Source organism: Neobacillus bataviensis, from assembly GCF_019969725.1.
The window spans coordinates 1-57,671 of record NZ_JAHXYW010000019.1; the positions used below are offsets into that span (position 1 = coordinate 1).

General features: G+C 37.9%; 62 protein-coding genes and 1 pseudogene (1 of these 63 running past the window's edge). 50 read left to right on the forward strand and 13 right to left on the reverse strand.

Features of this window, described 5'->3' with window-relative positions; all coding sequences use genetic code 11:
- Nucleotides 1–148: 148 nt before the first annotated feature.
- Nucleotides 149–781, reverse strand: coding sequence for a YktB family protein (locus LC455_RS27910; RefSeq protein ID WP_223596030.1), 633 nt, complete (start codon nt 779–781; stop codon nt 149–151).
- Between the two features lie 182 nt (nt 782–963).
- Between LC455_RS27910 and LC455_RS27915 the strand changes: the two genes are divergently transcribed.
- Both LC455_RS27915 and LC455_RS27920 read left to right on the forward strand, forming a co-directional pair.
- Nucleotides 964–1,158, forward strand: coding sequence for a hypothetical protein (locus tag LC455_RS27915; RefSeq protein WP_223595917.1), 195 nt, complete (start codon nt 964–966; stop codon nt 1,156–1,158).
- 210 nt (nt 1,159–1,368) lie between these two features.
- Complete coding sequence (locus LC455_RS27920; protein WP_440446436.1) at nt 1,369–2,169, forward strand: inositol monophosphatase family protein; 801 nt, start codon at nt 1,369–1,371, stop codon at nt 2,167–2,169.
- A gap of 27 nt (nt 2,170–2,196) precedes the next feature.
- Here the strand turns inward: LC455_RS27920 and LC455_RS27925 are convergent, their stop codons facing one another.
- Entirely contained in the window at nt 2,197–2,382 is a 186-nt protein-coding gene (locus LC455_RS27925; protein ID WP_223595919.1) for a YlaF family protein, read from the reverse strand.
- Between the two features lie 148 nt (nt 2,383–2,530).
- On the opposite strand from LC455_RS27925, the gene typA reads away from it, so the two are divergent.
- Genes typA through LC455_RS27940 form a run of 3 tightly spaced genes read left to right on the forward strand, consistent with a single transcriptional unit; the run spans nt 2,531 to nt 5,009 of the window.
- Complete coding sequence (gene typA / locus LC455_RS27930; RefSeq protein ID WP_223595921.1) at nt 2,531–4,369, forward strand: translational GTPase TypA; 1,839 nt, start codon at nt 2,531–2,533, stop codon at nt 4,367–4,369.
- A gap of 16 nt (nt 4,370–4,385) precedes the next feature.
- Entirely contained in the window at nt 4,386–4,700 is a 315-nt protein-coding gene (locus LC455_RS27935) for a YlaH-like family protein (protein ID WP_223595923.1), read from the forward strand.
- Between the two features lie 15 nt (nt 4,701–4,715).
- Nucleotides 4,716–5,009: a hypothetical protein gene (locus tag LC455_RS27940; protein WP_223595925.1), complete on the forward strand. Its 294-nt coding sequence runs from the start codon at nt 4,716–4,718 to the stop codon at nt 5,007–5,009.
- A gap of 198 nt (nt 5,010–5,207) precedes the next feature.
- Here the strand turns inward: LC455_RS27940 and LC455_RS27945 are convergent, their stop codons facing one another.
- On the reverse strand, nt 5,208–5,408 hold the full coding sequence (locus tag LC455_RS27945) for a YlaI family protein (RefSeq protein ID WP_223595927.1): 201 nt from the start codon (nt 5,406–5,408) through the stop codon (nt 5,208–5,210).
- Between the two features lie 171 nt (nt 5,409–5,579).
- Here LC455_RS27945 and LC455_RS27950 point away from each other — a divergent pair, with 171 nt between their 5' ends.
- Complete coding sequence (locus LC455_RS27950) at nt 5,580–6,035, forward strand: pyridoxamine 5'-phosphate oxidase family protein (protein ID WP_223595929.1); 456 nt, start codon at nt 5,580–5,582, stop codon at nt 6,033–6,035.
- An 80-nt stretch (nt 6,036–6,115) separates the two neighbouring features.
- Here the strand turns inward: LC455_RS27950 and LC455_RS27955 are convergent, their stop codons facing one another.
- Entirely contained in the window at nt 6,116–6,706 is a 591-nt protein-coding gene (locus LC455_RS27955; RefSeq protein WP_223595931.1) for a YhcN/YlaJ family sporulation lipoprotein, read from the reverse strand.
- A 160-nt stretch (nt 6,707–6,866) separates the two neighbouring features.
- Here LC455_RS27955 and LC455_RS27960 point away from each other — a divergent pair, with 160 nt between their 5' ends.
- Nucleotides 6,867–8,195, forward strand: coding sequence for a PhoH family protein (locus LC455_RS27960; protein ID WP_223595933.1), 1,329 nt, complete (start codon nt 6,867–6,869; stop codon nt 8,193–8,195).
- 39 nt (nt 8,196–8,234) lie between these two features.
- Here the strand turns inward: LC455_RS27960 and LC455_RS27965 are convergent, their stop codons facing one another.
- Nucleotides 8,235–8,732: a peptidyl-prolyl cis-trans isomerase gene (locus tag LC455_RS27965; RefSeq protein ID WP_223595935.1), complete on the reverse strand. Its 498-nt coding sequence runs from the start codon at nt 8,730–8,732 to the stop codon at nt 8,235–8,237.
- 157 nt (nt 8,733–8,889) lie between these two features.
- On the opposite strand from LC455_RS27965, the gene LC455_RS27970 reads away from it, so the two are divergent.
- The 3 genes from LC455_RS27970 to pyc all read left to right on the forward strand — a co-directional run bounded on the left by LC455_RS27970 (nt 8,890) and on the right by pyc (nt 14,063).
- The gene (locus LC455_RS27970; protein ID WP_223596031.1) at nt 8,890–9,171 is read left to right on the forward strand and encodes a YlaN family protein; all 282 of its coding nucleotides are present in this window, start codon (nt 8,890–8,892) and stop codon (nt 9,169–9,171) included.
- Between the two features lie 173 nt (nt 9,172–9,344).
- Nucleotides 9,345–10,553, forward strand: coding sequence for an FtsW/RodA/SpoVE family cell cycle protein (locus LC455_RS27975; RefSeq protein ID WP_223595937.1), 1,209 nt, complete (start codon nt 9,345–9,347; stop codon nt 10,551–10,553).
- A 66-nt stretch (nt 10,554–10,619) separates the two neighbouring features.
- Entirely contained in the window at nt 10,620–14,063 is a 3,444-nt protein-coding gene (gene pyc, locus LC455_RS27980; RefSeq protein ID WP_223595939.1) for a pyruvate carboxylase, read from the forward strand.
- Between the two features lie 35 nt (nt 14,064–14,098).
- Here the strand turns inward: pyc and LC455_RS27985 are convergent, their stop codons facing one another.
- Nucleotides 14,099–15,004 carry a COX15/CtaA family protein gene (locus LC455_RS27985; protein ID WP_223595941.1) on the reverse strand — a complete coding sequence of 302 codons (906 nt, stop codon included), beginning with the start codon at nt 15,002–15,004 and terminating at the stop codon, nt 14,099–14,101.
- Nucleotides 15,005–15,508: 504 nt separating this feature from the next.
- On the opposite strand from LC455_RS27985, the gene cyoE reads away from it, so the two are divergent.
- From cyoE to LC455_RS28020, 7 genes are all read left to right on the forward strand, one after another.
- On the forward strand, nt 15,509–16,447 hold the full coding sequence (gene cyoE / locus LC455_RS27990) for a heme o synthase (RefSeq protein WP_223595943.1): 939 nt from the start codon (nt 15,509–15,511) through the stop codon (nt 16,445–16,447).
- A gap of 127 nt (nt 16,448–16,574) precedes the next feature.
- Nucleotides 16,575–17,633: a cytochrome c oxidase subunit II gene (gene coxB, locus LC455_RS27995; protein WP_223595944.1), complete on the forward strand. Its 1,059-nt coding sequence runs from the start codon at nt 16,575–16,577 to the stop codon at nt 17,631–17,633.
- 31 nt (nt 17,634–17,664) lie between these two features.
- Nucleotides 17,665–19,536, forward strand: coding sequence for a cytochrome c oxidase subunit I (gene ctaD / locus LC455_RS28000; RefSeq protein ID WP_223595946.1), 1,872 nt, complete (start codon nt 17,665–17,667; stop codon nt 19,534–19,536).
- Nucleotides 19,536–20,162 carry a cytochrome (ubi)quinol oxidase subunit III gene (locus LC455_RS28005; RefSeq protein WP_223595948.1) on the forward strand — a complete coding sequence of 209 codons (627 nt, stop codon included), beginning with the start codon at nt 19,536–19,538 and terminating at the stop codon, nt 20,160–20,162. The genes ctaD and LC455_RS28005 overlap by 1 nt, the downstream gene beginning before the upstream one ends.
- A 3-nt stretch (nt 20,163–20,165) precedes the next feature.
- Nucleotides 20,166–20,501: a cytochrome c oxidase subunit IVB gene (gene ctaF, locus LC455_RS28010; protein WP_223595950.1), complete on the forward strand. Its 336-nt coding sequence runs from the start codon at nt 20,166–20,168 to the stop codon at nt 20,499–20,501.
- A gap of 133 nt (nt 20,502–20,634) precedes the next feature.
- Nucleotides 20,635–21,540 (forward strand): cytochrome c oxidase assembly factor CtaG, encoded by a 906-nt coding sequence (gene ctaG, locus LC455_RS28015; protein ID WP_223595952.1) that lies wholly within the window; start codon nt 20,635–20,637, stop codon nt 21,538–21,540.
- Nucleotides 21,541–21,851: 311 nt separating this feature from the next.
- Nucleotides 21,852–22,316, forward strand: a complete 465-nt coding sequence (locus tag LC455_RS28020) for a DUF420 domain-containing protein (RefSeq protein ID WP_223595954.1) — start codon at nt 21,852–21,854, stop codon at nt 22,314–22,316.
- A 42-nt stretch (nt 22,317–22,358) separates the two neighbouring features.
- Here the strand turns inward: LC455_RS28020 and LC455_RS28025 are convergent, their stop codons facing one another.
- The gene (locus LC455_RS28025) at nt 22,359–22,718 is read right to left on the reverse strand and encodes a YugN family protein (protein ID WP_223595956.1); all 360 of its coding nucleotides are present in this window, start codon (nt 22,716–22,718) and stop codon (nt 22,359–22,361) included.
- A gap of 187 nt (nt 22,719–22,905) precedes the next feature.
- Between LC455_RS28025 and LC455_RS28030 the strand changes: the two genes are divergently transcribed.
- On the forward strand, nt 22,906–23,340 hold the full coding sequence (locus tag LC455_RS28030; RefSeq protein ID WP_223595958.1) for a CBS domain-containing protein: 435 nt from the start codon (nt 22,906–22,908) through the stop codon (nt 23,338–23,340).
- Between the two features lie 184 nt (nt 23,341–23,524).
- The gene (locus LC455_RS28035) at nt 23,525–24,601 is read left to right on the forward strand and encodes a CAP domain-containing protein (protein WP_223596033.1); all 1,077 of its coding nucleotides are present in this window, start codon (nt 23,525–23,527) and stop codon (nt 24,599–24,601) included.
- Between the two features lie 300 nt (nt 24,602–24,901).
- Here the strand turns inward: LC455_RS28035 and LC455_RS28040 are convergent, their stop codons facing one another.
- Together LC455_RS28040 and LC455_RS28045 are read right to left on the reverse strand one after the other, a co-directional pair.
- Nucleotides 24,902–25,264, reverse strand: coding sequence for a hypothetical protein (locus tag LC455_RS28040; RefSeq protein ID WP_223595959.1), 363 nt, complete (start codon nt 25,262–25,264; stop codon nt 24,902–24,904).
- Between the two features lie 23 nt (nt 25,265–25,287).
- Entirely contained in the window at nt 25,288–25,770 is a 483-nt protein-coding gene (locus LC455_RS28045) for a PaaI family thioesterase (protein WP_223595961.1), read from the reverse strand.
- Between the two features lie 149 nt (nt 25,771–25,919).
- Between LC455_RS28045 and LC455_RS28050 the strand changes: the two genes are divergently transcribed.
- The 5 genes from LC455_RS28050 (at nt 25,920) to LC455_RS28070 (ending at nt 27,939) form a co-directional block, all read left to right on the forward strand.
- Nucleotides 25,920–26,324 (forward strand): YlbD family protein, encoded by a 405-nt coding sequence (locus LC455_RS28050; protein WP_223595963.1) that lies wholly within the window; start codon nt 25,920–25,922, stop codon nt 26,322–26,324.
- A 17-nt stretch (nt 26,325–26,341) separates the two neighbouring features.
- Nucleotides 26,342–26,581 carry a YlbE-like family protein gene (locus LC455_RS28055; protein WP_223595965.1) on the forward strand — a complete coding sequence of 80 codons (240 nt, stop codon included), beginning with the start codon at nt 26,342–26,344 and terminating at the stop codon, nt 26,579–26,581.
- Nucleotides 26,582–26,684: 103 nt separating this feature from the next.
- Nucleotides 26,685–27,035, forward strand: a complete 351-nt coding sequence (locus LC455_RS28060) for a hypothetical protein (RefSeq protein WP_223595967.1) — start codon at nt 26,685–26,687, stop codon at nt 27,033–27,035.
- 60 nt (nt 27,036–27,095) lie between these two features.
- The gene (locus tag LC455_RS28065) at nt 27,096–27,533 is read left to right on the forward strand and encodes a YlbF family regulator (RefSeq protein ID WP_223595969.1); all 438 of its coding nucleotides are present in this window, start codon (nt 27,096–27,098) and stop codon (nt 27,531–27,533) included.
- A 130-nt stretch (nt 27,534–27,663) separates the two neighbouring features.
- Nucleotides 27,664–27,939, forward strand: a complete 276-nt coding sequence (locus LC455_RS28070) for a YlbG family protein (RefSeq protein ID WP_223595970.1) — start codon at nt 27,664–27,666, stop codon at nt 27,937–27,939.
- Nucleotides 27,940–27,970: 31 nt separating this feature from the next.
- On the opposite strand, the gene LC455_RS28075 is transcribed toward LC455_RS28070, so the two are convergent.
- Complete coding sequence (locus tag LC455_RS28075) at nt 27,971–28,360, reverse strand: DUF7147 family protein (RefSeq protein ID WP_223595971.1); 390 nt, start codon at nt 28,358–28,360, stop codon at nt 27,971–27,973.
- 349 nt (nt 28,361–28,709) lie between these two features.
- Here LC455_RS28075 and rsmD point away from each other — a divergent pair, with 349 nt between their 5' ends.
- The 3 genes and pseudogenes from rsmD (at nt 28,710) to LC455_RS28090 (ending at nt 31,037) form a co-directional block, all read left to right on the forward strand.
- On the forward strand, nt 28,710–29,270 hold the full coding sequence (rsmD, locus tag LC455_RS28080) for a 16S rRNA (guanine(966)-N(2))-methyltransferase RsmD (RefSeq protein WP_223595972.1): 561 nt from the start codon (nt 28,710–28,712) through the stop codon (nt 29,268–29,270).
- 13 nt (nt 29,271–29,283) lie between these two features.
- Nucleotides 29,284–29,766 (forward strand): pantetheine-phosphate adenylyltransferase, encoded by a 483-nt coding sequence (gene coaD / locus LC455_RS28085; protein ID WP_223595973.1) that lies wholly within the window; start codon nt 29,284–29,286, stop codon nt 29,764–29,766.
- Nucleotides 29,767–29,874: 108 nt separating this feature from the next.
- Nucleotides 29,875–31,037: pseudogene (locus LC455_RS28090) on the forward strand (IS3 family transposase).
- A 60-nt stretch (nt 31,038–31,097) separates the two neighbouring features.
- Here the strand turns inward: LC455_RS28090 and ylbJ are convergent.
- Nucleotides 31,098–32,312 carry a sporulation integral membrane protein YlbJ gene (gene ylbJ, locus LC455_RS28095; RefSeq protein WP_223595974.1) on the reverse strand — a complete coding sequence of 405 codons (1,215 nt, stop codon included), beginning with the start codon at nt 32,310–32,312 and terminating at the stop codon, nt 31,098–31,100.
- 210 nt (nt 32,313–32,522) lie between these two features.
- Here ylbJ and LC455_RS28100 point away from each other — a divergent pair, with 210 nt between their 5' ends.
- Both LC455_RS28100 and LC455_RS28105 read left to right on the forward strand, forming a co-directional pair.
- On the forward strand, nt 32,523–33,302 hold the full coding sequence (locus LC455_RS28100; RefSeq protein ID WP_223595975.1) for a patatin-like phospholipase family protein: 780 nt from the start codon (nt 32,523–32,525) through the stop codon (nt 33,300–33,302).
- Nucleotides 33,303–33,309: 7 nt separating this feature from the next.
- Nucleotides 33,310–34,329 carry a SepM family pheromone-processing serine protease gene (locus LC455_RS28105; RefSeq protein WP_317851490.1) on the forward strand — a complete coding sequence of 340 codons (1,020 nt, stop codon included), beginning with the start codon at nt 33,310–33,312 and terminating at the stop codon, nt 34,327–34,329.
- A 91-nt stretch (nt 34,330–34,420) separates the two neighbouring features.
- Here the strand turns inward: LC455_RS28105 and LC455_RS28110 are convergent, their stop codons facing one another.
- Nucleotides 34,421–35,635, reverse strand: coding sequence for a nucleotidyltransferase (locus LC455_RS28110; protein ID WP_223595977.1), 1,215 nt, complete (start codon nt 35,633–35,635; stop codon nt 34,421–34,423).
- Between the two features lie 424 nt (nt 35,636–36,059).
- Here LC455_RS28110 and LC455_RS28115 point away from each other — a divergent pair, with 424 nt between their 5' ends.
- The 4 genes from LC455_RS28115 to LC455_RS28130 all read left to right on the forward strand — a co-directional run bounded on the left by LC455_RS28115 (nt 36,060) and on the right by LC455_RS28130 (nt 38,403).
- On the forward strand, nt 36,060–36,584 hold the full coding sequence (locus LC455_RS28115) for a YceD family protein (RefSeq protein WP_223595979.1): 525 nt from the start codon (nt 36,060–36,062) through the stop codon (nt 36,582–36,584).
- An 83-nt stretch (nt 36,585–36,667) separates the two neighbouring features.
- The gene (gene rpmF, locus LC455_RS28120; RefSeq protein WP_066318102.1) at nt 36,668–36,841 is read left to right on the forward strand and encodes a 50S ribosomal protein L32; all 174 of its coding nucleotides are present in this window, start codon (nt 36,668–36,670) and stop codon (nt 36,839–36,841) included.
- Nucleotides 36,842–36,929: 88 nt separating this feature from the next.
- Nucleotides 36,930–37,685 carry an enoyl-CoA hydratase/isomerase family protein gene (locus tag LC455_RS28125; protein ID WP_223595981.1) on the forward strand — a complete coding sequence of 252 codons (756 nt, stop codon included), beginning with the start codon at nt 36,930–36,932 and terminating at the stop codon, nt 37,683–37,685.
- 88 nt (nt 37,686–37,773) lie between these two features.
- Nucleotides 37,774–38,403: an RsfA family transcriptional regulator gene (locus tag LC455_RS28130; protein WP_223595983.1), complete on the forward strand. Its 630-nt coding sequence runs from the start codon at nt 37,774–37,776 to the stop codon at nt 38,401–38,403.
- A 27-nt stretch (nt 38,404–38,430) separates the two neighbouring features.
- Here the strand turns inward: LC455_RS28130 and LC455_RS28135 are convergent, their stop codons facing one another.
- On the reverse strand, nt 38,431–38,901 hold the full coding sequence (locus LC455_RS28135) for an N-acetyltransferase (protein WP_223595985.1): 471 nt from the start codon (nt 38,899–38,901) through the stop codon (nt 38,431–38,433).
- Nucleotides 38,902–39,135: 234 nt separating this feature from the next.
- Here LC455_RS28135 and LC455_RS28140 point away from each other — a divergent pair, with 234 nt between their 5' ends.
- The 17 genes from LC455_RS28140 to murG form a co-directional block, all read left to right on the forward strand.
- Nucleotides 39,136–40,473, forward strand: coding sequence for an acetyl-CoA carboxylase biotin carboxylase subunit (locus LC455_RS28140; protein ID WP_223595987.1), 1,338 nt, complete (start codon nt 39,136–39,138; stop codon nt 40,471–40,473).
- A gap of 13 nt (nt 40,474–40,486) precedes the next feature.
- Nucleotides 40,487–40,699, forward strand: coding sequence for an acetyl-CoA carboxylase biotin carboxyl carrier protein subunit (locus LC455_RS28145; RefSeq protein WP_223595989.1), 213 nt, complete (start codon nt 40,487–40,489; stop codon nt 40,697–40,699).
- Nucleotides 40,700–40,719: 20 nt separating this feature from the next.
- Nucleotides 40,720–42,261 carry an acyl-CoA carboxylase subunit beta gene (locus LC455_RS28150; protein ID WP_223595991.1) on the forward strand — a complete coding sequence of 514 codons (1,542 nt, stop codon included), beginning with the start codon at nt 40,720–40,722 and terminating at the stop codon, nt 42,259–42,261.
- Nucleotides 42,262–42,561: 300 nt separating this feature from the next.
- Nucleotides 42,562–43,461, forward strand: coding sequence for a 2-dehydropantoate 2-reductase (locus tag LC455_RS28155; RefSeq protein ID WP_223595993.1), 900 nt, complete (start codon nt 42,562–42,564; stop codon nt 43,459–43,461).
- A 1-nt stretch (nt 43,462) separates the two neighbouring features.
- Nucleotides 43,463–43,858, forward strand: coding sequence for a DUF3397 domain-containing protein (locus tag LC455_RS28160; protein ID WP_223595995.1), 396 nt, complete (start codon nt 43,463–43,465; stop codon nt 43,856–43,858).
- Nucleotides 43,859–43,946: 88 nt separating this feature from the next.
- Nucleotides 43,947–45,581 (forward strand): bacillithiol biosynthesis cysteine-adding enzyme BshC, encoded by a 1,635-nt coding sequence (gene bshC, locus LC455_RS28165; RefSeq protein ID WP_223595997.1) that lies wholly within the window; start codon nt 43,947–43,949, stop codon nt 45,579–45,581.
- Between the two features lie 154 nt (nt 45,582–45,735).
- On the forward strand, nt 45,736–46,167 hold the full coding sequence (gene mraZ / locus LC455_RS28170) for a division/cell wall cluster transcriptional repressor MraZ (RefSeq protein WP_223595999.1): 432 nt from the start codon (nt 45,736–45,738) through the stop codon (nt 46,165–46,167).
- Nucleotides 46,168–46,232: 65 nt separating this feature from the next.
- A complete protein-coding gene (gene rsmH, locus LC455_RS28175; RefSeq protein WP_223596001.1) occupies nt 46,233–47,165 on the forward strand; it encodes a 16S rRNA (cytosine(1402)-N(4))-methyltransferase RsmH in 933 nt (310 codons plus the stop codon).
- A gap of 35 nt (nt 47,166–47,200) precedes the next feature.
- Nucleotides 47,201–47,566 carry a cell division protein FtsL gene (ftsL, locus tag LC455_RS28180; protein WP_223596003.1) on the forward strand — a complete coding sequence of 122 codons (366 nt, stop codon included), beginning with the start codon at nt 47,201–47,203 and terminating at the stop codon, nt 47,564–47,566.
- Nucleotides 47,563–49,803 (forward strand): penicillin-binding protein, encoded by a 2,241-nt coding sequence (locus tag LC455_RS28185; RefSeq protein ID WP_223596005.1) that lies wholly within the window; start codon nt 47,563–47,565, stop codon nt 49,801–49,803. The genes ftsL and LC455_RS28185 overlap by 4 nt, the downstream gene beginning before the upstream one ends.
- A gap of 119 nt (nt 49,804–49,922) precedes the next feature.
- A complete protein-coding gene (locus LC455_RS28190; RefSeq protein ID WP_223596006.1) occupies nt 49,923–51,845 on the forward strand; it encodes a stage V sporulation protein D in 1,923 nt (640 codons plus the stop codon).
- A gap of 185 nt (nt 51,846–52,030) precedes the next feature.
- Nucleotides 52,031–53,497: a UDP-N-acetylmuramoyl-L-alanyl-D-glutamate--2,6-diaminopimelate ligase gene (locus LC455_RS28195; protein ID WP_223596007.1), complete on the forward strand. Its 1,467-nt coding sequence runs from the start codon at nt 52,031–52,033 to the stop codon at nt 53,495–53,497.
- Between the two features lie 2 nt (nt 53,498–53,499).
- Nucleotides 53,500–53,949, forward strand: a complete 450-nt coding sequence (locus LC455_RS28200) for a hypothetical protein (protein WP_223596008.1) — start codon at nt 53,500–53,502, stop codon at nt 53,947–53,949.
- A 1-nt stretch (nt 53,950) separates the two neighbouring features.
- Entirely contained in the window at nt 53,951–54,925 is a 975-nt protein-coding gene (gene mraY / locus LC455_RS28205; protein ID WP_223596010.1) for a phospho-N-acetylmuramoyl-pentapeptide-transferase, read from the forward strand.
- Nucleotides 54,926–56,278, forward strand: a complete 1,353-nt coding sequence (gene murD / locus LC455_RS28210; protein WP_223596012.1) for a UDP-N-acetylmuramoyl-L-alanine--D-glutamate ligase — start codon at nt 54,926–54,928, stop codon at nt 56,276–56,278. It begins immediately after the preceding gene.
- 66 nt (nt 56,279–56,344) lie between these two features.
- The gene (gene spoVE / locus LC455_RS28215; RefSeq protein ID WP_223596014.1) at nt 56,345–57,445 is read left to right on the forward strand and encodes a stage V sporulation protein E; all 1,101 of its coding nucleotides are present in this window, start codon (nt 56,345–56,347) and stop codon (nt 57,443–57,445) included.
- Nucleotides 57,446–57,579: 134 nt separating this feature from the next.
- Nucleotides 57,580–57,671 carry the beginning of an undecaprenyldiphospho-muramoylpentapeptide beta-N-acetylglucosaminyltransferase gene (murG, locus tag LC455_RS28220; protein WP_223596016.1) on the forward strand. It continues 1,012 nt past the right edge of the window, so 92 of the gene's 1,104 nt are visible here — the first part of the coding sequence; its start codon is at nt 57,580–57,582; its stop codon lies beyond the right edge, outside the window.

Here is a 57,671-nt window from a genome sequence, read left to right on the forward strand (position 1 = left end):
TTTTTCAAAACTTTCAATTCCCTTTAAATACCTTAATACAATTTGTATCTTATCTTCCGTTTTAAATTTGGACATAAAAACACCCCGTAAATGTTAGTTTAGTGTCTAACATTTACGGGGCAGTTCAATTTTGTTCAGGAGCTTTTTCTTATTTTATGTTTTGAGCGATTTTATAGAGCGGGGCTACTTGATTAAAAACTTCATCAATTTTTTGTATGAGTCCATCTGCCCCCATTTCAATTACGGTTTCTCTGCCAATCGTATACCCACATAATAATTCTGCTTTTTTTATGTTTTGAAAACGGTCAAATAGAGATTGTAATTCCTTTTTTGTCATATCCCCGTGTATAAAAACATCAGGCTTCATATGATCACCTGACCATACATAGTCTTTTGGCGTTTCTTTGAAAAGTTTATTTATTTTTTTAGCAAGCCTTGCCCCAATCACTTCTTTTTGTGGAGCTTCATAAATAACGGCAAACCAAATGAATATGTGGGTGTTCCATAAGCCTATTTGAAAATGAGGCATCATCTTATAACCGCGTGAATTATTTGCGAAGGCTACCCATGTGTCCTTTGGCGGATTGATTGTCCTTCTGGCATGCTTAGCAACATGGACAAACATTTCATCCCCTGTTATCTGTGATAACGTTGGTGCGAAATATTCACCTAAGTTTTCTAATTTAGGACGAATTGTTCCTTTTAGTGCCTCCATTCTAGCCTCTAAACCATCTATTAAAAAGACATCAAAATCTTCATTCGTAAATCCTTTGAAATCCAACATTTCTTTACCCCCAACCAGCCATTTGTCATATATTGTAGCATATCAGGGAAAAGACAAGAAGTTTGAAGCTTTTCTAGGTTAGAGCACATATTTGTTGCAAGATAACAATTTGACTCATATTATACAGTAAAAAAAATAATCTGAAAAATGGGAAAAATCTTCGGAAGGGGAGGAGAAGTGTGAAACAATTGATGAATACTTCATTAAAAAAAGCAAGTGAAAAGGAAAGAACCGCGGTTTTAAGATTGGAAATGGATTATGAATTAGCAGTATTATTTGAGGCGATTGAAGAAAAAAATGAAAAGAAAATGAAAGAATGCAAACAAAAGTTAGAAAAAATCCGCCAAGAATTATTACGATTAAAAGCATTTTAATTGAGATGTTTCTAAGGGGTAACAAGTTAGAATGAAGATTGATATACTACTTATCTAAAACGAACTCCAAACAGTGAGGGGAGTTCGTTTGTTATTGTGCAGCGATAAATAAAAGTCGGCCAAAAGTTGATATGGATGATTATTTTGATTAAGCTATAAATACTAATACATAGGAATTTTGAAAAATAATCCATTTATATTTGGAGGGGAATCATGAATTGGGAAAGTATTTATGCTAACGCTAAGGAATGGGTAATAGAAGCTGGTGACAGGATCCGTTCCTCCTTTGATAAAACCTTAAATATTCAGACGAAATCAAACCCTAATGATCTAGTCACTAATATGGACAAGGAAATAGAACAATTTTTTATTGCGAGAATAAAAGAGGTTTATCCTGAGGATAAAATCATGGGGGAAGAGGGGTTTGGAGACAAACTGACAAGCCTTGAAGGCATCGTTTGGATAATTGACCCAATTGATGGAACGATGAACTTTATCCATCAACAAAGGAATTTCGCGATTTCTCTTGGAGTGTATGAAAATGGTGTGGGGAAAATTGGGATTATTTATGATGTGGTACATGATGAGTTATATCATGCATTTAGTGGGAAAGGGGCATATTTAAATAAAAACCCTATTCCTCACCTAGAGGAAACGACCGTACAAGAATCGATAATTGCCTTAAATGCCACATGGGTAATGGAGAATCGTCGAATCGATCATAATTTAATGATACCATTAGTACGGGCTGTCAGAGGAACAAGGTCTTATGGAACAGCTGCCCTTGAAATGGTGTTCGTGGCTACGGGAAGAGTGGATTCATACCTTTCCATGAGGTTATCGCCATGGGACTATGCTGCTGGGGTGGTTATAATAGAGGAACTAGGCGGGATTGTTACAAATTTAAGAGGAGAAAAGCTGGATTTTCTAACCCAGGACTCCCTTTTTGCTGCCAAACCAGGTCTTCACCAAACGATACTGAAGGAATATTTAAAGGATGGAAAATGGTAAAAGAAGCCAAAACAATTGGCTTCTTTTTTATAGTTTACCGTTTTCACGCATTCTTTTTTTTGTGGAAAAACCTAGTCCCATTATAACAATCACAGCCAGTATACAGCCGATAATACCAAGAATGCTTTTTTCACTTATGGCAACGCCTATCCCCATAATGCTTGCTGCTGCTAAAATTGCGTAAATCAGTAATGGCCATTTAATGTTTTTCATTATTTTTGCCCCTCAAATTTATATTTATTTTCATTCTACATAAAATGCATTTAGGTTTCCACTTTAATTATGGTATAATGTTTTAGTTGTAAATGGGAAACTATAAATAGTTTTATTTTTTATAGAATAAAGGCAGGAGTGGAAATTTTTGAAAATTAGAGAAGATATTCGTAATATAGCGATAATCGCCCACGTTGACCATGGAAAAACAACGTTGGTTGACCAATTGTTAAAACAATCAGGTACATTCCGTTCGAACGAACACGTGGAAGAGCGTGCGATGGACTCGAATGATTTGGAAAGAGAACGCGGAATTACTATCCTTGCGAAAAATACAGCGATTCAGTATAAAGATACTCGAATCAATATCTTAGATACACCTGGACACGCTGACTTCGGAGGAGAAGTAGAGCGTATTATGAAAATGGTTGATGGGGTATTGCTTGTGGTTGACGCCTACGAAGGATGTATGCCGCAAACTCGTTTTGTTCTAAAGAAAGCATTAGAACAAAACTTAACACCAATTGTTGTTGTCAATAAAATTGACCGTGACTTTGCTCGTCCTGCAGAAGTAATCGATGAAGTGATTGATTTATTTATCGAGCTTGATGCTACAGAGGACCAGCTTGAGTTCCCGGTTATCTATGCATCAGCTATAAATGGTACAGCTAGCACTGACCCAGACAAGCAAGACGAAAACATGCAATCCTTGTATGATGCCATTGTTGATCATATTCCTGCACCGATTGATAACCGTGAAGAACCGCTTCAATTCCAGGTAGCACTTCTTGATTATAATGATTATGTCGGAAGAATCGGAATCGGCCGCGTTTTCCGTGGAACAATGAAGGTTGGACAGCAAGTTGCATTGATGAAATTAGACGGATCTGTAAAACAATTCCGTGTTACCAAAATTTTTGGTTTCTTTGGATTAAAACGCGAAGAAGTTCAGGAAGCAAAAGCTGGAGATTTAATTGCTGTTTCCGGTATGGAAGATATTAATGTTGGTGAAACGGTTTGTCCTGTTGAACATCAGGAAGCATTGCCGATTTTAAGAATCGATGAACCAACACTTCAAATGACTTTTGTCGTTAATAACAGTCCATTTGCTGGAAGAGAAGGTAAGTATTTAACCTCGAGAAAAATTGAGGAAAGACTTCGTGCTCAATTACAAACAGATGTCAGCTTGCGTGTTGAAAATACCGACTCACCTGATGCTTGGATTGTATCTGGCCGTGGAGAGCTGCATTTATCTATTTTGATTGAAAATATGCGTCGTGAAGGCTATGAACTTCAAGTGTCAAAGCCGGAAGTAATCGTAAAAGAAATTGATGGCGTTCGTTGTGAACCGATTGAAAGAGTTCAAATCGATGTTCCAGAAGAGCATACAGGTGCAGTGATGGAATCCATTGGTGCCCGTAAAGGTGAAATGCTCGATATGATTAACAACGGAACCGGTCAGGTTCGTTTGATCTTTAATGTTCCTGCACGCGGTTTAATTGGCTATACTACAGAGTTCTTAACAATGACTCGCGGTTATGGAATTATTAACCATACTTTCGATAGCTATCAGCCGATGGTACAAGGAAATGTTGGAGGCAGACACCAAGGTGTACTTGTTTCCATGGAATCTGGAAAAGCTTCTACCTATGGTATCATGCAGGTTGAAGACCGTGGCACGATTTTCGTTGAACCAGGAACAGAAATTTACGAAGGCATGATCGTCGGAGAGCACACTCGTGAAAATGACTTAACTGTTAATATTACGAAGATGAAACAAGCAACGAATGTTCGGTCAGCTAATAAAGACCAAACATCTGTCATTAAGAAACCACGAATCATGACATTAGAGGAATCATTAGAGTATTTAAATGATGACGAATATTGCGAAGTAACTCCTGAATCAATCCGTCTTCGAAAGAAGATTCTTGATAAAAACGAACGTGAAAAAATGGCGAAAAAGAAGAAATACGCTGAAATGAGTTAATTTAGGAGGTTTTGTCGTGGATGTTGCAGAACGACTCTCATTCTTTGCTGCACTCTATAAGGTAAGCGAACAACCCAAAGTCGGTATGTGGCTTTTATATTTAACAATTGTGGCATTATCAATTGTTGTTTATAAACTAGGTTTTGCCAAAAAGCTGCCGCTTGGAAAATCAATTATCATTTACATCTTTTTATTTGTAGGGTGTACAATTCTTACTTTTTTGGGAATCTTTTTGCCTGTTGCCGAGGGTCTTGTCGTTGCGGCTTTGATCTTAATAATATATAAAATCCGCTTACACCAATCAAAGAAGCAGCAGACGGAAGCAAAATAACGGGGGAACAGGAAAATGAATTCCTTACAGGATGCACTTTATAATTGGCTTACGATTAAGATAGTCTGTGATGCTCGTCCCGATGATACAGCCGCTCAAGAAACGCTTGATCTTTTTGATGATATTTTATCCTCGCAGCATCATGTATCGAACATAGAAATCACTACCGATGATATGATGTATTATTTGTCTTATCAACAAAATGGGGAAAATAAAAAAACGCGGTATCCCCGTGAATTGATTGAGGTAATGCTCAATCAAATTAATCAAGAGCCAGAAAAGTATGAGAATTACCCAATCGAAGAATAAAAAAGAAGGCATATTCCGTAAAGGGATATGCCTTCCTCCTTCTTTTTCCAGCTCCAGCGCCTAGGGGCTCGATGGTCTACAGCCAATCCGTCGAGAAAGGTTAAAAAGCAAACTTCCCGCCGGCTTGTCTTATGCTTGTCGCCCCTAGGAAAAAATGAACTGCTTTTTTCCCTGATCAAGGCGCTTTCGCTTTTCTTTTTACCAATCATCTTTCTCCGATTTTGCCCGATAAAACTTAAAATTACCCGTGTCTATTCTGGCATTTGTTTTCTCAGCAATTCTCTCGCTGCAGCTTTTACACATATATGTATGGATAGGGCGATTTCGGAGCCGCTTTGCTGCTAATGACTCATCTTCAATCGCTTCAATTTTATCGCAAATTACACATTTCACTCTCATTAAAGCACCTCTTAATTTATTTATCAAAATGGAATAATTTTATTATACTATACCAGTTCAATGGGCGTTACGTAAAATAAGTGTTTAAGTTGTTAAAAAAAAGGGATAGTAGTAATATGAGAATGTCTGTTTTAAAATAGATATTTGGAAAGAATAAAGGGGTTGTAAAAAATGGCAAATCAGGTAGAAGAAAGGCTGATAAAGCCTTTATATGATGAACTGCAAAAGGAAAGATTCGTTACATTAGCCACAATTGATCATGAAACTGGAGGCCCAAATGTTAGTGCAATTTCCTGGGTACTAGCGAAAGATGAAAGTACGCTTTACTTTGCAGTCGATAACCGTTCGAGAATTCTCGAGAATATTAAAAATAATAACAAAGCCGTCATAAATTTAATTGCTAACGAATCTACATATTCAATTCAGGGAGAAGCAATCATTAAAGAAGAAAGACTTCCTGAAGTTCCGTTAAAATTGGCTTTGGTCGAGATAACTATTAAAGAAGTTAGAGATGTAATGTTTTACGGGTCAAAAATTGTGACAGAAGTTCAATACGATAAAACATATGATAAAAATGCAGCAGAAAAATTAGATCGACAGGTTATGGAAGCAATGAGAAAAGCTTAGGAAATCCTAAGCTTTTTTTCATTAACTTTTTAAATGTCCCTTAAAAAGTTCTAAATGTAACAAAGGTTACAAAAAGAGCCTTATTTATAATGATTCGATTGGTCTTCCTGTTCCTTTTTAAGCTTTTTTTCTTCGTCTGATGGCAGCTTTTTGTCCGGTTTTTCAGTTGCGTTTTTCGGACTTGGTGTAATTAAGTCTCCTGGTATCTCAGGCATTAGGCGGCCTGCAACATCTGCCAGCTCCTCCATAATCCCTCGAACAGGTCTTCCTTTATTAATATCTGCTTGTATTTCTTTTAAACGCTGGGTTGTATCAGCGTCAGCCACGACTACTGCATTAGCCCCATATGGATCCTTTTTTAAGCTCTCAGCTACAGAATATTTAATGGAGCCTACCTGGGAACGATCAATTTTTGCATTTACGTCAATACCGACAATCGCATATTTACCTAAAACAACGGCTGTTGCATCATTAACATTTGGTATACTGGTTGCCAATTTGACTAACCGCTTGGATATTTGCTGTCCTGTTTTACGATCAACATTTTCAATATAACTGTTTTTAACATTCACTAACGACTGATTTCCATTTTTGGCAATTTCTTTATTATTATTGGTATTACAGCCGCTAAGAAATAAACAGATAGTAAATGACATCAAGAAATACTTCATTTTAACCCCACCTTCAAGAAAGTCTTGTTAACATTTATTGTGCGGAACGTCTTCTATCTTTATTCCAATAAACATATATTTTACCAAAGTCCAATCTAGCAAAAGGTTTGTTTAATCCATATTTAACAAGCCTTACACCAAGTGAAGCGGAGGCGTCGCTTTGAGCAAAATATACGTGTTAGATACAAATGTCTTGCTACAGGACCCGTATTCCATTTTCTCCTTTGAAGACAATGAAGTTGTTATTCCGGCAGTCGTTCTCGAAGAAGTGGACTCAAAGAAGAGGTACATGGATGAAGTCGGGAGAAACGCAAGACATGTATCAAGATTAATTGATGGTCTTCGGGCCTCAGGCAAGCTTCATGAAAAGATTCCACTCGAAAATGGGGGGTCAATCAGAATTGAGTTAAATCATCGCACCTTTCATGAGCTTCAAGACATATTTATCGAAAAAACTAATGACAACCGCATCCTTGCGGTGGCGAAAAATTTATACTTAGAAGAGCAAACAAAGGAAAATGGAAAACCGGTAATTCTTGTCAGTAAAGATGCTCTTGTCAGAGTAAAAGCTGATGCAATTGGCTTAGATGCAGAGGATTTTTTAAATGACCGTGTTGTGGAAATCGATCATATATATACGGGTTTTTATGAAGTATTTATACCAATTGAGTTATTAGGCCGTTTTTATGAAAAAGGAGAATTAATTCTTTCAGAAATCGCGAATCATCCATTTTATCCAAATCAGTTTCTCATCATGAAAGATTCCAATGGCAGTTCAGCTTCAGCAATAGGGATGGTAGATAAAACGAGTAAAAAAGTAAAGAAATTGGTATTAAATCAAGAACATGTATGGGGGATTCATCCAAGGAATGTCCAGCAAACGATGGCAATTGAATTATTGCTGCGGAAGGATGTACCACTAGTCACCTTAATTGGAAAAGCAGGAACAGGGAAAACCTTGCTAGCCCTTGCCGCGGGATTGATGCAGACAGAGGATTTCCGGGAATATAAAAAGCTCTTGGTTGCGAGGCCAATCGTACCTGTTGGAAAGGATTTGGGTTTTTTACCGGGAGAAAAGCAGGAAAAGCTGCGTCCGTGGATGCAGCCTATCTACGACAATTTAGAATATCTATTTAATACCAAAAAACCAGGTGAATTAGATGCTATTTTAGCTGGAATGGGCTCAATTGAGGTAGAGGCGTTAACATATATACGCGGAAGAAGCTTACCAAAACAATTTATAATCATCGACGAAGCGCAGAACCTAACAAAACATGAAGTTAAAACGATTTTAACTCGTGTAGGAGAGGGAAGTAAAATTGTATTAATGGGTGACCCGGAACAAATTGATCATCCATATCTTGATGCCTATAACAATGGTCTGACGTATGTCGTGGAACGGTTCAAAGACCAGGTCATTTCAGGCCATGTGAAACTATTAAAAGGGGAAAGATCTGGTCTGGCAAGACTTGCCGCGGATTTACTATAATTTAAATAATAAAACGGGCGCCGCTTGGCACCCGTCTTATTATTTAAGCTTGAACCCTGTTACATTTTTAATAGGATTTTCCTGATTAGAACCATTTCCCATATAAACATGAACAGGACCGTCAAGGGATAATGGTTTGCCGTTATTAGAAAAGCCCAGTATTAACTCATAGGCCTCATCCAAGGGAAACTCATAATCCTTGTCGGAACATTGCACGACAAGAGTACTAGCATCATCGGCTGGTTCCGCATTTTGCAAAAATGGCTTAATAGGAATTCCAAAGGTGCCAGTCAAAACTTTTACTTTTTCAAAGCTCTTCTCTGTCTTTAAAGTGGGCGGATAGATTGCTCCTTCAGTAATCTCACGATCCCAATGCTTAGAGACAGCCTTTGTATACTCCTCCAATGCATTCACATTCTCTTTTTCCTTCGAAAAATACGTGGTTAAATCAACGCGGCGGTCGTCGAAAATCCAGACACCTGGATCAAGAGTTATCGTATATTTCACTTTTCCTGTAATCATCATAATATTTTCCATAGTTTTACCCCCTAAAGTTCACAATAATAAGTATAGCTTTTTTTAAAAGGAATGTCATAATCCATGCAGTAAACCTTATTGTTCTTGCAATTTTTGATAGTAAAAGGTAAAATTTATAGATAAGTTGAATAATCGCTCTGAAATGGGGGGATGAATGTTGGCGTCTGAAATGATCGTGAATCACCAGGAAAAAGCCTTTGCTTTATTGCAGGCTGACGCTGAAAAAATTTTAAAGCTTATCAAAGTGCAAATGGACAATCTCACGGCCCCTCAATGTCCTCTTTATGAAGAGGTGTTGGATACGCAAATGTTTGGCCTTTCAAGAGAAATAGACTTTGCTGTTCGATTAGGCTTAATAGATGGTAAAGATGGAAAGGCGATATTAGATAAATTAGAAAGAGAATTATCCGCCTTGCATGACGCATCTTTAAGAAAATAAACGTCATTAACTCAAACAATGGAATGTAATTGTTTGGGTTTTTTGTTAATTAACTTATTCAGAATATTCTCTATTGAATGAATATCTTAACGGTAACATTTCCTCAAGTAATGAACAGCAGAATCCATTATAATAATACATGAAAATTATTTTTGAAAATGAGGAAATAAAAAATGGTTAAAAAAATATTAAAATCCTATGATTATACATTAATAATTGCCATAATCCTATTATGTGCTTTTGGCCTGGTAATGATTTATAGTGCCAGTATGGCGTATGCTGTCCAAAGATATGAAGTTGCCAGCGATTTTTTCTATCAAAGACAAAAAATATTTTTGCTAGGTTTTGCTTTGATCTTTATCGTTTCAGCTATTATTCCATATAAAATGATGCAGTTTACTAAATGGTTTCAGGTCCCAATGGTATTTGCATCAATTATTATTTTGCTTGGTTTATTCGTTTTTGGACAAACAAAGAATAATGCACAGAGCTGGTATCAAATAGGCAATTTTTTATTTCAACCCGCCGAGTTTGTAAAGCTGGCTGTGATTATTTATTTAGCGTCTGTTTATGCAAAAAAGCAAGCCTATATCAATCAATTTAATAAGGGTGTCCTGCCTCCCTTGGTATATTTGTTTGTAGTATGTTTTCTTATTATTATTCAGCCAGACTTTGGTACGGCATTCATCATCGCCCTTATTGCAGCTACTATCATTTTATCCTCTGGGATGAATCCAAAAAGTATTGCTAAATTAGTAATATCGGCACTAATCATTCTTATCCCGGTAATAATAGTCTTATGGGCAACTGGAAAGTTATTTTCTGCGGAGCAAATGAGCCGTTTTCACGTTCTAAAAAATCCCTTTGCTGATGCCCAAGATGCTGGTTTTCATTTGGCAAACTCGTACATAGCCATTGGCTCTGGAGGGGTTAATGGACTTGGTTTAGGAAAAAGTATTCAAAAACTTGGCTATTTGCCTGAATCACATACAGACTTTATTATGGCTATTATTGCAGAAGAACTAGGAATTTGGGGTGTGGGCTTCGTCATTCTTTTATTGGCTTATGTTGTATTAAGAGGAATTTATATAGGTGTACAATGTAAAGACCCATTTGGAAGTCTGCTTGCAATTGGGATATCAAGCATGATTGGAATCCAAACCTTTATCAATTTAGCTGGTGTATCAGGAATTATTCCACTAACTGGTGTACCGCTGCCATATATTAGCTACGGTGGTTCATCCCTATTAATGCTTGCTGCTGCAACTGGAATTCTTGTTAATGTTTCGATGTTTGTCAAATATGAGAAAAAATATAAAAATAATCAGGAACAAATTGAAAAAAAACAACAGAATCGTGATGGAAATGTTTTTTATCTGTAATCAAAACGCGGGGGCCTTTTAAGATCCTCGCGTTTTTGAAAATACATAGAATTTGAGGTGCTACTAGTGACTAGACAAATCAATAAAGTGTTGGTTGCCAACAGGGGAGAAATAGCGATTAGGGTTTTTCGCGCTTGCACAGAACTGAATATTCGGACTGTTGCGATTTATTCCAAGGAAGATTCTGGAGCCTATCATCGTTATAAGGCAGATGAAGCTTATTTAGTTGGGGAAGGCAAAAAACCAATTGACGCCTATTTGGATATTAATGGTATTATTGCTATTGCTAAAAAAAGCGGAGCCAATGCCATCCATCCGGGATATGGATTTTTGTCTGAAAATATTCATTTTGCGAAAAGATGTGAAGATGAAGGGATTATTTTTATTGGCCCGACCTCGAAACACCTTGATATGTTTGGAGATAAGGTTAAAGCAAGACAGCAGGCAGAGTTGGCGGATATTCCCGTTATTCCTGGAAGTGATGGTCCTGTAAATAATCTTGCCGAAGTAGAGGATTTTACAGAGAAGCATGGATACCCGATCATTATTAAAGCTTCACTTGGCGGTGGGGGCCGTGGGATGAGAATCGTCAGAAGCCGTGAAGAGGTTAAGGAAGCATTTAACCGTGCGAAGTCTGAAGCGAAAGCAGCATTTGGGAATGACGAAGTATATGTGGAAAAGCTTATTGAAAAGCCAAAACATATTGAGGTGCAAATCATCGGTGACAAGCAGGGGAATATAGTCCATTTGTTTGACAGGGATTGCTCTGTACAAAGGCGGCACCAAAAAGTAGTCGAGGTTGCTCCAAGTGTCTCCATTTCTAATGAATTGAGGGGCAGGATATGTGATGCAGCAGTAAAATTAATGAAAAATGTATCCTACCTAAATGCTGGTACTGTTGAATTTCTTGTCGCTGGAAATGACTTTTATTTTATTGAGGTAAACCCGAGAGTACAAGTTGAACATACCGTAACGGAAATGGTAACAGGAATTGATATCGTGCAAACCCAGGTTTTAGTTTCTGAAGGTCATGACCTTCATGGTCCGATTATTGGGATTCCTGAGCAGAATAAAATCCAGCTGAATGGATACGCCATTCAGTCACGTGTTACCACAGAAGATCCCCTAAATAATTTTATGCCAGATACAGGAAGAATAATGGCTTATCGCTCTGGCGGAGGATTTGGGGTAAGGCTGGATGCTGGAAATGGTTTTCAAGGTGCGGTGATTACACCATATTATGATTCATTGCTTGTTAAGCTCTCAACATGGGCATTATCTTTTGAACAAGCTGCTTCCAAAATGGTTCGAAATTTACAGGAATTTAGAATAAGAGGAATTAAAACAAATATTCCTTTTTTAGAAAATGTCGTCAAACATGAGAAGTTTAGAAATGGTGAATATGATACGTCTTTTATTGACACAACCCCTGAGCTGTTTATGTTTCCCGTACGTAAAGACCGTGGAACCAAAATGCTTAGTTATATTGGAACAGTTACCGTAAATGGCTTTCCTGGCATTGAAAAAAAGAAAAGACCTGTATTATCAAAGCCAAGAATTCCAGCCTTACCATATGACATGCCATACCAAGAAGGAACGAAGCAAATACTAGATAAGTATGGTGCTGAAGGACTGATTGATTGGGTTAAAAGTCAAAAGCAAGTCTTATTAACGGACACGACATTCAGGGACGCTCATCAATCCTTATTAGCGACTCGTATGAGGACAACAGATATTGTTCACATTGCCGAACCTGCAGCAAAACTTTTACCAGAGTTATTTTCTTTTGAAATGTGGGGAGGTGCCACATTTGATGTGGCCTATCGTTTCTTAAAAGAGGATCCTTGGAATCGTTTATTAACATTACGTGAAAAAATTCCAAATGTTTTGTTTCAGATGTTGATACGCGGTGCGAATGCCGTCGGCTATAAAAACTACCCTGATAATTTAATTAAAGAGTTTGTTCAGCAATCGGCTTCTGCCGGAATTGATGTGTTTCGAATTTTCGACAGCTTAAACTGGGTAAAGGGAATGGAAACGGCCATTGATGCCGTTAGACAAACAGGAAAAATTGCGGAGGCATCCATTTGTTACACCGGTGATATTTTGGACCCAACAAGAACCAAATATAATCTAGCCTATTATAAAACATTGGCTAAAGAACTTGAGAAACAAGGGGCTCATATTTTAGGAATAAAGGATATGGCAGGCTTATTGAAGCCGGAAGCAGCCTATAGGCTAGTATCTGAATTAAAAGAAGCGGTTGATATTCCAATCCATCTCCACACACATGATACCAGTGGAAACGGAATTTTCACTTATGCACGTGCCATAGCTGGTGGTGTAGATATCGTGGATACGGCACTAAGTACAATGGCGGGCTTAACCTCCCAGCCAAGTGCTAATTCTTTACATTACGCTCTAGAAGGGTCAAACAGGAAACCGGCCGTTAATATCGCTGCACTTGAAAAGTTATCCTATTACTGGGAGGATGTCCGTAAGTATTATCAGGATTTTGAAAGTGGGATATTATCACCGCATTCCGAGGTTTATCAGCATGAGATGCCTGGGGGACAATACAGTAATCTTCAGCAGCAGGCAAAAGCAGTCGGGCTGGGAGAACAGTGGGATGAAGTTAAAGATATGTACTCCCGTGTAAATAAGATGTTTGGAGACATTGTTAAGGTTACCCCTTCCTCAAAGGTAGTCGGCGATATGGCATTATTCATGGTGCAAAATGAGCTGTCAGAGGAGGATGTGTTACAAAAGGGACAGTCACTTGATTTTCCTGATTCTGTTATTGAATTATTTGAGGGATATCTTGGACAGCCTCATGGAGGTTTTCCTGAGGAACTACAAAAAGTGATTTTAAAAGGAAAAAAACCATTAGAGGTCAGACCGGGAGAGCTGTTAGAATCCATTGATTTTGAACAGCTAAAGAAAGAGTTATATCAAGAACTTGGCAGACAGGTTACTACCTTTGAAATTATCTCCTATGCACTGTATCCTAAGGTATTTCTGGAATATATCAAGACGGTTGAACAATTCGGAGATATTTCAGTACTCGACACCCCAACATTTTTATATGGAATGCGATTGGGTGAAGAAATAGAAGTAGAGATCGAGACAGGAAAAACACTGATTGTAAAGCTTGTCTCAATAGGTCAGGCCCAAGCTGATGGAACAAGAATTGTGTATTTTGAATTAAATGGACAGTCTCGTGAAGTGGTTATTAAAGATGAAAGTATTAAAGCCACGGTATTATCCAGGTTAAAAGCTGATCCAAAAAATGAACTCCATCTTTCGGCCTCGATGCCAGGAACAGTTATTAAGGTACTGGTAGAGAAAGGGGAAAGGGTAGAACGCGGTGATCATTTAATGATTACAGAAGCGATGAAAATGGAAACTACCGTTCAAGCACCATTTACAGGGGTAATTAAGGACATCTATGTAGTAAATGGAGATGCTATTCAGACGGGGGATTTATTGCTTGAATTAAATAAGGCTTAAAAAAAGAGCTGCCGAAAAGATTTCGGCAGCTCTTTTTAGTGGTTCCTTTTTGTCCTCGAATATAAAAGGATAAAGTAACTTAAAACACCAAACAGGCATGTTATAAAGAAGGCATGCAGCAGAGCGATATATAGATTTAAGCTGGTAAAAATAATCAAAGCTCCTGCAATCACTTGTAAGCAGACAAGGATGAAGGCAATAATCCAGCCCCAATATAGAACTTTTTGGTTCTTATAATGGCGAACGGCTAAAAGAGTAATATAGGCAATCCAGATAAAAATGATTCCTGCTGCAGCCCTATGTCCCATTTGCACCCATTCGTACATATTACTTGGAAGCGCTGGGGCGTCATTCAGGCACAATGGCCAATCCCGGCAAACAAGGCTTGATTTTGTATGGCGCACAAGAGCTCCGGAATAAATGACCAGATAACTATAAATAGATACCGCTACAATATGGAATCTCATTCGCTTATCAATTACCAGTTTTTCTGCTTCAAATTTTTTATCAACCTCAAAAATAAGCAAGGTTAATAAAAACACAGATGCGAACGAAATGAGCGAAATCCCAAAATGCAAGGCAAGCACAAAATCAGATTGGCCCCATTTCACAGCGGCAGCGCCAATTAAGCCCTGCAGAAGTAAAAAAAAGAATGAAAGTAAAGAAAGAAATTTTGTTTCCCTTATATCACCAATTTCCTTCCAGGACCAAATGGATAGAACTAACACCATAATTCCACCAACACCTGAGACAAGCCTATGGGCTAGTTCAATGATTAATTTAGGAGATATTTCTAAAGGTAAAAACTTACCATGACATAAAGGCCAAGTGTGGCCGCATCCCATTCCAGAACCAGTTTTTGTAACTAAAGCCCCTCCAATTAATATAAAGATCATTACGATTGTAGTGGCTACAGCCAACCACTTCAAAGAGCGTCGCAAAAAATTCACCTCTTAAAAAAGTTCAATCATTTGTCAAAGAATTTCCTTGACAGTATAATGAATGAAAAAAGTAGAAAGATTAAAAGTACCTATCCCATCATAACGAATAAAAAGGAAAAAGAACAGAATTTCAGTCAAGATTTTTAAGGTAAATTTTTTAGTCAAAATATCCTAATAAATAATTTATATTTTACACTATTATTATAGTGAAAAACGTTGAAACTCTATATGGAGTTTGTTAGAACTAGTATGGAGGATTGGAAAATACATATTATTTTTTAACTAGATTTTAAAAAATGCAGTATAATAAGCAGTGAATAGCCATTGACACAAATTAGTCAAAAATTATTCAAAAAAAGTTCACAAAAATATCGCAAAGTGTGATTTAATATACAGAGAAAGTGTTGTTGAAATCACGGAAATTAATGGAAATAGAAAAATAAAAGTAGAATTGATACGCTTCTGTTAGTGAATATTGGTTATTAAGGATTAGGAGGAAAAAATATGTCCAACCCAAAGGCTTATGGAGATGCCACCCTTGAGAATGGTACTTCAAGCCTTCATGCTGATACAGAAAAAACTTCTGTTTGGAAAGATTTTATGGCACTAATAAAAATTGGAATTGTGAATTCTAATCTTATTACCACCTTTTCGGGTTTATGGCTGGCACTGCATTTTTCAGGGCAAAGCTTTTTAAATAACCTTGATATTGTATTTTATACAGTAGCAGGTTCCTCACTCATTATTGCTGGTTCATGTGCAATTAATAATTACGTGGATCGGGATATTGACCATTTAATGGATAGAACAAAGGCTAGACCTACAGTAACAGGGAAGGTACTTCCGGTAAAAGTTCTTGGCTTGGGTATTTTACTTATTGGACTGGGAACACTGTTTTTATTCTTTACTACCTGGACTGCAACAGTAATTGGACTGCTTGGAGTTTTTAGTTATGTTTGCCTCTATACACTGTGGTCAAAACGCCAATTGGTATCGAACACAATAATCGGGAGTATTTCAGGAGCAGTTCCGCCATTAATTGGTTGGGCAGCAGTAGATGGAAATCTTGATCCAATGGCATGGGCCTTATTTGTCCTGATGTTTGTTTGGCAGCCGCCACACTTTTATGCACTTGCCATGAGAAGGGTTGAGGAGTACAGAGCAGCGGGAATTCCAATGCTTCCTGTGGTTAAAGGATTTAAAACCACAAAAATTCATATTTTAATCTGGGTGGCGCTTTTGTTGCCAATCCCAATTTTTCTAACTAAATTAGGAATCCCATTTCTAATTCTAGCTACCATACTAAATATTGGCTGGCTGGTGTTAGGGATTTATGGATATAGGATCAAAGATGACATAAAGTGGGCAAAACTAATGTTTGTTTATTCATTGCAATATTTAACTATTATTTTTGTGGCGATGGTTTTAGTTACATTAATTTAGTTTTGCTAAACGATTCTTTCCTGTGAACAATAGTACTTTTTATTGAATAGGGAAGAATCATCCTACATACTTCTTTGGTCAAAAAAAATTCAAGAATTTATAAGCGAAAGAGGGGTTTGATTAAGCTATGAAAAGGCTTGCAAAGTGGCGTTTGATATCGTTGTTTGCGATTTTAGCGCTTGTACTCTCCGGATGTGGTGAACCGTACCTTTCTACGTTGAATCCTGCCGGTGAAGTTGCAGACATGCAATATGATTTAATGAAGCTTAGTACATTGATAATGGTTGGAGTAATCATTGTAGTAATGGTTATTTTCGTCTTGGTTTTTATCCGTTTTAGAAGAAAAGACGAGACAATTCCAAAACAGGTTGAAGGTAGTCACAAACTAGAAATTATTTGGACAGTTATTCCGATTCTCTTACTTTTAGTTCTCGCTGTTCCAACTGTGGCAGCTACATTTAAGCTTGCAGATGTATCTCCGATGGACAAGAAGAATTCAAAGGCACTCGTGGTAAACGTTCGTGCCCATTTATACTGGTGGGATTTTGAATACCCAGGACAGAAAATTGTAACAAGTAATGAACTAGTTGTTCCTACAAATGAAAAAGTATATTTCAACTTAAAGTCAGCAGATGTTAAACACGCATTCTGGATTCCAGCTGTTGGTGGAAAGATGGATGTCAATACTGAAAATGTCAATAAATTCTGGCTTGAGTTCGATGATAAAAAAGCAAACGATGCAGGAAATCTTTTCTATGGTAAATGTGCGGAGCTCTGTGGTCCATCCCATGCTTTGATGGACTTTAAAGTAAAAGCAATTAGCAAGGATAAGTTCGATGCTTGGGTAACGGCAATGCAAGATGTAAAAGAACCGTTAAAAGCGTCAACTGCCGCAGCTTCAGAAGGACAAGAAATTTTTAATAAGAGCTGTATCGGCTGTCACGCCGTTACACCTGCTAACAAAATGCCTGATACTGCACGAATCGCACCAAACTTATCAAACTTTGGTGACCGTTCTCGCGTAGCGGGTATAATGGAACATAATAAAGAAAATGTGAAAAAGTGGATTGAAAATCCTGAAACGTATAAGCCAGGTAACTTGATGACTGGTAAATATGGTAACCTGTCCGATGATCAAATTGATGCATTAGCAGATTATTTAATGGGATTAAAGGTTCAGGAATAAAAGGGGAATTGGTTGAAAGGGAGGTAAAATTGTGAGTACCTATGCTCAAAAAAAGGGATTCGGCGCAACTTTATGGGACTTTTTAACAACCGTTGACCATAAAAAAATCGCTATCCTATATCTCATTGCAGGTGGATTATTCTTCATAGTAGGCGGAATTGAGGCAGTATTTATCCGCATCCAGCTTGCAGTGCCAAATAATGATTTTGTAAGTGCAGGATTATTCAATGAAATTATAACAATGCACGGAACTACGATGATTTTCCTTGCAGCAATGCCGCTGATTTTTGCCTTTATGAATGCGGTAATGCCATTGCAAATAGGAGCCCGCGACGTGGCGTTTCCATTTGTGAATGCTGTAAGCTTTTGGTTATTCTTCTTTGGAGGAGTGTTCCTTAACCTTTCATGGTTTTTAGGCGGCGCACCTGATGCAGGATGGACTTCATATGCATCACTTGCCATTGCCTCAAAGGGACATGGTGTTGACTTCTATATTTTAGGTTTGCAGATATCAGGTTTTGGGACGTTGATGGGTGGTATTAACTTCCTTGTTACAATCATCAATATGCGTGCACCTGGTATGACGTATATGAGGATGCCTTTGTTCACATGGTCAACATTTGTAACTTCAGCATTAATTTTATTTGCTTTCCCGCCATTAACAGTTGGCCTTGTGTTAATGATGTTTGACCGTATGTTTGGATCTCATTTCTTTGAAGCTGCAATGGGCGGTAATACAGTTATTTGGGAACATCTTTTCTGGATTTTCGGTCACCCAGAAGTATATATTCTTGTATTACCAGCTTTCGGTATTTTCTCTGAAATCTTCTCAATGTTTTCAAGAAAACGTCTATTCGGTTATTCTTCAATGGTGTTTGCAACCGTGTTAATCGGTTTCTTAGGATTCATGGTTTGGGCACATCATATGTTTACAACAGGTTTAGGACCAGTAGCCAATGCGATCTTTGCTGTGGCAACAATGGCAATTGGTGTACCTACAGGTATAAAAATCTTTAACTGGCTGTTTACGATGTGGGGAGGCAGTGTGAAATTCACGACTCCAATGCACTACGCATTTGCTTTTATTCCGACATTTGTGGCTGGTGGGGTAACTGGGGTAATGCTTGCAGCTGCAGCAGCTGACTATCAGTATCATGATACTTATTTTGTAGTCGCTCATTTCCACTACGTTATTGTCGGTGGTGTAGTATTTGCTCTCTTAGCTGGTACACACCTATATTGGCCAAAAATGTTTGGTACAATGTTGAATGAAACATTAGGTAAAATTACCTTCTGGACTTTCTTTATTGGATTCCATATGACATTCTTTATCCAGCACTTCTTAGGCCTATGGGGTATGCCACGCCGTGTATTCACATACCTTCCAGGTCAAGGTTTTGAGACAGCCAACGCGGTTAGCTCACTTGGAGCAGCATTTATGTCTGTTGGTGTCATAGTTATGTTAATCAATATCATCATGACTTCCGTTAAAAATGTTAAAGTTGGAAATGATCCATGGGGAGACGGAAGAACATTGGAATGGGCGATTCCATCACCTCCGCCATTCTATAACTTTAAGCAGCTGCCACTTGTTCGTGGATTAGATGCATACTGGATTGAAAAAATGGAAGGTAAAAAGGGTATGACACCTGCTGAACCACTAGGTGATATCCATATGCCTAATTCATCATTTTTACCGTTTATTATGTCTTTAGGATTATTCATTGCCGCATTTGGTGCAATGTATCATGTAGATAAAGTATCATGGGCATTGCCAGTAATGATTATAGGCTTATTTATTACTTTCGGCGCAATGTTCACTCGTTCAGTCAAAGATGACCATGGTTTCCATATTCACAAAGAAGAGCTTATGGACGAAGATGATAAGGGGGTTAAGGCATAATGCACGCTGAAGAAAAATTCACTTATGAAACATGGCCTGCTGCGCCGGAAAAATCAACCCTTGAAGCGAAAAATAAATTCTTAGGTTTTTGGTTCTTCTTAGGCGGAGAGACAGTTCTTTTTGCCTCACTCTTTGCAACTTACCTTGCATTGAAGGATAAAGTACCGAATACAAACATGCCTTTAGCAAAGGATTTATTTGAATTGCCGCTGACATTTGTGGCTACTATGCTGTTATTAACGAGTTCATTAACAAGTGTTTACGCAATGTATCACATGAAAAACTTTGCTTTTAGCAAAATGATGGTTTGGCTTGGAATTACGGCTTTATTAGGTGCCGGATTCCTAGGCCTAGAGGTTTATGAGTTTAGCCATTATGTTCATGAAGGCCATAAATTCACAAGCAGTGCATTTGGATCTGCCTTCTATACATTAGTTGGCTTCCACGGTGGACACGTTGCATTTGGTTTGTTATGGTGTATTACCCTAATGCTGCGCAATGCAAAACGCGGTTTAAACCTTTACAATGCGCCAAAGTTCTATGTATTTAGTTTATACTGGCACTTTATCGACGTTGTTTGGGTCTTTATCTTTACCGTAGTATATTTAATGGGGATGGTGGGATAAAAGATGGCAAATCCACAATTAAATTCTGGTAATCCACGAGTTGACATTGAATATCGACGCCGGAAAAATGCGGAAGAGATGAGATATCAGGTAGTTTCCTTTGCGCTAATGATTTTCTTGACTTTAATTGCATTTGCGGCTGTAGCTATTAAAGGATTTACTTCTTGGTTTACAGTTCCATTTATTATCCTTTTAGCTGTTGTTCAAGTAATTTTTCAGCTTTACTATTTCATGCATATGAGCCATAAAGGCCATGAAGCTCCATCGCTTTTCCTGTATTCAGGTGTATTAGTTGGAGCGATAACAGTATTAGCTTTTTCAACGATTATTTGGTGGTAAATAGATAAAAAAGAAAATCGGCTTTGGCCGATTTTCTTTTTTAAAACTGGAAAATTTCATCGCTTTGCTTCTCAATTAGGCCAAGGGTATAATAGAGCTGTGCTATTTTTAATTTATACTGAGGTGATATGCGGTGCTTTCTTTAGACATATTTGGTTTTAAAGCACTTTGGAGCCCTTATTTTTTAGTAATATTGGCAGTTTTAACTGCGGGATTTTTTATCCTGACTACTAAATTCAGGAGTTTATTTCCTGGCAGTGAACCTTTAACAAAGAAACAGGGTTTATTATTTTTTGTATCGATGGTTCTTCTATATGCGATCAAGGGATCTCCTATTGATTTACTTGCCCACCTTATGTTTTGGGTGCACATGATTCAAATGGCCGCCCTAGTATTAATCGTTCCGCCCATTTTTATTTATGGTGTACCGACTTGGATTTGGAGAAAGCTTTTTAGTGTTAGTGTAATCAACTCTTTGTTTAAGATTTTTACACGACCACTGATTGCTTTAATTCTATTTAATGGATTCTTTTCGTTTTACCATGTTCCAATTATTTTCGATCACGTGATGCAAAATATTTGGCTGCATGCGGGTTATTCCATTCTTTTGTTTGTTGTTGCTATTTTTATGTGGTGGCCATTAATTAATCAAATGCCGGAACATCAAAACTTAAACGGTTTGAAAAAGGTCGGCTATATATTTGCCGATGGTATTCTGTTAACCCCTGCATGTGCGCTTATTATTTTTGCTGATACACCTATTTATGCTACTTATTCTGATCCACATGTTTGGGGACAGGTCATGAGCTTATGTGTGGGGACTGCTAACTTTGATAGTTTAAATTTAAGCGGGCCTGAGCTGTTTAGTTCGATGTCGTTGATCCATGACCAGCAGCTTGGCGGTGTGCTAATGAAAATCATCCAAGAAATCATTTACGGCTTGATGCTTGGACATGTTTTCTTTGAATGGTACCGAAAAGACCAAGCAGAAACTGACAGGGAATTGAAGCAATCATTGAATCCATCGCTGATCAAATAATCTCCCAGACACTTGGGAGATTTTTTTATAGTAGTCTGTGTTAAGGAACATTGTTAATTTTGTCATTCTGTTGATTGGAGAGGAAGGCGCGAGACTCCTGCGGGAGTACGGGACAGAGGAGACCCCGCAGGCGCTTTAGCGCCGAGGAGGCTCCCCGAACCGCCCGCGGAAAGCGAAGCCGCCTGTAGCGGAAATCAACAGGCCACTTTAACACAGCCATTGAACATTGGTCAATAATGGATTTAGATTGAAAACAAGGGGAAAATACACTACTATTATTATAGAAAAATGTAAAAAGAGAGGACTTATTAATGAATTCCTTACCGATATTACCAACAATAAGTACCACCTTTATTGTTTTAAGCGGGATTACAGTTGCTATCGGCTGGTGGCAAATAAAGCAAAAAAAAATAGAGGCTCACAAAAAGACAATGTTCATGGCAAGCTTATTTGCCCTAATTTTCTTTATTATTTATGCTTCTAGAACCATTTTTATAGGAAATACTTCATTCGGCGGCCCAGATAATATTAAAATATATTATACCGTTTTTTTAGTATTTCATATCACATTAGCTACCATTGGTGCAGTATTAGGTGTAATTTCTTTAATAACAGGTTATAAAAATAATCTTTCTCTTCATCGCCGGCTAGGCCCCATTACAAGTATTGTTTGGTTCTTTACTTCGATTACCGGTGTAGCAGTTTACTTGTTACTTTACGTATTTTACCGCGGTGGAGAAACGACTTCCATGATAAAAGCAATTCTTGGGTTTTAAAATAAGAAAGACGCGTGATTATGTTCACGCGTCTTGTCTTTTTTACTCAGCAAATTTACTAACTTCATTCTTTACTTCATCAAGTATTTTTTTGCACTGGCTAACAAGGGAAGCTGGAAAGTTTTCACCCTCGCCATATTCTACCCCATGAGGATAATAATGCTTTCCTAATAATGGTGTCATTAATTGAATTGTTGCTTTAAAAGTATCGACATCACCTTCAACCGCATAGCCTTGAACACGAAGGTAAAAGACGCCTTCCTTCATTTCAAACTTGCGGTCATATGTAACACGGTCGTAGTCCCATTGACCAGCGCGAATTAAACCGTGATTATGCATTACTTCATCCAAACGGTTAATTTCAGCTTTAAATTTTTCAATTCCAATGTTCTCGAATTTCACAATAAATCCCTCCTAAAAAACAATGCCATGCCCCTATAGATTCAGTATTGGTATTATAGCAAGTTTAATTCATTTTTAATAATAGAGGAAAATGCGATAACTTGCAATGGATACATTCAACGAATAAATCATTCTCTATTGGACAACCTAGATTATGTTCCGAGCAAAAAAACATGGGGGCGAGAAAATGGAAACAATCCGTGATATTATGACAGATGAAATTGAATGCTGTACATTATTAGATAACATCTTTGAAGTTGCCGTAAAAATGAAAGAACTTAATGTTGGTGCCATCCCAATTGTAGATCAAGAAAAACTTGTCGGAATGATAACAGATCGGGATATTGTAATTCGGGGAGTAGCAGAAAAGCACCCGGGTTCAACAAAAGTGGAAGATATCATGAGCGATAAGCTTATCACCGTATCTCCGGAAACCTCCAGCAATGATGCAGCTAAGTTAATGGCGGAGAATCAAATACGCCGGCTTCCAGTGGTTGAGGATGGAAAACTAGTCGGAATTGTCTCACTAGGGGATTTTGCTATTCGTGAATTAACAGATGACCAAGCGAAAGAAGCTCTTACGCAAATTTCTGAGCAAAACTATAACGGGGTACAGCATTAAAAAAATTATTTTCAAAAATAGAAAATCGATGATAAAACAGGTACAAAAGTACCTGTTTTATTTATTTAATTGTTTATTTATCAGACATTTTTGATAATAACTATTACTTAACATGTTATTGATGATATAATTATTTTATCTATACATATAATGATAGAAAAAGTAATAGAGAGGGTGAAAGCCTCTGAAAGCTTTGTTAAGAATCTTAGTACTGTCAGCAGTGTTCTTAACAATTGGATTCTATGCCAGTATTAATGATAAACCTAAAGATAAGGTTCTGATAAAAGAAGATCATACATCTGAAATGCAACAATCGGGGGTACAAGAAAATCCTGATACTAAGCCAAGTAATAAAACTGCTTCTGAATTGCCTAAGCAAGGATTAGCATTATTAATAGGCAAGGATATTGCTTCCCTTGAAAATGAATTAGGGAAACCAGCTCGAATTGATGAAACACTATATGGCTATCAATGGTATATTTATAACCAGGATTATAAACGGTATTTACAAATAGGTGTTGAAAATCAGCAAGTTGTGACCATCTATGCCATTGGTGAAAATCTGGATGTCGCTCCTTTTGAGATTGGCCAGCCAGTAGAGGAAATATTTAATACACAATTTATTGATACAAATATTAATATCGATTTAAATGGAAATTCATATCGTTTCGAATTGAATGATACAGATTTGAATCTTAGGCCCATAGTTCAGTTAGGGAATGTCTATGTGCAATTATATATCGATAAGTTTACAGGAAATCTTTCAAGTGTTAGGTTTCTAAATGCGGACACGCTGATTAAGCAACGTCCTTATGAACTTGTATACACCGGGCAATTAATCGAACCTCCGACACCTGATGAAACTAAGTGGAAAGAGATCGAACGCGGAAATGAACAAGAGATCTTTGATCTTACCAATGTATTGCGCATAAGACACAAATTAAAGCCTTTAAAATGGGATACTCCGACCGCAGAGGTGGCTTTTGGTCATAGTAAGGATATGTCGGATAACAATGATTTTTCCCATACATCAAAAAAATTCGGAGACCTTTCAAATCGGCTTAAAACAGCAAAAGTTGCCTACCAATCGGCTGGAGAAAATATTGCTGCTAATTATACAGATGGACCTGCAGTCGTGGAAGGCTGGCTGAATAGTAAGGGACATCGTGATTCATTATTAAATAAAGACTATACACATCTTGGAGTAGGTGTTTATAAGAAATACTATACCCAAAACTTTATTCAAAAGGCTGAACAATAAACTACCGTAAAAAGGTGACAATTGCTTGTCACCTCAGATTGTCGAGAAAAAGTATTTTTCTCGGCAATTTTTTTGAATTGATTGTCCTGCTATCAGGCCTGTTGATTAACAAAAGGTATTGCAACACACTTTTTCATCCTGGATAAATGCGTTTAATTCTTTTTTATTTTTTAAATAGGTTAGAAAAAGGTCTTAATTTATAAACACTCAGTTGATTGGAGCGAAGCGACGAGGAGGCTCGCCGGCACGCTCGCGGAAAGCGAAGCGCCTGGAGCGCAAATCAACTGACAGATTAAAAGCCTATTTAAATTCATGTTTCTCAAACTGACTAAATAAAAATTTTGTCCCGTCCCATTTTCCAATTATACGAATCTTTTCTCCTATTTGAAAAGATTCCGTAATGACACTTTCAGTAATGGGAGTTATTTTTTTTGCCGTAATTAATTTTGCATCCGTTTGGATTTGAAGGATCTGTACAAAAACGTATCTATGGTAATAAAAGCGCTCTTTCTCTTCAACAATGCTTTTAATTTCCCCCGTTAAAACTGCTTCTGGATGGACATGGCTCATGGAAAGCCACTTTTTGTCATGCTCTTTCCTTTCTTTCTGTGTAAGCCAAAAAAAATAAAGGCAAATAATCGGAATGAGAATGGCGGTAACCATCTTAAATCAATCTCCCCACACAATTATTTTTTTATGATAAAAAAGGTACCTGTTGCATGGGCAATTTTTTTTCCATCACTGCGGTAAGCCTCTCCTGAAACCACCATTGTTTTTGTTCCTTGATGAACCATTTCGGCTCTGCAGCGGAGCTGTTCCCCGGCACCTGGAGCAATATAATGGATGTTAAGCTGATTGGTCACAGCACCATATCCTTCTGGGAGAAGATTATTTGCCAGTGTCCCCATCGCAGTGTCTATTACAGTGGCAGTTATTCCGCCATGAACGATCCCCAAGTTATTATCAAGTGTGGGATTAAGTGGAATGATTATTTCACAAGAATGATTGTCTATTTTCTTTTCCATATGGAGAATCCCATCCAGATAGATATTGTTTTTACGATTAATCTTCCGTTGAACTCCTTCCATTAGGATAGACAAGGCTTTTAAATCTTCCTCTGACCCCGTTTCGATGCAGTTTTCTAAAAGTTGACGCAGTTCATCTTTCATACTTGTTACCTCTTTCAAATCTTTTTCTTAAGTCATATTACCATTTACAAGAATATTAATAAATATTTTAACCTTCATAAGAGGTTTCACATTTCAAATTCTTTTTCATATTGTATTATTGGCGATGATTATGGGCAGAGGTGAGAAATATGACGCAAAAAAATTTGCACCCATCCGTATTAAAATTTAAAGAATTTGTTAAAAACAATCCAAATCTCATTCAAGAGGTAAGGAAAGGGAAAGCAACCTGGCAGGAGTTATATGAGGACTGGTACTTATTGGGGGAAGATGATAAACGCTGGGAAACACTTGGAATAGAAAAAAGTCCAGAACCGGAAGTAAGTACGGAGTCTAAGGGAGATTGGATGTCCAGTGTTATCGGTATGGTGAAGAAAATGGATCCAAATCAAATGCAAAATCACATTAATAACCTCAGTCAGGCACTCGGTGCGATACAAGGAGTAATTTCTCAATTCCAAGGGAATGGTGCTGCAGGCGGTTCAGCAAAGCCTTCAGAAGGACCTAAACATCCATTTCAATTTAGAAAAGATTAGAGGAAGTGACGATAAGTATGCGTAAAGATGTTCTTGAATATTTAGAAAGACAAAAGGATTTAAAACAATTTGTTAGAGAGCAGCCGCTATGGTACCGAAAGCTGTCACGAAATCCATATGACCTGCAGTCTCTTGAGGTAGCGTCATTACATTATTATAGAAAGACGATACCTGACCAGGTTGAAAAGTTTTCAAATAGTGTACAAATGGCTTCCATGATGTATAGCATGTTTCAGGCAATGAAAAATCAAAACTAACAAAGACCACATGCAAGTAGATGTGGCTTTTTTTATTTTTTTACTTAAAGACTAAAAAATGCTAAGGAGGCGAAAAATACAGGAATAGAAGGAGTGATGGGCGTTGAAAAAATTTATTCCACTAGGTCTAATAATGTTGTTGGGCATATTTATATTAGGGTTTAATAAACAAGAATTTCCTTCCCTTTATGTCAAGCACCATACAAGAGGAAATCAAGTTATGGTCGAATGTATCGTAACAGGGATTAGTTTTCGAGAATCAGAACATAACAAGCACAAAGTGGGCAAAATGGTGGTATGGGTCGATGGAAAAAGGAATTTAGAAATCGCCTCTGCAGCTTTTATCATAAAAAATCTTTCTCCTGGCAGCCATACATTAAAGCTTGAAGTCGTGAAACTAAATAATGCACCATACGGTTTAGACAAGGAATTTGTGGTAAATATCCCTAAATAAACGGAAATTTTGTTTTTCTCCAAGCTTTCATGTTAAAATAGCTTTGGAGGTGAGCGCAAATTGCTTGCTACTTTAGAAAGAATTGAATTATTGGATCAAGCAGACCAGTTAGCCAAAATGGTATTAGAATCCGAAATTGTAGAACATTATCAGATATGTTTATATAAAATGCAAACCAATAAGGAGACACAGCGGAAAATTAATCGCTTTGTAAACTTAAAGGAGCTTTATGAAGAGGTACAGCGATTTGGGAAATATCATCCTGACTATAAAAGGGTCATGTCCCAAATTCGTGAATATAAAAGGGAAGTGGATTTAGATCCGCTGGTGGCAGAATTCAAGTTAGCCGAGAATGATTTGCAAGCTCTTTTGGATGAAATTAGCTTGTTAATTGGAGGAGCAGTGTCCAAACATATTAAGGTACCGACAGGCAATCCGTTTTTTGATAGCGGCCATGGCAGCGGCTGCGGCGGCGGAGGAAGCTGTGGATGCGGATGAAAAAATCAGCTTATTATTAGCTGATTTTTTTTCCCTTTTACAAAGCTTTTAGAAAAGTTTAAATTGAAATATAATGTTTTAATATGCTAGACTTATTTAAAATGATGGTTTATCTGAAGGGGTAAAAAGTATGTTTGTTCAAAGACAAGGATTGGTGGTTTGGCTATACTCTTTAAAACAAGCGAAAATGCTAAGACGCTTCGGAAATGTACATTACGTTTCAAAAAAACTGAAATATGTTGTTTTATACTGTAATCTCGAAGATGTCGAAGGAATTATGGAAAAGTTGAATTCTTTTTCATTTGTAAAGCGAGTAGAACCTTCTTATAAGCCATTTTTAAAAATGGAATATGAGAATTCTGCGCCAGATAAAGCAAAAGAGTATGATTATAAAATGGGCATTTAAAAAGGTGGGGCATTCTTTTGCCTCACCTTTCTTATTGAAGTGGAACGATATAATGATTCAATCTTAGAATTCCAATTAAATACTGATAGAATAAATCTTTTTCATGAAAAAGAGAGGAAGGTTTTACTGACAATTGATAAATTTCTTTACCAAGTTCCCTGGCAGTTTGGGCAAAAAGATTATATCGTTTGTTTTCTGTATAATTGGGATTTGGGATCCCTTCCCGGCAAATATAAAGTGCTTGAAATTTTCCTGGGTCTGTAGGTTTTAAACCAACAACCAAGGAGGATACTTCCTTATCTTCAATTTTAGTGTGGAGAGCCATCATAAGCTGCAGGCGATGCTGATTTGCTTTGGCTAGTTCAATCAGTTCATATAAATCAGAATATCCTTCTCCAAGTTCTATAAAGCGCTGGATCAAAAAAAAACTCCCCTTTTAGCTGTTAATTTCATCAATACTTTATCACTTCTTGTCTCTATTTTGAAGGGAAAAAAGAAAAAAACCCTGCAGAATTAATTCTACAGGGTCCTTCTACATCCTAACAATAGGATAGAAGGCAAAGGGAGAGGAGAAACCGGAGGAAGAACTTATGGGGAAACGTAAGTCTTCTCCGCGGTTGGCAACAACATCCTCGAATTGATGTTGTTAATATCATTATTTCCAACACCAAAAAGCTTATACGTATTTTTTTATAAAATTTCAATTCAGGCCAAAAATATGATAGGATGGAAAAAGATTATTTATTAGATAAAAATGTGGTGATATATTAGTGAGAGTGGTGTCAGGCAGTTGCAAAGGTAGACCCTTAAAGGCAGTTCCAGGTAATTCAACCAGACCAACCACGGATAAGGTCAAAGAAGCAATTTTCAATATGATTGGTCCTTATTTCGATGGCGGTATGGGATTGGACCTTTTTGCAGGAAGCGGCGGATTAGGTTTGGAAGCGCTTAGCAGAGGATTGGACAAGGTTATCTTTATTGACCGGGAGTCGAAAGCAATCCAAGTTATTCACGAAAATATTAAAGCATGTAAATTTGAAGAGAAAGCTGAAGTCTTTCGTAATGATGCCGAAAGAGCAATTAAAGCTCTTATCAAAAGAGAAATAAGCTTTGATTATATATTTTTAGACCCGCCCTATAAAAAACAGCAGCTCGTTAGTTTAATGGAAAAAATGGACGAGCAGGAATTAGTCAAAACGAATGGAATTATTATTTGTGAACATAGTTTTGACGTAGAATTACCACGTAATGTGGGAAGGTTTACACAAATTAAACACGAAAAATATGGAATTATTGCAGTGACAATTTATTCAAGAATGGTTGAAGAGTAGAGGAGGAGTCATTTTGGCTAGTATAGCCGTTTGTCCAGGTAGTTTTGATCCAATTACATATGGCCATTTAGATATTATTCGCAGAGGGGCCAAGGTTTTTGACAAGGTTTATGTAGTGGTATTAAATAACATAGCAAAACATCCGCTATTTACGGTTCAGGAACGGATTGAGCTAATCCGTGAAGTTACAAAAGATATACCAAACGTACAAATAGACGAATTTTCGGGATTACTCGTAGACTATGCAAAAAACGTAAATGCAAATGCCATTCTTCGCGGCCTTCGGGCGGTTTCAGATTTTGAGTATGAGATGCAAATAACCTCGATGAACCGGGTATTGAATGAGGATATTGAAACCTTTTTTGTCATGACGAACAACCAATATTCCTTCTTAAGCTCAAGTATTGTGAAAGAGGTCGCCAAATATAATGGCAAGATTTCAGAGCTTGTCCCGCCAATTGTTGAAAAAGAATTGCACAAAAAATTTAATGCTTAACGACATAAAAAGAGCTGGGCTTTGAAGAGACCTAGTTAAATAAGACAAAGGAAAAAGCACCCCCTGAATCGTATTTTAAATAATACGTAACTCAGGAGGTGTTTTCTTATGGGGAGGAAAAATGCTTACTCAGAAGAAGTTAAAATGGCCGTTATTGAGATGAAATTGAGTGGTGAGTATTCAAACCGTGAAATTATGGATAAATTCGGAATAACCAATGTTACTCAGGTTAAAGGGTGGATGCAGTGGTATCGTGAAGGGCAACAATATCGTTTAGCACAAGGGATCGGAAAACAATACAGTTATGGGAAAGGTCCTGAGGAATTATCTGATATTGAACAATTAAGGAGAGAAAATGAGTACCTAAAGGCACAAATAGAAATTTTAAAAAAGTTCCAAGAAATCGAGAGGAGTTGGTTCCAGAAACTGTAGTCAACTTAGTTGAAAAATTAAAAGACAAATATTCTGTAACCTTTCTTTGTAAATGTATTGGTATACCCAGATCAACTTACTACAGATGGAAGACTCAAGGTGGAAAAGATAAAACTGAACTAGAAATACAAATCATTGAAATTTGTAAACGTTATAAATTTAAAATTGGCCATCGGACAGTTTAAGCCTGGCTTTTACGTGATTATAAGAGGAAGGTTAACCGAAATACGGTCCAACGAGTTATGCAAAAATATAATTTGCAATGCCGGGTGAGACTAAAACGTAAGAATAATATAGCTGGAGAAATGAAGGTAGTGGTCCCTAACCATTTGAATAGGAATTTTAAAGCATCTAGACCGAATGAAAAATGGGTTACAGATATTACTTACCTTCCATTTGGTCAATCTATGCTGTATCTCAGTACAATCATGGATTTATTTAATAATGAGATAATCGCATACCGAATTAGTACCTGCCAAGATGTGTCTTTAGTTATAAATACATTAAAAGACGCTGCAGAAGGCCGTGATACGAATGGAATAATACTTCATAGTGATCAAGGGTCTCAATATACGTCCTACTCATTTCAAAGAATAGCAAAAGAAAAAGGCATTACCACAAGCATGTCCCGGAAAGGCAATTGCTTGGATAATGCCGTGATTGAATCCTTCCACTCCACCATAAAGTCGGAAGAATTCTACTCTCAAGGAAGAGAGTTTCTTACAAATTCAATTGTAATTGAAAGAGTTAAAAATTACATCAATTATTATAACCGTATACGACTTCAGGCAAAATTAAACTACCTATCCCCGATTGAGTTTAGGGAACAGGTAGCATAATTGGTGCTTTTTCATTGTCTCATTTTAATAGGTCAGTTCACTTTGCCTAGCTCTTTTTTATTAATTTTTCTTTAATCTGAAAAATAATAGCAAAACATATAATAGAAGGGAAAAGATCGTAATTAATGGTCCAATTTCTATTAACCGATTGTAAAAATGATTCGTCCATGTACCTTCACCAAAGAAACCTACTGGTAACGCGTTGGAGGGCTGCTCGTTATTTGAAAAACGAATATAGATGGGTTTCCATAAAACAAGTGCAAACAGACTTGCGAATACTCCTTGAAGGATTCTAGCCAAAAAAAATGGTTTAAATCTGATATCGGTTTGAGCAAGAATACTGGCAACCTGTGCCTGCACACTAAAACCGCTAAAAGCTAGAATAAAGCTCGTTATCATGGCCTTTTGCAATAATGTTGACTCATGAACAAGACTAGTAAGCTGACTTCCTAAAGTGATTTCAAATAATCCTGAGATAAACGGGATGCTTAGCATTTCCGGGATAGACAGAGAGGAAAGAAGAAGCTCAACCGTTTTTGCCAGTGCCGCAGTAATATGTAAATGGTAAAGCAGTTTATTGATCACGGAAAATAATATAATAAAGCCACCCACCATTAAAAGGGTTTGAATGGAAGAATTGACGGCATCACCAAGAAGTTTACCAATAGGCCGATTATCTTTTAACCTTGTTTGATGCAGAGCGGAAAGAGCTGATCTTATTTTAGAGCTATTCCGTTTCTTCGCTTCCTCCTCCGGTGTTTCATTCCCGTAGAAACGCATGATAAGCCCGACGCAAATATTTCCTAAATAATGAGCAAGTGCAAGGAGAATTCCCAAATGGGTATTATGAAAAAATCCGATTGAAACGGCTCCAAAGATAAATAATGGATTAGAGGAATTTGTGAAACTAACAAGTCTTTCTGCTTCAATTTGTGTTAACTGTCCTTCCTGGCGTAACCTTGCCGTAAATTTTGCCCCAGCAGGGAAACCTGAGGCCATACCCATTGCCCAGACAAAACCGCCAACACCTGGTACCTTAAAAAGCGGTCTCATCAGGGGCTCTAGCAGTACCCCAATAAATTTTACAACGCCAAAACCAATCAACATTTCAGAGACAATAAAAAAAGGTAAAAGGGAAGGGAAGACAATTTCCCACCACATATTAAGCCCGCGAATGGAGGCGTCAAAGGATTCTTGTGGGAAAGAAATAAGTGAAGCTGCTAATATAGTAACTGAAACTGATAAAAAGACCGTTTTAAGTTTCGAACGAAACAATGGTATGGTCCTCCTTCCCTGAGTTTGTTTAAGCTCATACTGTCCAATCCATGATTTGAATGATAAAATAAGAATACTTCGTGCATAAATGCCTTGTCCCATATAACTCAAATATACTCATAGAACGCTAATTTAGACCATAAGATTGAACGAGTTTCAATTTTATGGCTTTTGTGATATTATTCATTTTTTTATCTAGGAGGTACGGATATGGAGCACCCGAAAATAGGCTTGGCACTGGGTTCAGGTGGAGCACGTGGGTTTGCTCATTTAGGTGTCATCATGGCATTAACAGAAGCTGGCATTCCCATCCATTTGATTGCAGGAAGCAGTATGGGTGCTCTTGTCGCCAGTTTTTATGGGGCTGGAATTGACCTGGACCGATTATTTAAATTATCAACCGCATTCAAGCGGAAATATTTTTTAGATTTTACCGTTCCGAAAATGGGATTAATTTCTGGAAAGAAAGTAAAGGAATTTATCAGGCTTTTTACTCATGGAAAAAATATAGAGGATTTATCGATACCGATTGGTATTGTAGCAACTGATTTATTAACTGGTGAAAAAGTTGTTTTCAAAGAGGGAGCTGTCGCTGAAGCCGTCAGAGCCAGCATTTCTATTCCGGGAATCTTCGTTCCTGAAAAATATAATGGAAGAATCTTTGTCGATGGCGGAGTTTCTGACCGTGTTCCGGTTTCTGTAGCTAAAGAAATGGGAGCAGATATCGTAATTGCTGTCGATGTTTCGAGAGTGAAGCGTAACGCTGAAATAACTTCGATTTATGATGTAATCATGCAAAGTATTGATATTATGCAGGCCGAAATTCTCAGCAGTCGAGAAATTGCTGCGACCATTATGATTCGCCCGCCTGTCGAAATTTACAGTTCCCGTGCATTTACCAACATCGAAGAGATTATTAAAATGGGAGAAGAAGAAACAAAAAAGCATATACAACAAATAAAAACTGAAATTGAACAATGGAAGGGGTGAATTTAGCTTGCGTAAAAAAATATATATTGGATCGTTCTTATTGCTAATTTTTATACTAATTGGTGGTATGTATTATTCATTACCTTATTATGTTTCAAAGCCTGGTATGGCAAAAGAACTTGCTCCAATCATATCGGTTGAAAATGGTTATAAGGATGAAGGGAACTTCATGCTGACTACAGTTAGGATGGGCAGGGCTAATATTTACTCATATTTAGAGGCGAAAATCAGAAAATATGAAGAAATTTATCCTGTGGACTTGATTTTAAACAAAAAAGAAACGGAAGACGAATATAATGCCAGACAGCTTCATTTAATGGCAGGATCGAAATTGAATGCTATAGAAGTGGCATACCGTAAAGCTAAATTACCAGTACATTACAAATTTAAAGGGATTTATGTCATGCAAGTCCTGCCTGGTATGCCTGCGGAAGGAAAATTGCAGGCTGGTGATCGGATATTTAAGGTGGATGGGCACGAGTTCTCATCTTCGGAAAAATTTATTGATTATGTGGGGAAAAAAAAGGCTGGGGAAGAGATTACCGTAACCTTTCTAAGAAACAAAGAAGCGAAAACAGCAAAGGTGGATTTGCAGCCATTTAAAGAGGATCCGAAAAAAATAGGCATTGGAATTTCTCTTGTGGATGATAAAGAAATTAAGGTCAATCCAAATGTAAAGGTAAGAACGGACGAAATAGGCGGTCCATCTGCAGGATTGATGTTTTCATTGGAAATCTATAACCAGTTAACGAAAGAAGACTTAACCAAAGGGTACCAAATAGCTGGAACAGGGACCATTGATGTTGATGGAACTGTTGGCCCAATCGGTGGTATTGAACAAAAAATTGTTGCTGCTGACAAGGCTGGTGCTGAAATCTTTTTAGCCCCGAATGAAAAAGGAGCAAAGGATTCTAATTATAAAGCAGCAGTAAAAACAGCGCGTGATATTCATACCAAAATGAAAATAATTCCAATTGATTCATTTGATCAAGCCGTTGATTATTTAGAAAAGCTTCCAGAAAAGTAAAAAAGATGGTGAAAACCATCTTTTTTATATTACGTCACGATAAAGGCCTTTGTTGATAGTAAACTCTGTGATTGGAGCACAAATCAACAGCCTATTTTATGTAGATTGGCGGCTTTTTAAATTCTTCGTGGAACAGTTCACTTTTGGAGAAATTAGGAATCACCATGGAGTAAATACGAGCCGCTTTAATATCATGAATTATGTTTTTATCTTTATGTGAAGACAGTTTAGAAACAACAGGAAGGCTGAATTGTTTTTTCATCTTATTTAAATATTCTTTTCCTTTTTCCGTCATGCCTAAGAGCCTTAAATATTGGGCTTTATCTGTAAGTCCCGCGATATCTGTCTTTTTTGTATTGGTTAAAATATGGACGCAAAGCCTTTGGAGTCTTGTCCATGTATAACGCTTAGTTTTTATTTTTTGCATAAATTCATGGAAACTATTGGATTCTATCGCTGCAGAAATCAGTCGGTTTTCTAGCCCTTCCTCTACCTCGTAGATTTCTTTTAGCTGTTCAGGGGTAACTTGTATAAGCTGGAATTGCAGATAGCTCCAGTAATTCTCCCATTGATGAAACATATGATATTTTTGAAAATAGTCGATTAACAGCTGTTTTGTGGGTAAGGGTACATATTGACTGATATCCGCCTTATGGTCATCTTCTGAAAAAATCGCCTTTCTTATACTCGTGGCACTGGCAATTGTTTCAGATGCAAAATGTTCGTCATGATAGTCGGCATTTTTTCGAGCCACAGTTAACGGCTTAATCGAACTCTTTTGTTTATGAATCGCTTTTATGTACTGAAATCCGAGAATATTATTTGGCTTTGCCAAATCTAAATACCTTCCTGAATCTGATAAATGCCCAAATGCCATTGCTATCGCCTTTGGATAACTAACACCAGTATTGATAAAACGTTTAATATTTTCATCAAAAATCTTTTGATTTTCTTCGAGGAAATCAACAGTTTGATGAAATAAAAAAATATCTCCGCTTTCACTTCCAAAGCATAGCGACTCACAGCCAGCTGCATCCAAAATAGAGACTGCGCCATTTGCAAAGGTTTCTGCCTTTTGGACGGCAAAACGGTAAGGAAGTTCAAAAACGAGATCAACCCCATTTAAGAGAGCCATTCGTGCCCGGTGCCATTTAGATACAAGAGCAGGTTCTCCTCTTTGTAAAAAATCCCCGCTCATAACAGCTATCACCACATCCGCCTCCGCTGCTTCCTGAGCAGCCTGTAAATGAAAGGCATGTCCATTATGGAAAGGATTATACTCGACAATTAAGCCAACAGCTTTCATCTGATTCCACCTAAATTCTTGGCAGTGTTAAAAGTTATTATAATTTTGAAACTCTGTTGATTAGAGCGGAAGGCGTGAGACTCCTGCGGGAGGACGGGGCAGGGGAGACCCCGCAGGCGCATAAGCGTCGAGGAGGCTCCCCGGACCGCCCGCGAACCGCTCGCGCCTGGAGCGCAAATCACCAGCCAAGTTTAACACAGCTAAATTCTTAATAACAAATTTATTATCATTATAGCAAAATTATAAGGAATCCAATCAAATATTATGATAAGATTGGGAAGATGTTTGTAAAAAGCTCTAATGGACACACTAGTATAGATAATTTCTTATTAGTAAAACTCGCCTAAATAAGGTGTAAAGAAAAAACATTGACAAAAATATTATCGAAGGCTATAATTACCTTTGTTGCCTTGGGGTGATTCATTTGAAATGGACATTAAGTCAGTTACAAAAATATCGAAACAAGGATTTTCTGATTGATGATATCATTCGGGTTGATGAGATTAAAGAAACGGATCCATCCATCCGAGAAGTTTCTCCGATGCATATAACTGGTCGGGGTGATATTGATTCAACGAAAGTGGCATTCCATTTAAAAATAGATGGTTACCTTATCCTTCCTTGTTCTCGTACTTTAGTGGATGTAAAACTTCCGATTAATGTCGAAACAACTGAAACGTTCCTCTTACAAGGTTCAGAATATGAAACTGAAGAGGAATCACATCAAGTAAAGGGTGATGTGATTGATTTAAAACCAATCATTCGCGAAATCCTGTTACTTGAGGTTCCAATGCAAGTTTTTTGCGATGATGTCGTGAGTGAAGATGCAGCTCCGCAATCCGGCAAGGATTGGGAAGTTATTCACGAAGAGGACCGATCAAAAAAGATTGACCCGCGACTAGCAGGGCTTGCTAAGTTTTTTGACGAAAACAATTCTTCCGAATCATAATTCGGCAAAACAAGAAGCAAAGTGAAGAACCAGCATTCCTGGCCTTCATTACTTTCTTATAACTCTTTAAGGAGGTGGGAAGAATGGCTGTACCTTTTAGAAGAACTTCTAAAACTGCAAAAAGAAAGCGTCGTACTCATTTTAAATTAAACGTACCTGGTATGGTAGCTTGCCCAAACTGTGGTGAAATGAAACTTGCTCACCGCGTATGTAAAGCTTGCGGAACATACAAAGGAAAAGACGTAGTTAACGACTAATTTCAACTTCGATAAAAAGCACAAGGAGCGCTCATGCCCTTGTGCTTTTGTCATTTCAAGCGAACCTCCAAAGAAGGGATGTTGTAAATTGTCATACATAATTGAAAAACAGGAAAAGGGTTATTTGTTATTTACCATTACAAGAAGCGAAAAAAGAAATGCCATAAATTATGAAGTAATGGATGGGTTGGCTGAAGCAATAAAAAAATCCATGCAGGGGGACATAAAGGCATTAGTTATCACTGGTGATGGGGAACGTGCTTTTTGTTCTGGCGGAGATTTATCGGTCTTTCATTCCCTTCATACGAAGGAGGAAGCCTATTTAATGCTTTCTAAAATGTCCAATATTCTTTATTCATTGTTATGTTTACCGATTCCGACAGTCGCTCTAATGAGTGGGGCTACTGTAGGTGGCGGTATGGAGCTTGCAACAGCCTGTGATTTTCGCTTGGCACGTAACGGGGTTAAAGCAGGGTTTGTTCAAGGAAAGCAGGCCATAACCACGGGTTGGGGAGGTGGCTCTATTCTTGCGGAAAAACTTCCAGCTTCTTTTGCCATGAAATTATTAATGGATGCAGAGCTCCAAACAGCAGAATTTCTTAACGATCGTGGTTTTATAGATGCACTTTTTGAAAATGATCCTCTAAAGGCTTGTGAAGAATTCCTAGATAAGCTATTATCCAACGAGGTGAATGTTTTACGATCGTATAAAAGAGTATGGATTCGCAAGTGGGAGGAAACTAAACTTCGAGAAAGAATAGAGGAAGAAGTTAAAAATTGTGCCATACTTTGGGAAAGTGACGCCCATCTTGAATATGTACAAAGATTTTTAAACAAAAAATAATAAATAAAGAATAAAACACCAGTCTTGTTAAGTCTATCTTTTCTAGTAGATGCATATGTATTATAAAAACACTAGGAGGGATATTCTGATGTCACCAACTCGACAAGATGCTTGGTCTCAGGACGAGGATTTGCTGCTCGCAGAAGTGGTGTTAAGACATATTCGCGAAGGCGGTACACAGCTGCAAGCGTTTGAAGAGGTAGGAAAACAGCTAACAAGGACCTCAGCAGCCTGTGGTTTCCGCTGGAATTCGTATGTTCGAAAGCAATATAAAACTGGTATTGAGCTAGCGAAGAAACAGAGAAAAGAATTGAAAAAACAAGCTGTCGAAAGTGAAGATACGCTGATTCAGGAACTAGGTCAAGTCGAAAGCGTATCATCAGCGCCTAGTAACGAACAAGAAAGTCCAATTACCTTGTCAGCAGTGATTCATTTCTTAGAGGTACTCAATAATAAAGTGGAGCAAACATCCTCTATAGAAGAGGATAGAAACAAATCTATTGAAAAAATCAAAGAGTTGGAAAAGAAAACTTATTATTTGGCTGCGGAAAATGAAAGACTGTCAAAAAATTTGAAGGCGATTGAAGAGGACTACCGTTCTTTAATTGAAATTATGGAAAGAGCCCGGAAAATGGTTGTGTTACAGGATGAGGATCGGCAGCAAAAAGTGAAATTTCAAATGGACAAAAACGGAAATCTGGAGAGAATTGAAAAATAGAGAAAGCGGACTACACGTCCGCTTTTATTAATGTTGTGCTTCAACGCCTTCCGGGTACCATACTAATGGATTTTCTCCACGGTCACGTTCCATATCGTATTCTACATTTTTGAAGTTCATTTTTTCCCAAAATCCGCTTGATTTTACTCTTGGATTCGTTTTAATTGGTAAACCGAAGCTTTTGGCAAACTCAACTAAAAGTTTTCCATAGCCTTTACTTTGATAATCAGGTAAGACCTCAAGCTTCCATAATTCTAAATAATTCTGCGGAGGATAGAAATAGCGGTCAAATTTAGCATCAATTTGATATAAGCTCATTCGGGCTACTAGTTTGTCCCCATAATATATACCGTAAAATGGTGAGTCACTATCATTATCAACCATATTCGCTTCAAGATCTTCAAACATGGATAACTCTTGAATTCCATACTCTTTAAATTTTTTAAACTCTTCTAGCGTTTTAAAATTAACTTTTAGTCTTTCCACTTTTGCTGCCATTGTCGTACCTCCTAAAATGATACCTTCTATTTTCGTATACCTTCAATATAAGCTGAATACAAAAAGGTAATAATTTTTGCATTATTCAAATGAGTTATTTTCATTATATAACAAAAATCAAAAAATTTCTTCTAGGAAACACAAGAAACCGTTTTCATAATTTGCAGGAAAATCAGAGAATGATGTAGAAATTTATAAACTGGAGGAAGAATAGGGTATGAAAGGGGAAAAAATGTGCGAAAAATATTAATTGCTAATAGGGGAGAAATTGCACTTCGCATTATTAAAACCTGCCATGAGATGGGCATTGAAACGATAGCAATCTATTCCGATGCCGATAAAGAAATGCCTTTCGTAAAAGCAGCCACTAAAGCAGTATGCGTTGGAGAACCACCTGTTAACAAATCCTATTTACAGGCTGATAAAATATTAGAAATCGCGAAAAGTGAAAAAGTAGATGCGATCCATCCTGGTTATGGTTTTTTGTCTGAAAATGCCAAATTTGCAGAACAGGCAATTAATGAAGGAATTATTTTTATTGGACCTAAGTCAAAGACAATTGAATTAATGGGGGATAAAATTGTTTCCCGTCAAACGATGGAGAAGGCAGGTGTTCCTGTCGTCCCTGGAAGCAGTTTTGGTCTTAAGACGGTTGAGGAAGCATGTAAACTGGCTGATGAAATTGGCTACCCTGTTATGCTTAAAGCGAGCGGCGGCGGCGGTGGAATAGGCATGGTGATGTGTGAAAATGAGCAAGCGCTCATTAGGTCCTATGATTCGACAAAATCAAGGGCTATGGCCTATTTTGGCTCAGAAGAAGTATTTATCGAAAAATATATTGCAGAGAGCCGGCATGTCGAGGTACAGGTATTTGGCGACCAAGCTGGGAACATTGTTCATCTTTTTGAAAGGGATTGTTCGATTCAAAGAAGGCACCAAAAGGTTGTCGAGGAGTCACCATCGCCATTCCTTTCAGTCGAGGTGCGTAATAGAATGTTTGAAACCGCAGTAAAAGCTGCTCGTGCTGTAGACTATGTTAATGCAGGTACGATTGAATTCATTGTTGATGAGAAGGAAAATTTCTACTTTCTTGAAATGAATACCCGTCTGCAGGTCGAGCATCCTGTTACCGAAATGATTACAGGACTTGATTTAGTTAAATGGCAAATTCTTGTCGCAAGAGGTGAGACTTTGCCGCTAATGCAAAATGAGATTAACTCGTCCGGAAATGCGATTGAATTCCGTCTGTATGCTGAAGACCCTGTACGCTTTTTACCTTCGCCAGGGAAAATCACCACTTTAAACTGGAATCAGACAGAAAGCGTAAGGATTGATTCCGGATATGAAGAAGGCGGGACGGTAACCCCATTTTACGATCCAATGATTGCAAAATGTATTTTCCATGGAGAAACCCGTCAAGGAGCATTAGCTTCAGCAGAAAACTTTTTTAAAAACGTACAAATTGAAGGGATTAAAACAAATGCCCCTTTATTTTTAAATATCCTCGCAAATGAAGATTTTCAAAATGGGTCTTATACTACAGATTTTTTAACAAAAAAATTAGTCAAATAAGGAGTGTTAGAGTATGAAAAAAATCACAGCATCAATGGCAGGTACAGTATTAAATGTTTTTGTCTCTGCAGGAGATCAAGTTAATACCGGCCAGGAGGTATTAATGCTTGAATCGATGAAAATGGAAATCCCAATTGAGAGCGAATCAGCTGGTACTGTTCAGGAATTAAAGGTAAATATCGGTGACTTTGTCAATGAAGGCGACGTTCTAATCGTCCTAGAATAGGGTTCTAAGGGGGAGCAAAAATGGCAACAACGAATACGTTAAATGAGCAATTAAATGAAAATCGTAAAAAAATTGAAGCTGGCGGCCATCCAAAATATCATGAGAAAGCCAAAGAGCAAAAAAAGCTTTTTGCCCGTGACCGCTTGGCTTTATTGTTTGATGACGGAAAGTATGAAGAAGATGGAAAGTTTGCTAATTTTAAAGCAGGAGATCTTCCGGCAGACGGTGTTGTTACTGCAATCGGAAAAATACATGGACAGACTGTTTGTGTTATGGCCAATGATTCTACCATCAAGGCAGGTTCCTGGGGAGCGCGTACAGTAGAAAAAATTATTCGGATTCAAGAAACAGCTGAAAAATTGAAGGTTCCACTATTCTATCTTGTCGATTCCGCTGGAGCGAGAATCACTGATCAATTAGAAATGTTCCCGAACCGCCGCGGCGCTGGAAGGATTTTTTATAATCAAGTCAAACTCTCTGGAATGATTCCTCAGGTTTGTATTTTGTTTGGTCCATCTGCTGCGGGTGGAGCGTATATTCCAGCCTTTTGCGATATCGTCATAATGGTCGATCAAAATGCTTCTATGTACCTTGGTTCACCTAGGATGGCGGAAAAGGTTATTGGGGAAAAGGTTACACTGGAGGAAATGGGCGGAGCCCGGATGCACTGTTCTGTAAGCGGCTGCGGTGATGTCCTCGCTTATAGCGAAGAAGAAGCGATTGAATCTGCCAAGAAATACATCAGCTATTTCCCGGCAAGTTTCAAAGAAAAAACAAAATTGATAAATGGAATAGAAGCAAAGGAAGGCCGTGAACTTGAAGCGATTATTCCGGAAAACCAAAATGCCCCGTTTGATATGTACGAGTGTATTGATAGACTAGTTGATAATGCTAGTTTTTATGAAATTAAAAAGTTATTTGCACCCGAGCTAATAACTGGATTAGCTAGAATCGATGGAAGAGCTGTTGGGATTATTGCCAATCAGCCTAAGGTTAAGGGCGGCGTTCTATTTGTCGATTCTGCGGATAAAGCGGCAAAATTCATCCAGCTTTGCGATGCTTTTCATATTCCGCTTTTGTTTCTGGCAGATGTGCCTGGATTTATGATTGGCACAAAAGTAGAACGTGCAGGTATTATCCGCCATGGCGCTAAATTGATTGCTGCAATGAGCTCTGCCACTGTTCCAAAAATCTCAGTCATTGTTCGTAAGGCTTACGGTGCAGGTCTTTATGCGATGGCGGGCCCGGCGTTTGAACCAGATTGCTGTATCGCTTTGCCGACAGCTCAAATTGCTGTCATGGGGCCTGAAGCTGCCGTTAACGCTGTTTACTCCAATAAAATAAATGAAATTTCAGATCCGAAAGAAAGAATCGCTTACGTCCAAGAGAAACACAAAGAATATAAAGAACATATTGATATTTATAAACTAGCTTCCGAATTGATAGTCGATGAAATTGTTGCGCCGTCAGAATTAAGAAACGTTCTGATTCAACGCTTTGCCTACTATGAAACTAAAGAATTAACCTTTAGTGTACGCAAGCATCCGGTATACCCAGTATAAAAAGTAAACCCCTTTTCTATTAATGTCGAAAAGGGGTTTATTTTTTTTAGGTTGTGTAAAAGGACATTTTTGTTTTTATAGCTCTGTTGATTGGAGCGGAAGGCGCGAGACTCCTGCGGGAGTACAGGACAGGGGAGAGCCCGCAGGCGCGTCAGCGCCGAGGAGGCTCCCCGAACCGCCCGCGCCTGGAGCGCAAATCAACAGCCAAGTTAATATATCCAATTTTTTTGAAAATGCTACTAACAGACTTTCATAAGTATCTGATAAAATTGGATAAAGAAGATAAAAAGAGGGATTCTTATGAAAATTGGAATTATCGGTGCGGGATCAATTGGATTGTTATTTGCTGCTTCCTTAAACAAAAGTTTTGAGGTCAAAATTTACACAAGAACGCCCGAGCAAGCAGTTGAGATAAATAAATTTGGCATTGAGGTTCAAAAAGGATTTGAACGGGAGGAATCTTTCGTACAAGCATTTCCTATTACTGAATGGAGCGGATTAGAGGACTTTACCATTATTACTGTGAAACAATATCAGCTTCCAGAGCTTATCTTGAATGTTAACCAATTACCTGAAACTCCGAAAAGCCTTTTATTCCTACAAAATGGGATGGGTCATTTAAAACTGCTTGATCAAGTTCGTGCACATAATATTTTTGTCGGCTCTATTGAGCATGGGGCCTTACGAGATAATTCAAATACTGTCACACAAAATGGTGAAGGTGTAACAAATGTTGCTGTATATAAAGGGAATTCAGAACTATTACGTTTATTAATAAAGACTGCCCCGGAGGATTTTCCTTTAGTCATGAAGGAAAATTACTACGAAATGCTCTTAAAAAAATTAATTGTAAACGCGGTGGTCAATCCATTAACAGCCATCTTGCGAGTCAAAAACGGAGAATTAATTCAAAATCATTTTTTTAATAAGGCTTTGAAAAACCTTTTTAACGAAATCTCTTTTATTTTGAATATTGAAAAACAAGAACCCTATTTTGAACAAATCATTAACATTTGTAAGATCACCGCTAATAATCGTTCTTCGATGTTAAAAGACATAGAAGCCGGCAGGCCGACAGAAATTGATGCAATTTTAGGGTATCTATTAGAGGAAGCAAATAGACAAAATAAAAAGGCCCCACAAATAGAAAATTTATATTATTTGATTAAAGGCAAAGAATTGGAAAAAGGAGAGTGTTAATTTGAGCAGCATCATTTCAACAATATTAACCCTTTTCATTACTCTGCCGTTTTTAGGTTTATTGGTTATTTTTTTTATTTTTAAATTGGTGACAAAAAACACCCGTAAATCAGTACATAAAGCGTTAGATTATACAACTGTTTTATTCATCTTTTCAGTCCACTTTTTAATCTTAACAATTTGGGAGAAATCTCTGTTTTGGTTAATAATACTGATAATGATAATTATTGCCATGATGTTTGTTCTAGTCCATTGGAAGGTAAAGGAAGAAATTATCATTAAAAAAGTAATGAAGGGTTTTTGGCGCTTTAATTTTATTTTATTTTTTTTAGTTTATATCAGCTTAACATTATATGGATTAATTCATCGCGCCTTGACTTTTACTTTTTCTACCTAAAGATGGAGCAAATATTTTTTTTTATTGGGGTAGGTAGTGGTATACTCGTTAAAGAATGAATTTGGATGATCAGAAAGGGAGTACATAAATGGAGATTTTAAATCTCTCTTTACCAGCAACCAATCGCTTTGCTTCAAATTATTTGGAACAATCTGCTGAAATTCAGCCATTTTTCCATTATCGCTATAATGAACCAAGCGAAGATGAGAGAAGGGTAGAAGAATTAAGGAACAGGTCGTTTCCCCGCCATCTGGTTGCTGCTCATATTGAGAGCTTTATGGAGCGTTTTCCATCTTCAAATGCGGTTAAAAGCTCTATTGAAAAGCTGAAGCAGAATGAAAGCGTAGTGGTTATTGGAGGCCAGCAAGCCGGTATCCTTACAGGACCGCTCTATTCAATACATAAAGTCATTTCCATCATCAAATTGGCGGAGCAAAAGGAAAGGCAGCTTGGCATTCCTGTTATTCCTGTATTTTGGATTGCTGGAGAGGACCATGACTTCCAAGAAGTAAACCATGTGAATGTTCAAGTTAACCAAAAAGTGGATAAATGGACCTACCCAGAAAAAGTTATTCAAAAGAAAATGGTGTCTGATATTCAATTAAACAGGGATACTTGTCTTAAATGGGTTAAAAATTTAATTGAGAACTTCGGTGAAACGGATCATAGTAATGATTTGTTGGCCTTTGCGGAAGAAAAAATTAGGAAGTCAACAACTTTTGTCGATTTCTTTGCTCAAATTATCATGGAATTGTTTAAGGATTTCGGCCTGCTCATTGTCGATTCCGGTGATAAGGATTTTCGCATGCTGCAGAAAGAATTTTTTAAAAATCAAATCGTTCATCATGACTCGATCAATTTCTCTTTACTGGAACAGCAAAGAGAAATTGGAAAAAAGGGCTATCCGATTACCATTGAAGCTGGTGAAGATAACGCCAATCTGTTTTTCTATGATCAAAAGTTAATGGAACGGATTTTGCTTGAATTTGATCGTGCACGAGACCAGTTTGTGGGGAAAAGTGGCGGTATTTCTTTCTCAAGAGAAGAATTATTGGTGATTGCTGCTCAAAATCCTGAAAAATTAAGCAATAACGTGGTGACGAGGCCCCTGATGCAAGAATGGCTTTTTCCAACCCTTGCATTCATTGCAGGCCCTGGTGAAATTTCTTATTGGGCAGAATTGAAGCTCGTTTTCGAGCACTTTAATATTAAATTGCCGCCAATTGTACCACGATTAAATTTAACCTTTTTAGATCGTTCAGTTGAAACTGATTTAGCGGATTTAAAGTTAAATTTAATGGACATATTACAGCGTGGAACGGTTCTTGAAAGAGATCATTTTCTAACTTCCATTAAAGACAAAGAAATAGATGAATTGTTTTTACAAACAAAGGAGCAGCTGAGAATTCAATATCAGTTAATTGAAGCGAAAACAGGTGAGCTGGATCGCGGCCTTCTCCCGCTTCTAAAGAAAAATGAAAATTACTTATTAAAAGAAATTGGTTTTATGCAATCTAGACTCGAAGATGCCATTAAATTAAAGCATGAAGTTAAATTAAGTAAATTTACTCGTGTTGATCTTGCTTTAAGGCCAGATGGCCATCCGCAAGAACGAGTTTGGAATGTCTTTTATTATTTAAATCGGTATGGTATGAACTTTATTAATGACCTCATGACAGGCTATTTTGTATTTGACGGCACCCATAAGGTTATTAAACTTTAGAAGAACCTCACTCATATGTGGGGTTTTTCTTTTTTTGTGAAAAATTACTTGGATTAAAAAGGGATTTCATGATTTTAGGACGAATAGTTAAAAAATAGGTGGTGGAAAGTGGGGGAATGTGGTACATTTTTAATAGAAAGTGGGGGTAATGGGTATGTTCATGGGTGAATACCATCACAGCATTGATAATAAAGGCCGCATGATCGTGCCCTCCAAATTCCGAGATGAACTAGGTGAAATGTTTATCATCACAAGAGGTTTGGACCAATGCTTGTTTGGATACCCGTTATCAGAGTGGGAGCTGATTGAAGAAAAGCTGAAAGGGTTGCCACTTACAAAAAAAGATGCCCGAGCTTTTACTAGATTCTTCTTTTCTGGAGCAACCGAGAGTGAACTGGATAAACAAGGAAGAATCAATATCCCTGCACCACTATTGCAATATGCAAAGCTGGAAAAAGAATGTGTGATTTTGGGTGTTTCCAATCGAATTGAAATTTGGAGCAAGCAGATTTGGGAAGATTATTTTGCAGAATCAGAAGAATCTTTTGCGGAAATTGCAGAAAATATGATTGGCTTTGATATATAATGGATAAGTTATATTAATATATTTTCTGTCCAGATTATCGTTTGATTGGAAAAGGTGGTACGTATATGTTTAAACATACAACTGTGTTATTAGAAGAAGCTGTTGACGGCTTAAACATTAAGCCAAATGGTATTTATGTTGATTGTACTCTAGGCGGAGCAGGCCATAGCTCTCTTATTCTTTCAAGACTTGAAGCAGGAGGCAGGCTGTTTGCATTTGACCAGGACGAAACAGCGATAGCAAATGCAAAAGAGAAGCTGTCCCAATACGGAGAACAATTAATCATTATTAAAAGCAATTTCTTGTATTTACAAGAAGAACTTGAAAATCGAGGAATCACTAAAGTAGATGGAGTCCTTTACGATTTAGGAGTGTCCTCCCCACAGCTGGATACACCGGAAAGAGGCTTTAGCTACCACCATGATGCTCCGTTGGATATGAGGATGGACAATGAATCTGATGTGTCAGCTTATGATATCGTAAATCATTGGTCATATGAAGATTTGGTTCGCATCTTTTTTAGATATGGAGAAGAAAAATTCTCAAAGCAAATTGCGCGGAAAATCGAAGCAGCCCGAATGGTAAAACCAATTGAAACAACTGCAGAGTTGGTTGAACTGATTAAAGATGCAATCCCTGCACCTGCCAGAAGGAAGGGCGGTCATCCTGCCAAGCGGATTTTTCAAGCAATTAGAATTGCAGTTAATGATGAATTGGCTGTCTTTGAGAAATCACTTAACCAAGCGATAGAATTGTTAAACCCTGAAGGGAGAATTAGTGTCATTACTTTTCACTCCCTAGAGGACAGGATTTGCAAGGCTGCCTTTAAAAAGGCAAGTGAAACACCTGATTTACCTCCAGGCTTACCAATTATTCCAGATGAGTACAAGCCTATTTTAAAGCTGGTTACTCGAAAACCGACTCTTCCATCAGATGAAGAATTAGAACAAAATAATCGTGCGCGATCTGCAAAGCTTCGAATTGCAGAGAAACTATAGGGAAACTTACAAAAAAATAATCCGGAGGGGAAAGAATGAGTAATCTTGCCAGGAATTTTGAGCAGCAACAGCAGCAGCGTGTCGAAAAAACAGTACAAGACAGGAGTCAAATAAAAATAAAAAAATCCTGGCTCACTCCAGGGGAAAAAATTATTGGGGTGGCTTTTGCAGGATTAGTGTGTTTTGGGGCCATCCACCTTATTTCAAACCAAGCTAAAATTTACGATATCAATAAGGATATTCAAAAGGTTGAAACGAAAGTAGAAGAACAGCAAAAGGTAAACCGAGATCTACAGGACCAAGTCAGTGAATTAAGTTCATACGAACGGATTTTTGAAAAGGCTAAGAAAATGGGTCTTTTAATAAATGAAAATGACGTCAAGGTTGTGCAGAATAAATGAACAAGAAACAGCCATATATGAATTTAGGAGCAGCCTGTTTGTTTGCACTCTTCGGCCTGCTCTTTTTTGTATTATTATTCAGGTATTTTTCGATTCAAATTACCGGAGAAGTGGATGGTCAAGCTCTCGCCGCAAAGGCGGAGCAAAAATATAGCCGCAATGGAATCTTACAAGCAACAAGGGGAACCATATTTGACCGCAATGGTGAGGTTGTTGCCGAAGATACGACTGCTTATAAATTGATTGCCATTCTTGATAAAAAAATGACAACGAATCCAAAAGAACCGAAACATGTACAAGATCTTAATAAAACTGCAGAAGAATTGGCTAAATACATTGACTTGGATAAATCAGATATATATCAAATTTTAGCGGATGGAAAAAAAAAGAAACGGTTTCAGGTGGAGTTTGGCCGTTACGGAAAAGATATTTCACATGAAACAAAGAAAAAAATTGAAGCCTTAAAGCTTCCGGGAATTACCTTTACCCGTGATTCGAAACGATTTTATCCTAATGGAGTATTTGCTTCACATCTAGTTGGATATGCTGACCGGATTGAACAGAAGGATGGGTCGTATAAATCGATTGGGAAAATGGGGATTGAAAAAGAATATAACAAGAATTTAACCGGGGAAAATGGCGAAATCAATTATGAAAGCGATTTGTGGGGGTATATCCTTCCGGATGGGAAAGAAAAAATCAAAGCAGCACAAGATGGAAATGATATTTATTTGACCATCGATCAAAAGATACAAACCTTTTTAGAAGATGCGATGAATAAAGCAGATAAAGATTATAAACCAAAAAAAATTATTGCAATTGTCGCTGATCCGAAAACTGGAGAAATTTTAGCGATGGGTCAACGGCCATCGTTCCATCCAAAAACAAAAGAAGGTATTGAGGATGGATGGCATAATGAAGCTGTTGAAACTTCCTTTGAACCTGGATCCACGATGAAAATTTTTACACTTGCTGCTGCTGTTCAGGAAAATGTTTTTAATCCAAATGAGCAATATAAGTCTGGTTCTTATCAGGTAACCAACAAAGATAAGGCTATCCACGACCATAATGGATCGGGGTGGGGTACAATCACATATCTTGAAGGCGTTCAGCGTTCATCAAACGTTGCCTTTGCAAAAATAGCAAAGGAAAAATTGGGTTTTGAAAAGTTTAGAGAATATTTAACGAAATTTGGCTTCGATAAACCAACAGGAATTGAATTGCCGGATGAAACTTCCGGGAAAATTCAATACACTTATCCAATAGAAAAGATTACGACGGCATATGGTCAGGGGACAGCAATTACACCGATTCAACAAATTCAAGCAGCTACAGCAATCGCCAATGACGGGAAAATGATGAAGCCGCACGTAGTCGAAAAAATTGTCAATCATGATACGGGAGAAGTAATTAAAAAGGAATCTCCGGAAGTGGTGTCAACCCCAATTTCTGCAGAAACAGCAAAAAAGGTTCGCGACATTCTGGAAACGGTTGTATCATCACCTAAAGGCACAGGAGTTCGCTATAAAATAGATGGGTACGATGTTGCCGGGAAAACAGGGACTGCCAATATCCCTGGTCCGGATGGGAAATATTTGAAGGGTGCAGACAATTATATGTTTTCATTTTTAGGAATGGCACCAAAGGATGACCCAAAGCTTATTGTGTATGTGGCTGTTCAGCAGCCGGATCTTGATGGAACCGGTCAAGGGGCTTTGCCAGTATCCGAGATTTTTAACCCAGTCATGAAAAATAGTCTGCATTATTTAAATATCCAACCCTCCACAGTTGAAAAAACAACTGTCAATAAAATTACAAGCTTAAAGGGTCAGACAGTTGATGAAGCGGTAAAAACGCTTAAATCACAAGGGTTAGAGCCCGTTGTTATAGGCAATGGCAAAGAAGTCGTTAATCAAATGCCAAAAGCAGGAACCACTGTTTTAGAAGGTGAGAAAATCATTATTCAAACGGATGGGGAGTCTCTGGCACCGGATATGCTGGGCTGGTCCTTAAGAGATGTAATGAAAATAGCCAACATAGCTGGGTTGAAATTAAATTCAAAGGGCAAAGGTTATGTCGACCAGCAGAATATAAAGCCAAAAACGCCATTAAAAAAAGGCGATTTCCTTATTGTGGATTTAAAAACACCAGAAGAACAATGGGACGCTGAGAATAACGCTAAAAAAGATGAGCAAGGAACAAAAGAGGAAAAACCGGAAGAGAAGATAAAGGATTAGTTTTAAATCCCGCTGAATAAAGCGGGATTTTTACTGGTGAAATCAAGTCTGTTTAGCGGTCTAATCATATAAGTACAAGCATATAAATGAACGATAAGAAAAGGAGGATCGTTCATACTATGCGTGTGTCAAATGTAACTGTTCGAAAACGACTAATGATTGCCCTATTCATTGGGATTCTAACCTTCTTAATTATTGATGTCCGGCTTGGATATGTTCAATTTTTTCTAGGCGATACGTTGACTGACCGAGCAAAAGGGTCCTGGAGCAGGAATATCCCATTTGAACCCGAACGGGGCCAAATAGTAGACCGCAATGGGGTACCACTTGCAACCAATATTAGTGCACCAACCGTTTATGTGATTCCTAGACAAATCAAAGATCCGGCAGCAACGGCAGAAAAGCTTGCTACGGTGTTGAATATGTCAAAAGAAAAGGCCTATCGGGATATAACCAAAAAAGCCTCGTCAGTCCGGATTAAAGAAGGAAGAAAAATCTCTCATGATAAGGCAAAGGAAATCAGAGCTTTAGGTCTTGAAGGTGTATATATTGGTGAAGATTCCAAACGTTATTATCCATATGGCAGCTATCTTTCTCATGTTTTAGGTTTTACTGGAGTGGACAACCAGGGATTAATGGGTTTAGAACAATATTATGATAAAGAGCTAAGCGGCGAACGTGGTGCAGTAAAATTTTACGCCAATGCTAAAGGTGAACGAATGAATAGCATGGCGGATGATTATGAGCACCCTGTTAACGGTTTAGATTTAAAGCTGACAATTGATTCAAAAATCCAAACCATAATGGAACGGGAATTAGATAATGCCGAGGCCAAATATAATCCGGATGGCATTATAGCGATTGCCATGAACCCAAATAATGGTGAAATCCTGGGGATGTCAAGCAGACCAACATTTGACCCTGCTAATTTCCAGAATGTTCCGCAAGAAGTCTATAATCGTAATCTGCCTGTTTGGTCAACCTATGAGCCTGGTTCTACCTTTAAAATTATTACCTTGGCTGCAGCATTAAATGAAGGTAAAGTAAATTTAGAAAAAGAACATTTTCATGATTCCGGCTCAGTCCAAATTGCTGGAGCTAGATTAAAATGCTGGAAAAGGGGCGGCCATGGCAGCCAATCTTTTTTAGAGGTTGTACAAAACTCTTGTAACCCTGGATTTGTGGAACTAGGGGAGCGGTTAGGAAAAGAAAAGCTTTTTAAATATGTTAAGGATTTTGGCTTCGGGCAAAAAACAGGGATTGATTTGCAGGGAGAAGGAACAGGGATTTTATTTAACTTAGACCGTGTAGGTCCTGTGGAACAAGCGACCACTGCTTTTGGACAGGGGGTATCGGTTACTCCGATTCAACAAGTTACGGCAGTGTCAGCGGCAATTAATGGCGGCATTTTATACAAGCCTTTTATTGCAAAGGAGTTAATTGATCCTGTTACCAAAGAGGTTGTAATGAGGAATTCTCCTGTTGAAAAAAGACGGGTCATTTCTGAAAACACTTCAAAAGAAATTCGCCATGCCCTTGAGAGTGTTGTCGCACAAGGAACAGGCGGCAGGGCATTTGTAGATGGATATCGTGTCGGGGGAAAAACAGGTACAGCCCAAAAAGCGCAAAACGGAAGATACTTAGAAAATAACTTTATCGTTTCGTTTATTGGTTTTGCCCCAGCTGATGACCCGCAGATTGTGGTGTATGTAGCAGTAGATAACCCAAAAGGAGTTACAGCCTTTGGTGGAACCGTTAGTGCGCCAATTGTGGGAAATATAATGAAAGATGGATTGACTGCCTTAGGAGTGCCTCCTCGAAAAGATCAAATAGAGAAAAAAATTAAATGGCCGGATACCCCATTAATAAAGCTGCCTGACTTTGTTGGATTATCTAAATTGGAACTCCAAGAACAGTTCATTAATTTAAAAATTGATGCCAGTGGTGAGGGGGATGTAGTTGTCAGACAGTCTCCTGCACCAGGTACAAAGGTAAAAGAAGGGTCAAAAATTAGACTTTACTTTGGTAAGGAAGAAGAATAGAAGAATGATAACCAACTAATGGGCGGCCGGAAAATTTTCCGCCGCCTAATTTTTCTTTACGCTTTAATTACTAAATAGCAAAATAAAATGTTTTAATGTAAAATAAGATGGAACTTTCGTCAGCAGAATAAAGGAACTTTATGCTGGCAAAATTGTATGCAGGGGCATGAGAGGATTTGAGATCAATGAAGTTACACAAGCTGCTTGAGAATTTGCACTTATTAACTCCTTATGAGGGAGAAAACCCGGATATTTTTTCAATTGAAAATGATAATCGTAAGGTGCAAAACGGGAGCTTATTTATTTGTATTAAAGGCTACACCGTGGACGGACATGATTTTGCGGATTCCGCAGTAGAAAAGGGAGCCGTGGCCATACTTGCAGAGCGTCCATTACCATTAAAGGTTCCCGTAATCATAGTTCAGGATACAACAAGAGCAATGGCAGTACTTGCTGATGCCTTTTACGGCCAGCCAACAAAAAAACTGCATTTAATTGGAATTACAGGAACGAATGGAAAAACAACAACAAGTCATTTAATTGAAAAAATATTTTCAGACCAAAAGAAGAAAACAGGCCTAATTGGAACAATGTATACTAAAATTGCTGATAAGGTCATGGAGACAAAAAATACCACTCCAGAAAGTTTAACACTGCAAAAGACGTTTCAGCATATGGTTGATGAAGGCGTCGAAGCAGCAGTAATGGAGGTTTCTTCCCATGCACTTGATTTAGGGAGGGTACATGGCTGTGACTATAATGTGGCGGTATTCACCAATTTAACACAAGACCATTTAGATTATCATAAAACAATGGAAGAATATCAGCGCTCAAAAAGCTTATTGTTTGCTCAACTTGGCAATACATATGAATACAGTAAGCCCAAATTTGCAGTCTTGAACGCAGATGACCCGGCTTCAGATATGTTTAGAAGGTCTACGGCGGCTCATGTTATTACATATGGAATTGAGGAAAAAGCCGATTTCCAGGCAACAAACATTCAGATGACATCTGCTGGTACAAATTTTGAACTCGTAATAGGAAAGAGCAAATATTCGATTAACATGCAGTTAATCGGTAAATTCAGTGTTTATAATGTTTTGGCGAGCATTGCAGCAGCTTACGTATCAAGAATACCATTAGCTGATATTATAAAGTCAATTGAAAATGTAGAAGGCGTTTCCGGAAGATTTGAACTGGTCAATGCCGGGCAGGATTTTACGGTCATTGTTGACTATGCCCACACACCAGACAGCCTTGAAAATGTATTGAAAACAATTAAGCACTTTGCGAAGAAAAGGATTTTCGTAATCGTAGGCTGTGGAGGAGACAGAGATCGGACAAAGCGCCCTTTAATGGCTGAGATTGCGTGTAAATTGGCAACGGATCCAATTTTTACTTCAGATAATCCAAGGAGCGAAGATCCGCTAGCTATCTTAAAAGATATGGAAGCAGGGGTTAAGTATCCCCAATACGTCTATACCATCATTCCTGATCGAAAAGAGGCAATAAAAAGTGCGATACAGCAGGCAGATGATGGTGATGTGGTCTTAATTGCCGGGAAGGGCCATGAAACCTATCAAATCATTGGAACACAAGTTTATGATTTTGATGACCGGCTAGTGGCACTTGATGCAATTAAGGGGAGATAAGTATGTTTCTAGCTTTATCAGACTTGTCCGTTCTGTTTAAAGATCATCTGGGCGTACAAGATGAACTTTTGTTTTATACGGTTACTGACCAAGCGAATGTCATACAGCCAAAAGGCCTGTTCGTTTCGGTAAATGAGGGAACTGAAGATCTTGCGGAGGCAATGGCAAATGGCGCCATTGCAGCTATTTGGGAGCGTGGTAAAAAACTGCCCCATTATACGCCGAATCAGTTTCCGGTATTCTTTACTTCTGATAGCGTTGAAGCAATAAAAAAACTATTACAACACTATCTTGAAAAATTAAATGGAGAAATAGAAGAGACAATGGAGATAACTAACTTTAAATTTTCAAATAAAGAACTTCTTAATAAAAATAGAGAAACATATGATATTGCTGTGATGCTAAAAAAGTTAACGAAACAACATGTTATTGATTCTGAAGGGAGGGAGTAAAATGCTGGAGCAAGTTATTTTTTTCACAATCATTATGGGCTTTCTCGTTACCGTATTGCTTTCTCCAATATTTATTCCCTTCTTAAGAAGGTTGAAATTTGGACAAAGCATTCGGGAAGAAGGTCCTAAATCGCACCAAAAGAAAACCGGAACGCCGACAATGGGCGGAATTATGATTTTATTTTCTGTTGTCATCACAACAATCGTCATGACTGGGAAATTTTCAGAACCAACCGTAAAAACCTATTTGCTTTTGCTTGTAACCCTTGGATTTGGATTACTAGGCTTTTTAGACGATTTTATCAAAGTCGCGTTGAAACGAAATTTAGGATTAACCTCTAAACAAAAGCTTTTAGGTCAAATTATTATATCTGTCATTTTTTATTTAGTTTATAAACAAAATGGTTTTTCTACTGAAGTAAATATCCCATTTACAGACGCTTCCTTTGATTTAGGGTGGTTTTTCATCTTTTTCATTATATTTTGGCTTGTCGGATTCTCCAATGCTGTCAACCTTACAGATGGACTCGATGGCTTGGTGTCAGGAACGGCAGCCATTGCATTTGGGGCTTTTGCTGTCCTTGCATGGAGTCAATCTCAAATGGAAATAGCGATTTTTTCTGTGGCTGTTGTGGGTGCTGTTTTAGGATTCCTCGTTTTCAATGCCCATCCAGCAAAGGTTTTTATGGGAGATACAGGTTCGCTTGCTCTTGGAGGTGCGATTGCTACCATTGCGATTCTGACAAAGCTAGAATTATTGCTTATTATTATTGGCGGAGTATTTGTGATTGAAACTTTATCAGTTATACTGCAAGTAGCTTCCTTTAAAACAACGGGAAAAAGAATTTTCCGTATGAGTCCGCTGCATCATCATTATGAACTGGTGGGGTGGTCTGAGTGGAGAGTTGTTGTAACGTTTTGGAGTGTTGGATTAATACTTGCTATCCTTGGAATCTATATAGAGGTGTGGTTGTAATTGAAGCAGATTGAAAAGTATCGTCATAAAAAAATTCTTGTTCTCGGCTTAGCCAAAAGCGGTGTAACAGCTGCTGCATTACTACATAAGCTTGGAGCATTTGTAACAGTTAATGATAAAAAACCATTATCTGAAAATCCTGAAGCCCAAGGCCTTCTAGAACAGGGGATTAAAGTGATTTGCGGCGATCATCCTGTGGAACTTCTTGATGAGGGTTTTGAGTTGATTGTAAAAAATCCAGGGATTCCTTATAACAACCCGATGATTGAAGGGGCAGTTAATATGGGAATTCCGGTTATTACAGAGGTTGAGCTTGCCTATGAAATCTCGGAAGCTCCCTATATCGGAATTACCGGTACAAATGGTAAAACAACGACGACAACACTTGTTTATGAGATGTTGAATGAAGGCAGCAAAAAGCCATTAATTGCCGGTAATATTGGAACCGTTGCGTCAGGCGTTGCCGAAAAGGCAACGAAGGATAACACAATCGTGATCGAGTTATCTTCCTTTCAGTTAATGGGAATAGAAACTTTTAATCCTAAAATCGCGATTATTACCAATCTTTATGATGCTCACTTGGATTATCATGGGACTAGAGAGGAATATAAAGCAGCGAAGGCGAATATTACGAAAAACCAAACTGAACTGGAATATTTGATTATTAATGCAGATCAGGATGAAACCTTTGAAATTGCCCGTCAGTCTAAGGCAAAAATCATTCCTTTTTCCACGCAGAAGGAATTGGCTGAAGGTGCCTTTATCCGTGACGGATGGATTTACTTTAATGATGAAAAAGTAATGGCAATTGATCAAATTGCATTACCTGGAGTACACAATTTAGAAAATATTTTATGTGCTATGGCTGCTGCAAAACTTTCTGGTGTGGAAAACAAAGCGATTCAGGAAGTACTCCGGACCTTTACCGGGGTAAGGCATCGCTTACAATATGTTAAGGAAGTTGACGGCAGAAAATTTTATAACGACTCAAAAGCTACCAATATTTTAGCAACTATTAATGCTTTGGCTGCCTTTGAAGCCCCAATTGTTTTACTTGCAGGCGGGCTCGATCGCGGCAACGAGTTTGATGAACTAAAGCCGTATCTAAACAATGTAAAAGCATTAATTACCTTCGGGCAAACAGCAGAGAAGCTTGAGCGGGTTGGTCGTGAAGCAGGAATAAAAGTAATCAAGCATGTCGATAATGTGGCTAAAGCCGTGCCTGAAGCATTTAGTTTATCAAATTCAGGTGATGTCATCCTATTATCTCCTGCTTGTGCCAGCTGGGATCAATACAAAACTTTTGAAGTCAGGGGAGACATTTTTATCGAAGCGGTGCATAAGCTTAAGTAAGGGCTTGTCTTACTAGTGTCCTCACTCACTACTAAGCCCTAAAACTTGCAGTTGAGGTGTTTAGTGGTGCCGACAAAGAAAACGACTCCTGATTTTATTCTAATGATTGTTACATTTACGCTGCTGGCAATTGGGCTTATCATGGTATACAGCGCTAGTGCTATTTGGGCGGAGTATAAATTCAATGATTCCTTTTTCTTTGCCAAAAGGCAGACCCTGTTTGCAGGGGTAGGGATTGCTGCCATGTTTTTTATCATGAACATAAACTATTGGACATGGAGAACATGGGCGAAAACGATTTTAATTGTTTGTTTTGTATTGTTAATTTTGGTTTTGATTCCGGGAATCGGAAATGTACGTAATGGTTCGCGAAGCTGGATAGGAGTTGGCGCATTTTCCATCCAGCCCTCTGAATTTATGAAACTTGCGATGATTGCCTTTTTAGCCAAGTATTTGTCTGAACGGCAGAAATTAATTACATCCTTTAAGAAGGGGCTTGTACCCTCATTAGGACTTGCCTTTGTCGCCTTTGCTATGATTATGCTGCAGCCTGACCTGGGCACTGGAACAGTAATGATGGGTACTTGCGTGGTGATGATTTTTATTGCAGGTGCCAGAGTAAGCCATTTTGTCTTTTTGGGACTATTAGGAGTGGCAGGGTTTGTTGGTTTGATTGCATCCGCGCCGTATCGTATTAAAAGGATTACTTCCTTCTTAGATCCTTGGTCCGACCCACTGGGAAGCGGATTTCAAATCATCCAATCACTTTATGCCATAGGTCCTGGAGGTTTATTTGGACTCGGACTTGGTGAAAGCAGGCAAAAGTTTTTTTACTTACCTGAACCGCAAACAGATTTTATCTTTGCGATTCTTTCTGAGGAATTAGGCTTTATTGGCGGCTCGTTTATCTTGCTATTATTTGCACTTCTTTTATGGAGAGGAATTCGTATCGCTTTAGGGGCACCTGATTTATATGGCAGCTTTCTTGCAGTGGGGATTATCGCAATGGTCGCCATTCAAGTCATGATCAATATCGGGGTTGTGACAGGGCTGATGCCAGTTACAGGTATTACCTTGCCATTTTTAAGCTATGGAGGATCCTCGCTTACTTTGATGCTAATGGCGATAGGTGTTCTCTTAAATATTAGCCGCTATTCTAGATATTAAAGGATACCCTGTGGTGGCAGGGTTCTTTTTATTTTACAATTAGATAACATTCTTTTGTCATTTGCTTTCTTTATACGCTTTTTATAGTAAGATAGGAATGCATTCAGGTTTTAAATCGTTAATGAGGTGGAAAAATGAAAATAGTAGTAAGTGGCGGGGGAACTGGCGGACATATCTATCCTGCACTCGCCCTCATTAGAGAAATCCAAAAAGAAAACAAACAAGC

Coding starts and splice junctions, on each gene's coding strand:
- LC455_RS27950 (WP_223595929.1), top strand. CDS start 5,580: ATGGCAAATCAGGTAGAAGAAAGGCTGATAAAGCCTTTATATGATGAA.
- mraY (WP_223596010.1), top strand. CDS start 53,951: ATGCTGGAGCAAGTTATTTTTTTCACAATCATTATGGGCTTTCTCGTT.
- LC455_RS28135 (WP_223595985.1), bottom strand. CDS start 38,901: ATGGCAGCAAAAGTGGAAAGACTAAAAGTTAATTTTAAAACGCTAGAA.
- LC455_RS28055 (WP_223595965.1), top strand. CDS start 26,342: ATGCGTAAAGATGTTCTTGAATATTTAGAAAGACAAAAGGATTTAAAA.
- LC455_RS28110 (WP_223595977.1), bottom strand. CDS start 35,635: ATGAAAGCTGTTGGCTTAATTGTCGAGTATAATCCTTTCCATAATGGA.
- LC455_RS28070 (WP_223595970.1), top strand. CDS start 27,664: ATGTTTGTTCAAAGACAAGGATTGGTGGTTTGGCTATACTCTTTAAAA.
- LC455_RS27955 (WP_223595931.1), bottom strand. CDS start 6,706: ATGAAGTATTTCTTGATGTCATTTACTATCTGTTTATTTCTTAGCGGC.
- rsmH (WP_223596001.1), top strand. CDS start 46,233: ATGTTTAAACATACAACTGTGTTATTAGAAGAAGCTGTTGACGGCTTA.
- rpmF (WP_066318102.1), top strand. CDS start 36,668: ATGGCTGTACCTTTTAGAAGAACTTCTAAAACTGCAAAAAGAAAGCGT.
- LC455_RS28130 (WP_223595983.1), top strand. CDS start 37,774: ATGTCACCAACTCGACAAGATGCTTGGTCTCAGGACGAGGATTTGCTG.
- LC455_RS28050 (WP_223595963.1), top strand. CDS start 25,920: ATGACGCAAAAAAATTTGCACCCATCCGTATTAAAATTTAAAGAATTT.
- LC455_RS27940 (WP_223595925.1), top strand. CDS start 4,716: ATGAATTCCTTACAGGATGCACTTTATAATTGGCTTACGATTAAGATA.
- bshC (WP_223595997.1), top strand. CDS start 43,947: ATGGAGATTTTAAATCTCTCTTTACCAGCAACCAATCGCTTTGCTTCA.
- ctaF (WP_223595950.1), top strand. CDS start 20,166: ATGGCAAATCCACAATTAAATTCTGGTAATCCACGAGTTGACATTGAA.
- ftsL (WP_223596003.1), top strand. CDS start 47,201: ATGAGTAATCTTGCCAGGAATTTTGAGCAGCAACAGCAGCAGCGTGTC.
- LC455_RS28190 (WP_223596006.1), top strand. CDS start 49,923: ATGCGTGTGTCAAATGTAACTGTTCGAAAACGACTAATGATTGCCCTA.
- LC455_RS27925 (WP_223595919.1), bottom strand. CDS start 2,382: ATGAAAAACATTAAATGGCCATTACTGATTTACGCAATTTTAGCAGCA.
- LC455_RS28045 (WP_223595961.1), bottom strand. CDS start 25,770: ATGAAAGATGAACTGCGTCAACTTTTAGAAAACTGCATCGAAACGGGG.
- LC455_RS28005 (WP_223595948.1), top strand. CDS start 19,536: ATGCACGCTGAAGAAAAATTCACTTATGAAACATGGCCTGCTGCGCCG.
- LC455_RS28100 (WP_223595975.1), top strand. CDS start 32,523: ATGGAGCACCCGAAAATAGGCTTGGCACTGGGTTCAGGTGGAGCACGT.
- coxB (WP_223595944.1), top strand. CDS start 16,575: ATGAAAAGGCTTGCAAAGTGGCGTTTGATATCGTTGTTTGCGATTTTA.
- LC455_RS28200 (WP_223596008.1), top strand. CDS start 53,500: ATGTTTCTAGCTTTATCAGACTTGTCCGTTCTGTTTAAAGATCATCTG.
- cyoE (WP_223595943.1), top strand. CDS start 15,509: ATGTCCAACCCAAAGGCTTATGGAGATGCCACCCTTGAGAATGGTACT.
- LC455_RS28040 (WP_223595959.1), bottom strand. CDS start 25,264: ATGGTTACCGCCATTCTCATTCCGATTATTTGCCTTTATTTTTTTTGG.
- mraZ (WP_223595999.1), top strand. CDS start 45,736: ATGTTCATGGGTGAATACCATCACAGCATTGATAATAAAGGCCGCATG.
- LC455_RS28020 (WP_223595954.1), top strand. CDS start 21,852: ATGAATTCCTTACCGATATTACCAACAATAAGTACCACCTTTATTGTT.
- LC455_RS28030 (WP_223595958.1), top strand. CDS start 22,906: ATGGAAACAATCCGTGATATTATGACAGATGAAATTGAATGCTGTACA.
- LC455_RS28155 (WP_223595993.1), top strand. CDS start 42,562: ATGAAAATTGGAATTATCGGTGCGGGATCAATTGGATTGTTATTTGCT.
- LC455_RS28150 (WP_223595991.1), top strand. CDS start 40,720: ATGGCAACAACGAATACGTTAAATGAGCAATTAAATGAAAATCGTAAA.
- LC455_RS28185 (WP_223596005.1), top strand. CDS start 47,563: ATGAACAAGAAACAGCCATATATGAATTTAGGAGCAGCCTGTTTGTTT.
- LC455_RS28145 (WP_223595989.1), top strand. CDS start 40,487: ATGAAAAAAATCACAGCATCAATGGCAGGTACAGTATTAAATGTTTTT.
- LC455_RS27945 (WP_223595927.1), bottom strand. CDS start 5,408: ATGAGAGTGAAATGTGTAATTTGCGATAAAATTGAAGCGATTGAAGAT.
- LC455_RS27965 (WP_223595935.1), bottom strand. CDS start 8,732: ATGGAAAATATTATGATGATTACAGGAAAAGTGAAATATACGATAACT.
- LC455_RS28195 (WP_223596007.1), top strand. CDS start 52,031: ATGAAGTTACACAAGCTGCTTGAGAATTTGCACTTATTAACTCCTTAT.
- LC455_RS27975 (WP_223595937.1), top strand. CDS start 9,345: ATGGTTAAAAAAATATTAAAATCCTATGATTATACATTAATAATTGCC.